57 protein-coding genes and 2 pseudogenes (1 of these 59 running past the window's edge) are annotated in these 57671 nt (G+C 44.7%); 33 read left to right on the top strand and 26 right to left on the bottom strand.

The genetic code is table 11. The features are described 5' to 3' along the window. Both VB083_RS04735 and VB083_RS04730 read right to left on the bottom strand, forming a co-directional pair. Window positions 1–5: the 5' portion of an AI-2E family transporter gene (locus tag VB083_RS04735; protein WP_307879503.1), read on the bottom strand. Its footprint begins 1141 nt before the window's first position; 5 of the gene's 1146 nt are visible here — the first part of the coding sequence; the start codon lies at window positions 3–5; its stop codon lies beyond the left edge, outside the window. A 37-nt stretch (window positions 6–42) separates the two neighbouring features. Beyond that, window positions 43–969 carry a carbon-nitrogen hydrolase family protein gene (locus tag VB083_RS04730; protein ID WP_213691184.1) on the bottom strand — a complete coding sequence of 309 codons (927 nt, stop codon included), beginning with the start codon at window positions 967–969 and terminating at the stop codon, window positions 43–45. 206 nt (window positions 970–1175) lie between these two features. Between VB083_RS04730 and VB083_RS04725 the strand changes: the two genes are divergently transcribed. The 5 genes from VB083_RS04725 to VB083_RS04705 all read left to right on the top strand — a co-directional run bounded on the left by VB083_RS04725 (window position 1176) and on the right by VB083_RS04705 (window position 5539). After that, window positions 1176–2519 carry an MATE family efflux transporter gene (locus VB083_RS04725; RefSeq protein ID WP_213699773.1) on the top strand — a complete coding sequence of 448 codons (1344 nt, stop codon included), beginning with the start codon at window positions 1176–1178 and terminating at the stop codon, window positions 2517–2519. Between the two features lie 20 nt (window positions 2520–2539). Continuing rightward, window positions 2540–3112, top strand: a complete 573-nt coding sequence (locus VB083_RS04720; protein WP_213689870.1) for a TetR/AcrR family transcriptional regulator — start codon at window positions 2540–2542, stop codon at window positions 3110–3112. Between the two features lie 381 nt (window positions 3113–3493). Beyond that, a complete protein-coding gene (locus tag VB083_RS04715; RefSeq protein WP_213690423.1) occupies window positions 3494–3838 on the top strand; it encodes a hypothetical protein in 345 nt (114 codons plus the stop codon). Beyond that, window positions 3823–4644, top strand: a complete 822-nt coding sequence (locus tag VB083_RS04710) for a ParA family protein (RefSeq protein ID WP_213690424.1) — start codon at window positions 3823–3825, stop codon at window positions 4642–4644. The genes VB083_RS04715 and VB083_RS04710 overlap by 16 nt, the downstream gene beginning before the upstream one ends. Further along, window positions 4601–5539 carry a ParB/RepB/Spo0J family partition protein gene (locus VB083_RS04705; protein ID WP_213690425.1) on the top strand — a complete coding sequence of 313 codons (939 nt, stop codon included), beginning with the start codon at window positions 4601–4603 and terminating at the stop codon, window positions 5537–5539. The genes VB083_RS04710 and VB083_RS04705 overlap by 44 nt, the downstream gene beginning before the upstream one ends. Before the next feature lie 355 nt (window positions 5540–5894). On the opposite strand, the gene VB083_RS11750 is transcribed toward VB083_RS04705, so the two are convergent. Further along, a complete protein-coding gene (locus VB083_RS11750; RefSeq protein ID WP_416242162.1) occupies window positions 5895–5993 on the bottom strand; it encodes a hypothetical protein in 99 nt (32 codons plus the stop codon). Here VB083_RS11750 and VB083_RS11745 point away from each other — a divergent pair. The 7 genes from VB083_RS11745 to VB083_RS04670 all read left to right on the top strand — a co-directional run bounded on the left by VB083_RS11745 (window position 5962) and on the right by VB083_RS04670 (window position 11004). Next, window positions 5962–6555 (top strand): DUF6017 domain-containing protein, encoded by a 594-nt coding sequence (locus VB083_RS11745; protein ID WP_416242161.1) that lies wholly within the window; start codon window positions 5962–5964, stop codon window positions 6553–6555. The two genes, VB083_RS11750 and VB083_RS11745, sit on opposite strands and share 32 nt — an antisense overlap. A gap of 123 nt (window positions 6556–6678) precedes the next feature. After that, a complete protein-coding gene (locus VB083_RS04695; protein ID WP_213690426.1) occupies window positions 6679–7029 on the top strand; it encodes a hypothetical protein in 351 nt (116 codons plus the stop codon). Window positions 7030–7110: 81 nt separating this feature from the next. Continuing rightward, window positions 7111–7515 (top strand): DUF3846 domain-containing protein, encoded by a 405-nt coding sequence (locus VB083_RS04690; protein WP_213690427.1) that lies wholly within the window; start codon window positions 7111–7113, stop codon window positions 7513–7515. Window positions 7516–7608: 93 nt separating this feature from the next. Next, window positions 7609–8088, top strand: coding sequence for a PcfB family protein (locus tag VB083_RS04685; protein WP_213690428.1), 480 nt, complete (start codon window positions 7609–7611; stop codon window positions 8086–8088). Beyond that, entirely contained in the window at window positions 8085–9860 is a 1776-nt protein-coding gene (locus VB083_RS04680; protein WP_213690429.1) for a VirD4-like conjugal transfer protein, CD1115 family, read from the top strand. Before VB083_RS04685 ends, VB083_RS04680 begins: the two co-directional genes overlap by 4 nt. Window positions 9861–9904: 44 nt before the next feature. Beyond that, on the top strand, window positions 9905–10120 hold the full coding sequence (locus VB083_RS04675) for a Maff2 family mobile element protein (RefSeq protein ID WP_084234496.1): 216 nt from the start codon (window positions 9905–9907) through the stop codon (window positions 10118–10120). Between the two features lie 14 nt (window positions 10121–10134). Continuing rightward, the gene (locus VB083_RS04670) at window positions 10135–11004 is read left to right on the top strand and encodes a VirB6/TrbL-like conjugal transfer protein, CD1112 family (protein WP_213690430.1); all 870 of its coding nucleotides are present in this window, start codon (window positions 10135–10137) and stop codon (window positions 11002–11004) included. A 121-nt stretch (window positions 11005–11125) separates the two neighbouring features. Here VB083_RS04670 and VB083_RS04665 read toward each other — a convergent pair whose 3' ends face one another. After that, window positions 11126–11437 carry a hypothetical protein gene (locus VB083_RS04665; RefSeq protein WP_213690431.1) on the bottom strand — a complete coding sequence of 104 codons (312 nt, stop codon included), beginning with the start codon at window positions 11435–11437 and terminating at the stop codon, window positions 11126–11128. Window positions 11438–11628: 191 nt separating this feature from the next. On the opposite strand from VB083_RS04665, the gene VB083_RS04660 reads away from it, so the two are divergent. The 14 genes and pseudogenes from VB083_RS04660 to VB083_RS04605 all read left to right on the top strand — a co-directional run bounded on the left by VB083_RS04660 (window position 11629) and on the right by VB083_RS04605 (window position 24703). Beyond that, window positions 11629–12039, top strand: a complete 411-nt coding sequence (locus VB083_RS04660) for a PrgI family protein (RefSeq protein ID WP_089608975.1) — start codon at window positions 11629–11631, stop codon at window positions 12037–12039. Further along, a complete protein-coding gene (locus tag VB083_RS04655; protein ID WP_416242160.1) occupies window positions 11999–14377 on the top strand; it encodes a VirB4-like conjugal transfer ATPase, CD1110 family in 2379 nt (792 codons plus the stop codon). Before VB083_RS04660 ends, VB083_RS04655 begins: the two co-directional genes overlap by 41 nt. 1 nt (window position 14378) lies before the next feature. Then, on the top strand, window positions 14379–16532 hold the full coding sequence (locus VB083_RS04650) for a CD1108 family mobile element protein (RefSeq protein ID WP_323401809.1): 2154 nt from the start codon (window positions 14379–14381) through the stop codon (window positions 16530–16532). Window positions 16533–16534: 2 nt separating this feature from the next. Continuing rightward, on the top strand, window positions 16535–16786 hold the full coding sequence (locus VB083_RS04645) for a DUF4315 family protein (protein ID WP_323401808.1): 252 nt from the start codon (window positions 16535–16537) through the stop codon (window positions 16784–16786). After that, window positions 16773–17501: a CD1107 family mobile element protein gene (locus VB083_RS04640; protein ID WP_323401807.1), complete on the top strand. Its 729-nt coding sequence runs from the start codon at window positions 16773–16775 to the stop codon at window positions 17499–17501. Before VB083_RS04645 ends, VB083_RS04640 begins: the two co-directional genes overlap by 14 nt. A gap of 187 nt (window positions 17502–17688) precedes the next feature. Further along, a complete protein-coding gene (locus tag VB083_RS04635; protein ID WP_323401806.1) occupies window positions 17689–19830 on the top strand; it encodes a DNA topoisomerase 3 in 2142 nt (713 codons plus the stop codon). Next, a complete protein-coding gene (locus VB083_RS04630) occupies window positions 19827–20012 on the top strand; it encodes a hypothetical protein (protein ID WP_323401805.1) in 186 nt (61 codons plus the stop codon). Before VB083_RS04635 ends, VB083_RS04630 begins: the two co-directional genes overlap by 4 nt. Further along, a pseudogene (gene radC / locus VB083_RS11740) lies at window positions 19999–20580 on the top strand (RadC family protein); the annotation flags it as partial. The gene VB083_RS04630 and the pseudogene radC, both read left to right, overlap by 14 nt. An 87-nt stretch (window positions 20581–20667) precedes the next feature. Next, window positions 20668–21585, top strand: a pseudogene (locus VB083_RS11735) (ArdC-like ssDNA-binding domain-containing protein); the annotation flags it as partial. A 72-nt stretch (window positions 21586–21657) separates the two neighbouring features. Then, the gene (locus VB083_RS11730) at window positions 21658–22236 is read left to right on the top strand and encodes a YodL domain-containing protein (protein WP_416242159.1); all 579 of its coding nucleotides are present in this window, start codon (window positions 21658–21660) and stop codon (window positions 22234–22236) included. A 2-nt stretch (window positions 22237–22238) separates the two neighbouring features. Continuing rightward, window positions 22239–22463 (top strand): transposon-transfer assisting family protein, encoded by a 225-nt coding sequence (locus tag VB083_RS04620; RefSeq protein WP_323401803.1) that lies wholly within the window; start codon window positions 22239–22241, stop codon window positions 22461–22463. 54 nt (window positions 22464–22517) lie between these two features. Next, a complete protein-coding gene (locus tag VB083_RS04615; RefSeq protein WP_323401802.1) occupies window positions 22518–22856 on the top strand; it encodes a plasmid mobilization protein in 339 nt (112 codons plus the stop codon). Between the two features lie 86 nt (window positions 22857–22942). Then, window positions 22943–23227, top strand: a complete 285-nt coding sequence (locus tag VB083_RS04610) for a CD1845 family protein (RefSeq protein WP_211802825.1) — start codon at window positions 22943–22945, stop codon at window positions 23225–23227. 78 nt (window positions 23228–23305) lie between these two features. Beyond that, window positions 23306–24703 carry a relaxase/mobilization nuclease domain-containing protein gene (locus VB083_RS04605; protein WP_323401801.1) on the top strand — a complete coding sequence of 466 codons (1398 nt, stop codon included), beginning with the start codon at window positions 23306–23308 and terminating at the stop codon, window positions 24701–24703. A gap of 36 nt (window positions 24704–24739) precedes the next feature. Here VB083_RS04605 and VB083_RS04600 read toward each other — a convergent pair whose 3' ends face one another. The 11 genes from VB083_RS04600 to VB083_RS04550 form a co-directional block, all read right to left on the bottom strand. Beyond that, window positions 24740–25816, bottom strand: coding sequence for a hypothetical protein (locus VB083_RS04600; RefSeq protein WP_323401800.1), 1077 nt, complete (start codon window positions 25814–25816; stop codon window positions 24740–24742). Between the two features lie 197 nt (window positions 25817–26013). Next, a complete protein-coding gene (locus tag VB083_RS04595; RefSeq protein WP_323401799.1) occupies window positions 26014–27624 on the bottom strand; it encodes an ATP-dependent helicase in 1611 nt (536 codons plus the stop codon). Next, the gene (locus VB083_RS04590; protein ID WP_323401798.1) at window positions 27609–29660 is read right to left on the bottom strand and encodes an ATP-dependent endonuclease; all 2052 of its coding nucleotides are present in this window, start codon (window positions 29658–29660) and stop codon (window positions 27609–27611) included. Before VB083_RS04590 ends, VB083_RS04595 begins: the two co-directional genes overlap by 16 nt. Before the next feature lie 108 nt (window positions 29661–29768). Beyond that, window positions 29769–32522: a phospholipase D-like domain-containing anti-phage protein gene (locus VB083_RS04585; RefSeq protein ID WP_323401797.1), complete on the bottom strand. Its 2754-nt coding sequence runs from the start codon at window positions 32520–32522 to the stop codon at window positions 29769–29771. Between the two features lie 14 nt (window positions 32523–32536). Continuing rightward, on the bottom strand, window positions 32537–35425 hold the full coding sequence (locus VB083_RS04580; RefSeq protein WP_323401796.1) for an anti-phage-associated DUF1156 domain-containing protein: 2889 nt from the start codon (window positions 35423–35425) through the stop codon (window positions 32537–32539). A 2-nt stretch (window positions 35426–35427) separates the two neighbouring features. Further along, window positions 35428–35970 carry a DUF3780 domain-containing protein gene (locus VB083_RS04575; protein WP_323401795.1) on the bottom strand — a complete coding sequence of 181 codons (543 nt, stop codon included), beginning with the start codon at window positions 35968–35970 and terminating at the stop codon, window positions 35428–35430. Beyond that, window positions 35967–39083, bottom strand: a complete 3117-nt coding sequence (locus VB083_RS04570) for a DUF499 domain-containing protein (protein ID WP_323401794.1) — start codon at window positions 39081–39083, stop codon at window positions 35967–35969. Before VB083_RS04570 ends, VB083_RS04575 begins: the two co-directional genes overlap by 4 nt. A 109-nt stretch (window positions 39084–39192) precedes the next feature. Beyond that, on the bottom strand, window positions 39193–39444 hold the full coding sequence (locus VB083_RS04565; protein WP_213690454.1) for a helix-turn-helix domain-containing protein: 252 nt from the start codon (window positions 39442–39444) through the stop codon (window positions 39193–39195). A gap of 184 nt (window positions 39445–39628) precedes the next feature. Continuing rightward, a complete protein-coding gene (locus VB083_RS04560; RefSeq protein ID WP_323401793.1) occupies window positions 39629–39898 on the bottom strand; it encodes a hypothetical protein in 270 nt (89 codons plus the stop codon). Continuing rightward, window positions 39895–40401 (bottom strand): ImmA/IrrE family metallo-endopeptidase, encoded by a 507-nt coding sequence (locus VB083_RS04555; protein WP_323401792.1) that lies wholly within the window; start codon window positions 40399–40401, stop codon window positions 39895–39897. Before VB083_RS04555 ends, VB083_RS04560 begins: the two co-directional genes overlap by 4 nt. Before the next feature lie 182 nt (window positions 40402–40583). After that, entirely contained in the window at window positions 40584–41021 is a 438-nt protein-coding gene (locus tag VB083_RS04550; RefSeq protein WP_323401791.1) for a helix-turn-helix transcriptional regulator, read from the bottom strand. A 170-nt stretch (window positions 41022–41191) separates the two neighbouring features. On the opposite strand from VB083_RS04550, the gene dinB reads away from it, so the two are divergent. The 6 genes from dinB to VB083_RS04520 all read left to right on the top strand — a co-directional run bounded on the left by dinB (window position 41192) and on the right by VB083_RS04520 (window position 45548). After that, window positions 41192–42436, top strand: coding sequence for a DNA polymerase IV (gene dinB / locus VB083_RS04545; RefSeq protein WP_323401790.1), 1245 nt, complete (start codon window positions 41192–41194; stop codon window positions 42434–42436). Between the two features lie 17 nt (window positions 42437–42453). Then, complete coding sequence (locus VB083_RS04540; RefSeq protein ID WP_323401789.1) at window positions 42454–42765, top strand: hypothetical protein; 312 nt, start codon at window positions 42454–42456, stop codon at window positions 42763–42765. A 346-nt stretch (window positions 42766–43111) separates the two neighbouring features. Further along, the gene (locus VB083_RS04535) at window positions 43112–43537 is read left to right on the top strand and encodes a sigma-70 family RNA polymerase sigma factor (protein WP_323401788.1); all 426 of its coding nucleotides are present in this window, start codon (window positions 43112–43114) and stop codon (window positions 43535–43537) included. A gap of 100 nt (window positions 43538–43637) precedes the next feature. After that, window positions 43638–43856 (top strand): hypothetical protein, encoded by a 219-nt coding sequence (locus VB083_RS04530; protein WP_089609008.1) that lies wholly within the window; start codon window positions 43638–43640, stop codon window positions 43854–43856. A 342-nt stretch (window positions 43857–44198) separates the two neighbouring features. Continuing rightward, on the top strand, window positions 44199–44396 hold the full coding sequence (locus tag VB083_RS04525; RefSeq protein ID WP_211800593.1) for a helix-turn-helix domain-containing protein: 198 nt from the start codon (window positions 44199–44201) through the stop codon (window positions 44394–44396). Window positions 44397–44468: 72 nt separating this feature from the next. Next, complete coding sequence (locus tag VB083_RS04520; RefSeq protein WP_213690462.1) at window positions 44469–45548, top strand: site-specific integrase; 1080 nt, start codon at window positions 44469–44471, stop codon at window positions 45546–45548. A 92-nt stretch (window positions 45549–45640) separates the two neighbouring features. Here the strand turns inward: VB083_RS04520 and guaA are convergent, their stop codons facing one another. From guaA to murJ, 6 genes are all read right to left on the bottom strand, one after another. Then, window positions 45641–47173 carry a glutamine-hydrolyzing GMP synthase gene (guaA, locus tag VB083_RS04515; protein ID WP_307879504.1) on the bottom strand — a complete coding sequence of 511 codons (1533 nt, stop codon included), beginning with the start codon at window positions 47171–47173 and terminating at the stop codon, window positions 45641–45643. Window positions 47174–47318: 145 nt separating this feature from the next. Further along, window positions 47319–48959 (bottom strand): chaperonin GroEL, encoded by a 1641-nt coding sequence (gene groL, locus VB083_RS04510; protein ID WP_213690281.1) that lies wholly within the window; start codon window positions 48957–48959, stop codon window positions 47319–47321. Between the two features lie 39 nt (window positions 48960–48998). Next, window positions 48999–49289 carry a co-chaperone GroES gene (gene groES / locus VB083_RS04505; RefSeq protein WP_213690282.1) on the bottom strand — a complete coding sequence of 97 codons (291 nt, stop codon included), beginning with the start codon at window positions 49287–49289 and terminating at the stop codon, window positions 48999–49001. A gap of 206 nt (window positions 49290–49495) precedes the next feature. Beyond that, entirely contained in the window at window positions 49496–50509 is a 1014-nt protein-coding gene (tsaD, locus tag VB083_RS04500; RefSeq protein ID WP_213690283.1) for a tRNA (adenosine(37)-N6)-threonylcarbamoyltransferase complex transferase subunit TsaD, read from the bottom strand. Between the two features lie 6 nt (window positions 50510–50515). Further along, window positions 50516–51073: a hypothetical protein gene (locus VB083_RS04495; RefSeq protein ID WP_213690284.1), complete on the bottom strand. Its 558-nt coding sequence runs from the start codon at window positions 51071–51073 to the stop codon at window positions 50516–50518. Further along, window positions 51063–52649: a murein biosynthesis integral membrane protein MurJ gene (gene murJ / locus VB083_RS04490; protein ID WP_213690285.1), complete on the bottom strand. Its 1587-nt coding sequence runs from the start codon at window positions 52647–52649 to the stop codon at window positions 51063–51065. The genes VB083_RS04495 and murJ overlap by 11 nt, the downstream gene beginning before the upstream one ends. 45 nt (window positions 52650–52694) lie before the next feature. Between murJ and VB083_RS04485 the strand changes: the two genes are divergently transcribed. After that, the gene (locus tag VB083_RS04485; protein ID WP_213690286.1) at window positions 52695–53171 is read left to right on the top strand and encodes a hydrogenase 3 maturation endopeptidase HyCI; all 477 of its coding nucleotides are present in this window, start codon (window positions 52695–52697) and stop codon (window positions 53169–53171) included. Here VB083_RS04485 and lptB read toward each other — a convergent pair. The 5 genes from lptB to thrC form a co-directional block, all read right to left on the bottom strand. Beyond that, window positions 53144–53872: an LPS export ABC transporter ATP-binding protein gene (gene lptB / locus VB083_RS04480; RefSeq protein ID WP_213690287.1), complete on the bottom strand. Its 729-nt coding sequence runs from the start codon at window positions 53870–53872 to the stop codon at window positions 53144–53146. The two genes, VB083_RS04485 and lptB, sit on opposite strands and share 28 nt — an antisense overlap. Beyond that, window positions 53853–54629 (bottom strand): LptA/OstA family protein, encoded by a 777-nt coding sequence (locus VB083_RS04475; protein WP_213690288.1) that lies wholly within the window; start codon window positions 54627–54629, stop codon window positions 53853–53855. The genes lptB and VB083_RS04475 overlap by 20 nt, the downstream gene beginning before the upstream one ends. Window positions 54630–54715: 86 nt before the next feature. Next, window positions 54716–55150 (bottom strand): ACT domain-containing protein, encoded by a 435-nt coding sequence (locus VB083_RS04470; protein ID WP_213690289.1) that lies wholly within the window; start codon window positions 55148–55150, stop codon window positions 54716–54718. 77 nt (window positions 55151–55227) lie between these two features. Continuing rightward, window positions 55228–56136 carry a homoserine kinase gene (thrB, locus tag VB083_RS04465; protein ID WP_213690290.1) on the bottom strand — a complete coding sequence of 303 codons (909 nt, stop codon included), beginning with the start codon at window positions 56134–56136 and terminating at the stop codon, window positions 55228–55230. Beyond that, complete coding sequence (gene thrC, locus VB083_RS04460; RefSeq protein WP_213701125.1) at window positions 56133–57182, bottom strand: threonine synthase; 1050 nt, start codon at window positions 57180–57182, stop codon at window positions 56133–56135. Before thrC ends, thrB begins: the two co-directional genes overlap by 4 nt. Window positions 57183–57671: the final 489 nt, after the last annotated feature.

Below are 57671 nucleotides of genomic sequence, written 5' to 3'. Positions count from 1 at the left end.
GTCAAAACAATCTCTCCCATCCCACACTTCAATTATAAACATTTATTTTTCATGAACTATTAATTCTGTAACATCTGGCCTCGAATAGTGGCCGCAGACATCAAATTCCATTCTAGCCCTTGCAGACTCATCGGGATTAATGTCGGCATAAATGATGCATTCTTTATCCCAAACAGGTTCAGTAACATAGTGACCGTAAGGATCGATAATGGCAGAGCCTCCATTACAGGGTGTATCAGGCAGCTTTTCAATTTCAGCAGCAGGGCCATGGTATCCAACAGGATACATTTCTTTTGTAAAATACTGATTAACATGAAAAACATAACATTTGCCCTCAATAGCAATGTGCTTAATAGTACTATGCCATTCAGGATTATTGTTAGTATTGGGGCATAGATATAATGAAACCCCCTTCTGATAAAGTGCTACACGAGCGAGAGGCATATAGTTTTCCCAGCAAATCAAAGCTCCCATTTTCCCCCATGGCGTATCAACTACAGGAAAATAATCCTTGTTGGCATCTGCCCAAATCACTCGTTCTGTACCTGTAGGCTTCAACTTCCGATGATTACACAGCAGGTCTCCTTCCGGGGAGAAAATCATATTGGAACAGTACAATGAACCATTATTATAGTCCCGCTCGGTATAGCCTATGCTAACATAGGCACGTGCCTCTTTTGCTGCAGCACCTATCTTATCAGTATCTCCACTAGGGCAGAGGAGTGCATTGTCATAATAGATTTTCCAGTCATCTCGACAAGCTTCCGTTCGTGAACCGACGGTAAATCCATATGTCAATCCATATGGATAACAAGGAATAATAGACTCAGGAAATATAATCAATTCTGCTCCATTCGCGCCAGCTTCTCTAATTTGTCCACAAACCTTTTCGATAGTGGAATTCTTATCAAACATAACTGGGGAAGCCTGGACCAAGGCAACTTTTAAATATTTTGATAAGTCTTTCATAGCAACCTCCAAGCAAAATACAACTTATATTGTCCAACAGTAAAAGTATACCAGTTCCATAGACAAAGAGTATATAGATTTATTGTTGATTATAAAATCACCTTGATTTATAATATCGAATTCGTATTCAATATATACCGCAAGTTGACGGTGTATTTTTTTACTCTCATTATTGAATATAAATTCATTTTTAAGGAGATACTCGAATGAACAAAGAAGAAAGAGTTCAACTTATGTTACATGGAGATTTAAAGAAAACCTTATTAAAAATGGGTATTCCAACCGTGTTTGGAATGCTTATCAATGCTCTGTATATCGTTGTTGATGGCTATTTTGTTACTGGACTTGGTACATCGGCTTTTGCCGCAGTCTCTGTAGTATTTCCATTGGTTCAGATTGTTATTGGGATCGGTCTCGTTTTCGGTACAGGAGGTTCTTCCTATATAGCTCGATTGCTGGGAGCTGGGGAAAAAGAGCGTGCTAATCGCACTGCATCTACGACCCTGTTCGGCGGGTTGATAGGAAGTATTTTTTTCATAGTCCTTTTTCTCCTGTTTATCAAACCTCTGCTCTTTACGTTGGGAGCTACTGAACAAAGCTATGGTTTTGCCCACAAATACGCCACTATTATCCTATCTGGATCAATATTCAATATTCTGTCTATCATAATGGGCAATTTAACGATAGCGGAAGGACGCGTAAAACTTACTATGATAGGAATGACAACAGGAGCTGTTCTCAATATTATTCTTGATCCAATTTTTATATATACTCTGTCCATGGGTGTTTCTGGTGCTGCCATTGCCACTGTCTTAGCAGAATTCATTGCTAATATATTTTATTTCCAGTTTATTTTACGGAAGAAGAGCTATCTTCATTATTCTCTCAAAAACTTTCGACCAGATAAAATTATGTTGCAAGAAATTTTCAAGATTGGTCTCCCTAGCTTTTTTGTTCAACTGCTTACTAGTCTTTCTATGGGGTATACCAATCAACAAGCCAGAATGCTTGGCGGAGATGACATGGTGGCAGCAATGGGCGTCATGTTACGCTTGATGGCATTGGGATCTTTTGTGGTTTTTGGTTATACTAAAGGTTATCAACCCGTTGTTGGAGCAAATTATGGAGCAAAACAGTATCATCGAGTACGCTTGGCTATCCGCACTACTCTTCTTTGGCTCACTAGTTTCTGCGCTATTTTTGGAATATCGATTGCTCTTTTCAGTCATCCCATCGCTATGGCATTTTCAAACGACTCTTTAGAAGTTTCAAAGCTCGCCTCAAAAGCACTTTTATTAAATGGGCTTATCTTCATTGGTTTCGGATTTCAATGTACCTATTCGCAGGCGTTTCTGGCGCTAGGGAGAGGTAAGGAAAGTTTTATACTGAATATATCTCGACAAGGAATATTTTTCTTCCCAGCAATGTATTTTTTATCTAAATACTTTGGGATCAAAGGTATTTTTTGGGCTCAACCTATAGCTGATATTTGCACGATTATCCAAACGTTATTTTTAGTTCTTCGAGCAAATAAAACACTGCACTTTTGACAATAAGGGGGAGGAAGTTTATGCCGCAAGTTTTAAAAGAAGAAATTCGTGAACGAATTTTTTACGCAGCAGAGGAAGTTTTTTATGAAAAAGACTTTCGAAGTGCAAAAATGCAAGACATTGCGAATCGTGCAGGGATTCCGGTAGGACTTATCTACTCCTATTATAAAAACAAAGAAGACCTGTTCAATGATGTAGTTGAACCTGTATATTTTGCTTTTCATCAAGCAATTAAAGAAGAAGAATCGTCTCTACATGGATTTACTTCGAAAAGTTCTCAAGATGCTGGAGTAATATATATGAACAACCTTTTTGCAAATCATAAAAAACTTGTAATTTTAGTGGACAAGGGCTCTGGGACAAAGCACGCACACGCAAAAGATGAGCTTGTTCATATTCTTGAACTTCATATTCGGAAAGCGCTAGATTCAAAAACAATCAGACACTATGACAACATGCTTATTCACATTCTAGCATCCAATTTTACGGAAAGTTTGCTGGAAATTGCACGCCATTACAAAAATGATCAATGGGCTCAAGAGATGTTTGCTTTAGTTAATCAGTGTTATTTCAAGGGAGTTGACTCTTTGTGAAAAAGCAGAGCGGCTTCAAAAGAAGCCGCTCTGAATATTTATAGAATTATTTGTAAGCGCTTACTCCCACTCTCTGTTTTGACTTTTTCACGCGCTCCAGCGGGCTATTTCACGTGGTTCTAAGTCATTATTTTCAGCTTTATCGACGCTTTTTCCCGTCTATTAAGGTCGATAGTACGCTTTTAGTACGTTTTTTCACGCATCTCAGGCGTTAATTTTGTCTTCACTATTCTAAGTTTTGAACTATTATATCCTGCAGAGACTTCTAAATCAATTTTATTATGTTAATATCTCACCTCTCTGCCACCGCCTCTTTTGGGGCGGTTTTTTATTGAAGGAAATTTTAAAATAAGCATTTAAAAAGAATCCAGGAGGGTCACAATGGAAAATCAATTTTACGATCAACAGTATCTGAAACTTTGCTCTATTGCAGATAAAGAAGGTAGAGCCTTCGCTCGTACTGCATTAGAGTACTTTGCCGATCGAGAAAGTCTACAAATGTTCTTAAACTCGCTGTTTTACAACCACTCCATTATGGAGAGTGATCAGTTCGCCGTTTATCTTGGCCTGATGTATGAATTCATCGGGCAGGAAATGCCGGATGATATGGACTGTTATATTGTCATGGATCAAGAGTCCAATATCTTTTTTAGCTACTTTCTTACGACATTGCTGAGGACCATTCTTAATCAGGCTGGAGGTGATCACCCTTGCCCTGCCATGTAGTTGCCATCGCCAATCAGAAAGGCGGTGTAGGAAAAACCACAACCTGTGCCAATCTGGGAATTGGTTTAGCCCAGGAAGGTCGAAAGGTTTTGCTGGTGGATTGCGATCCCCAAGGCAGCTTGACGATCAGCTTGGGTCATACTCAGCCGGATCAACTGCCAGTGACACTTTCCTCTGTCTTAGGAAAGACTATGAATGACACGGCACTTTCTCCCCAGGAAGGCATCCTTCATCACCCTGAAGGTGTGGATCTAGTCCCCGCCAACATTGAGTTGTCCGGACTTGAGGTCTCGCTGGTAAATGTGATGAGCCGGGAAAAAATCCTGAAGGAGTATCTTGATGGAATCAAATCTGGCTACGACTACATCCTGATTGACTGTATGCCTTCTCTCGGTATGCTGACGGTCAACACCCTGGCTGCTGCAGATAACGTTCTCATTCCTGTGCAGGCTCAGTACCTATCCGCCAAAGGTCTGGAGCAGCTGCTTCAAACCATCAACAAAGTCCGTAAGCAAATCAATCCCAATCTGAAGATAGACGGCATCCTGCTGACTATGGTAGATAACCGGACCAATGACGCCAAGGAAATCAGTACCCTTTTGCGGGAAACCTACGGAACCAAGCTGAAAGTGTTTGATTCGTCCATCCCCCACTCCGTCCGGGCAGCAGAAACTGCTTCCTATGGGAAAAGCATCTTTGCCCATGATCCAAAAGGAAAAGTGGCAGAAGCCTACAGAAATCTGACGAAGGAGGTAATGAAGCTTGAAACCCAGCGGCAGAAATCTAAATCTGACCTCCTACGATGAGATCTTTCAGACCGAAGAAACCAGGATCGAAGCCTCTCAGGAAAAGGTCATCGATATTCCTTTGACAGATTTGCATCCATTCAAGAATCATCCCTTCAAGGTGACAGATGATGAATCAATGCTGGAGACCGCCGAGAGTATCACCAAACACGGCGTCCTGGTACCGGTCATCGCCCGTCCTCGTGAAGAAGGCGGATATGAATTGATCTCCGGCCACCGTCGCAAGCGAGCTAGTGAGCTGGCTGGTAAGGAGACTCTCCCTTGCATCGTCCGCAATCTCGACGATGACGCTGCCACCATTATCATGGTTGACAGCAATATCCAACGTGAAAACATCCTGCCCAGTGAGCGCGCCTTCGCTTATAAACTCAAGCTGGAAGCTATGAAACGACAGGCTGGAAGGCCTTCTAAAGAAAATGGTTCCCAAGTTGGGAATAATTTAATGGGTGTGAAATCAAGCGATATTTTTGCGGAGCAAATGGGCGAAAGTAAGAGCACAATTTTCCGCTTTATCCGCCTGACAGAGCTCGTCCCCGAGCTGTTGGATATGGTCGATGCCAAAAAGATCGCCTTCAATCCGGCAGTGGAACTTTCCTATCTAAAGCCTCAAGAGCAGGTACAGCTGATGGAAGCTATGGACATGGAGCAGTCCACGCCGTCTCTGTCTCAAGCTCAGCGCCTGAAGAAATTCAGTCAGGATGGCAAGCTGACCTTTGATGTTATGACCGCCATCATGTCTGAGGACAAAAAAGGTGAACTGGACAAAGTGACGCTCACCGGCGAGAAGCTCAAAAAGTATTTTCCGAAATCCTATACACCCCAGCAGATGGAGGAAACCATCATCAAGCTGCTGGAAGGCTGGTCGCGGAAGCGCCAGCAATCACAGGAACGGTAATTCCCCTCCGAGGTGCTTCGATGAGAAGCACTTTTTTATTCAACCGGTCGAAGGGAGGGATGCAGATGGCTGTATTTCGAGTTGAGAAAACGAGGGATTACACCGTTATGGCGAATCATCATCTGAAGAATAAGGATCTGTCGCTGAAGTCCAAAGGGCTTCTATCTCAGATGCTCTCACTCCCGGAAGACTGGGACTACACCCTCAAGGGGCTTTCCATGATCAACCGGGAGAGTATCGATGCCATCCGGGAAGCAGTCCGTGAACTGGAACGGGCAGGATACATCGTCCGAACCAGAGAGAGAAATGAGTTTGGTCACCTTAAGGGTACAGACTACACGATTTATGAAAAGCCTCACCTGGCGACAAATTCTACAGAAAGCATAGAGCCTATATCGGAGAAGCCAGTATTGGAAAGACCAATGTTGGAAAATCCAATCTTGGAAAATCCAATCTTGGATAATCCAGTGTTGGAGAAACCTACGTTGGGAAATCCAACGCAATTAATTACTAAGAAAACAAATAAAGATTCATTAATGACTAAGGGATTAAGTAAACATCCATCAATCCCTGATCCATCAAGAGAAGCCGCGATCGAGAAGGATGAGATTGGATTGGATGCTCATTCCATCAAGGAGTCCATCCAGGAGAAAATCGAATACAAGTTTATTGTTCAGCGTTATGACAAAGATCGTCTTGATGAAATTGTGGAGTTGATGGTGGAGACGCTCTGTTCCAAACGAGAATACATCACCGTTGCCGGGGATGATTACCCGGCATCTCTGGTCAAGGAACGGCTGCAACGCATCGACAGCACTCACATCGAATATGTCTTTGAATGCCTGGATAAAAACACCACCCTCATCCGGAATATCAAGAAATATCTGCTGACAACGTTATTCAATGCCCCATCCACCATCGATAGCTATTACACAGCGCTGGTGAAGCATGATCTTTACGGACCAGGTTCCCACTTTTACGAGGATCTAGGGAGCCTTATTAAGCCCGGCAGATAAGATGGGGTTTATTTTCATGCAAGTTTTGCAAATCAAATTAGCACGATAATCAAATTTCAAAGTTTCACCCGGCCATAAGAAACTGATTCAAAAGTTCATCTTTTCTGAAAGGAGTTACTCAAAATGAAAAGACCTCTCGCCTATATCACCGCTTCCTGGGGCGTTGATCCAACTGAGAATACGGAGATCGCCGCCAAATACAGCAGGAAAGTATACGATGCTGGCTATAGTCCGATATGTCCAATTCTGATGCTTTCAACCTTCATTGATGACGGCATCCCCCAGGAGCATAAGGACAGACAGGACATTGAGCTCGATTACCTCAGACGCTCCAACGTCCTCGTAGTCTGTGGCTCTCGGATCGACGAAGTCGTGAAAAACGACATTGCCATCGCTGAACGCTATCGAATTCCGGCAACCACCTTAAGCGGTATCCTGACCGTTAAAAGCCACGGTCAGAAGACCCCCAAATAGCATAATTCCGGATTATGCACAAAACATGGCTTAAAAGGAATGTTCCCTGCAATTTCAGGAACAGAAAAGGAGAAGAAATCTATGGACGTATTGATTGTTGAACCGGAAAAAGCGCCGCGTATGGCCAGTATCACCGGTGACCTGAACTCTCTGCAGCAGGTTGTTGGCGGTTACATCGAAGCCATCTATCCCTATGATGACCCGATTGCCATTGTCTGTCATGAGGAAGGCAAGCTCATCGGCCTCCCTCTTAACCGAAAACTTGAGGACTACGACATCATCGCCGGGACCTTCATCGTCTGCGGGCTTGGTGAAGAGGATTTTGATTCCTTGACGCCTGAGCTGGCCGAGAAGTATCGGGAGAAATTTGCTGATCCTGAGATCTTCATGAAGATGGGCAGCCGCATCGTCGCCATCCCTATCAAGCCCAAGGACGAGTTGCATGTGGACAAACCAAAGCAGAAGTCCTCAGAACCTGAACTCTAAATCTTACAGAGCTTTTCGAGTTTACTTATTTCAAGTGCAAAATAAGTATTTTTGTAAATTGAATTCACCTAACCGCGAAAGGAGGCATTTTTCATGCAGGAAGAAGTGGAAAACAGGACCGTTGCCCTGGCTGTCAGTACCACCCGAATGACCGGTCGTGTTCTGAAGGCCGCACTCATCAAGCTCTTGGCTGAAATGAAGAAGAGCCGGGACAGTCCGCCGCAGATCCCCCACGGCAAGCAGTCTGTAAAAGAGCTCATCGGTCAGAATGCCGGAGTCTCAAATATTGAGATCACAGATAAAAACATCAAATCCTTTGAGCAAGTCGCCAGAAAGTATGGCGTAGACTATGCCCTCAAGAAGGATACTACGGGAGAGAAGCCTAAGTATCTGGTCTTCTTCAAGGCCAGAGATGCCGATGCCCTCACCGCAGCCTTCACAGAATATACGGCGAAGGTCCTCAAAAAGGACAAGCAGCCTTCCATCCTGGAGCAGCTTGCCAAATTCAAAGTGCTTGTTCAAACCAAGGTTATGGACAAGGTAAAAAACAAAGACAAGGAGCTGACGCGATGACAGGAAAAATCAAGCGGCTGCTCCTTTTAAACCTCCCCTATGTTCTTATTGCTCTATTTGCCACGAAGCTTGGCGAGGCCTGGCGATATTCTTCTGGGCTGGATGTCTCACAAAAAGTGCTGCATCTCATGGACGGCTTTGCTTTATCTTTCCAGTCCCCCTGGCCAAGTCTGCTCCTACAGGACCTGATCCTGGGCATTGTGATTGCTGGTGGAATTAAGCTGGCAGTCTATGTGAAAGGCAGGAACGCCAAAAAATACCGAAAAAACATAGAATACGGTTCAGCCCGCTGGGGTAGACCTGAGGACATTAAACCCTTTATCGATCCCACCTTTCGCAACAACGTCATCCTCACGGAGACGGAGCGCCTGACCATGAACAACCGGCCCAAGGACCCAAGGCTGGCACGCAACAAAAACGTCATGGTGGTGGGTGGTTCCGGATCTGGTAAAACACGGTTTTGGCTCAAGCCAAATCTCATGCAGTGCCATTCCAGCTATGTGGTCACCGATCCCAAGGGCGGCGTCGTAGTGGAATGCGGACAGCTTCTCCTGAGGGAAGGCTACAAGATCAAGATCCTCAATACAATCAACTTCAGCAAATCCATGCACTACAATCCCTTTGCCTACATCAAGAGTGAAAAAGACATCCTCAAGCTGGTGACGGCCCTCATTGCCAACACCAAGGGCGAAGGCAAAGCCGGAGATGATTTCTGGGTCAAGGCGGAGACCCTTCTCTATACCGCCCTCATGGGCTACATCCACTATGAAGCACCGGAAAGCGAACGGAATTTTACGACCCTCATCGAGCTCATCAATGCCTCAGAAGTCCGCGAGGACGACGAGGACTTCCAGAACCCGGTGGATCTGATGTTCGCCGCTCTGGAGGAACGAGACTCGGAGCATTTTGCAGTCCGGCAGTACAAGAAATACAAGCTGGCTGCCGGAAAGACCGCCAAATCCATCCTCATCAGCTGCGGGGCCCGTCTTGCGCCCTTTGATATCAAAGAGCTCAGAGACCTGACGGCCTACGACGAAATGGAACTGGATGCCTTAGGTGATCGGAAAACGGCGCTTTTTATCATCATCAGCGATACCGACGACACCTTCAACTTCCTGGTTTCCATGGCTTACACGCAGCTCTTCAATCTGCTGTGCGACAAGGCAGATGACGTCTATGGCGGACGTCTGCCTGTGCATGTGCGCTGCCTTATTGATGAGGCGGCGAATATCGGTCAAATTCCCAAGCTGGAAAAGCTGGTAGCCACCATCCGAAGCCGGGAGATCTCGGCCTGTCTGGTGCTGCAGGCCCAATCTCAGTTGAAGGCTCTATATAAGGATCACTGCGACACCATCATCGGCAATATGGACAGCACGATCTTTCTGGGCGGCAAGGAGCGCACCACATTAAAAGAGCTTTCAGAAACCCTTGGGAAGGAGACTATCGACACCTTCAACACCGGGGAAAGCCGAGGCCGTGAGGTTTCCCACAGTCTGAACTACCAGAAACTCGGAAAGGAGCTGATGAGCATCGATGAACTGTCCGTGCTGGACGGCGGTAAGTGTATTCTGCAGCTGCGCGGGGTACGGCCATTTCTTTCGAGAAAGTATGATATCACCAAACACCCCAACTACAAATACCTCTCGGATGCGGACCCACGCAACGCCTTCAACATCGAGAAGTACCTGTCAACCCGTCTCAAGCCCAAACCGGATGAAATCTATGAGGTCTACCACATGGATCTGTCCGCCGAACCCGAAGCCGCCGAATGAGCGGCTTTTTTCAACTCAAAATTTAAAATAATGGAGGTCAATCAATGGAATTCTTTAACAGTGCAGTAGATGTACTTCAAACCCTCGTCGTCGCTCTGGGTGCAGGCCTTGCCATCTGGGGCGTCATCAACCTTCTCGAAGGCTACGGTAACGATAACCCCGGTGCCAAATCCCAGGGCATGAAGCAGCTCATGGCGGGCGGCGGTGTCGCCCTGATCGGCATCGTCCTGGTGCCGCTGCTTTCCGGTCTGTTCGGTTAATCGGGTAGAAAGCGATGGAAAGCATACTCGACAAAATCACCGAATGGCTGAAGACGATGCTTGTAGAAGGCATCATCACAAATTTGTCGGGGATGTTTGATAACGTCAACCAGCAGGTTGGCGAAATCGCAGGTCAAGTGGGATTGACGCCGGCGGCATGGAATGCCGGCGTCTTTTCCATGATCCGCAGCCTCTCCGAAAGCGTCATCATCCCCATCGCGGGCGTGATCCTTGCCTTTGTGATGACCTACGAGCTCATCCAAATGGTCATCGACCGGAATAATCTTCATGACATCGATACCTGGATCTTTTTCAAATGGATCTTTAAAACCTTTGTGGCCGTTCTTCTGGTCACCCATACCTTTGATATCGTCATGGGCATCTTCGATATGGCACAGTCGGTGGTCAACAGCGCTTCCGGCGTCATCTCAGCAGACGCCTCGGTGGATCTGGCCACCACAGTGGCAGACCTTCAGACGCGGCTGACCGCCATGGAACTGGGTCCGCTCTTTGGACTCTGGTTTCAGAGCCTGTTCATTGGCTTTACCATGCAAGCCCTGAGTATCTGCATCTTTCTGGTCATCTATGGCCGCATGATCGAGATCTATCTGGTCACGTCAGTGGGGCCCATCCCCATGGCCACCATGGTCAACCGGGAATGGGGCGGTATGGGACAGAACTATCTTCGCTCCCTTTTGGCCCTGGCCTTTCAGGCTTTTCTCATCATGGTCTGTGTCGGCATCTATGCCGTCCTGGTGCAGAACATTGCCACGGAAACCGACATCATCAAGGCCGTATGGACCACCCTCGGCTATACCGTCCTGCTCTGCTTCACCCTGTTCAAGACCGGAAGTCTTGCCAAGTCCATCTTCAATGCCCATTAAGCGAAAGGAGGGAAGCTGATAATCTTATTTGAAAATGCGCACATGAAAATACGGTCAAGATACTTTGACCGCAATGCTTTTGTAATTTCATTTGGACGCCTGGCCAAGAATTTTGTGGGATTTACTCATTGAGAACGTAGAAAAATCCTTCACAGTCCCAAAAGGCATAGATGTACTTGTCCTCTGTATCACCCTTTACTGAATAGAGACGAACGGCTGATTCATTGTACTTTGCCTTGCCTAAATACTTACCCTTATCAGCAATTGTAAAGTCCAGGCCATTGATCTGCCGATATTCAGTTTCTTCGATTGTGAGGATGTTCCACTCTGCGCCAGTAATTTCACCGATGACTCGACTCTCCCGAGAAACGTACAAAGCTGTAACTAGAACTAGGATACCCAAAACAACTATAAGCACAGTCTTTTTTCTCAATGGCACACCTCCCAACCAACTTTATTAAATATCAGGATAAAAATCCTGGAAAAATTCATTGATATCAAATCAATTATATCATTTGCGCATTGCTCATCGTGAGCAGTTTTTCTCGAATCTAAATCACTCGTCAGAAGTGTATTCTCACCAAATCCATATTCAATGCCCACTTAGCGAAAGGAGGAAAGCCTGTGGCCTATGTTCCTGTACCGAAGGATCTGACCAAGATCAAAACCAAGGTGATGCTCAATCTCACCAAGCGTCAACTGATTTCATTTGGCAGCGGTGCCATACTGGGCGTCCCGCTGTTTTTTCTTGCTAAACCCCACATGAGTGTCAGCACGGCAGCTCTTTTGATGGTGCTGTCCATGCTGCCTTTTTTCCTGCTGGCCATGTATGAACGAAACGGTCAGCCCCTGGAAAAGATCCTCTATCAGCTCATTCAGAGCCGATTCATCCGACCGAAGAAGCGGCCCTACCGGACCGATAACTTCTATGCCGCCGTAGAGCGGCAAACCAATCTGGACAAGGAGGTAAAAGCGATTGTCCACCAAGAAAACCATCCAACGAAAACTCAGCCGCGAGGAAAGAAATCGCATTGAAAGCGCCATCGCCAGAGCCAAGCGTGATAGCAAAGTTCCGGCAACGGCCCAGCAGACGATCCCTTACCTGCGCATGCATCCCGACGGCATCTGCCAGGCAACGGATGCCTTATATACCAAGACCATTCAGTTTCAGGACATCAACTACCAGCTGGCTCAGAACGAGGACAAAACGGCCATCTTTGACGGGTGGTGCGATTTTCTCAACTACTTTGACAGCTCCATCCGCTTTCAGTTCTCCTTCCTGAATCTGAGCGCCAGCATCGAGGAATTCGAGCAGTCCATCCTAATCCCGGATCAAAATGATGATTTCGATGACATCCGCGCAGAATATGCCAATATGCTCCGAGGCCAGCTGGCCAAGGGCAACAACGGCCTGTCCAAGACCAAGTTCATCACCTTCGGCATCGAAGCGGAGAATCTTCGTACGGCCAAGCCCCGGCTGGAACGTATCGAGAATGATCTGCTAAATAGCTTCAAGCGCCTTGGCGTCGCAGCAGATCCTTTGAGCGGCAAAGACCGCCTGAAGCTCCTGCACAGTATCTACCATCTGGACGGTCAGGAGCGCTTTCTCTTTGACTGGGACTGGCTGCCATTATCGGGTCTTTCCACCAAGGACTACCTTGCACCCTCATCCTTTGATTTTTCCGAGAGCAGGAACTTTCGGATGGGCAATAAGCATTGCTCCGTTTCCTTCCTGCAGATCCTGGCTCCTGAGCTCAACGACCGCATGCTGGCGGATTTTCTGTCCATGGACAACAGCCTGGTGGTGACGCTCCATATCCAGTCCATCGACCAGACCTCGGCCATCAAGACCATCAAGCGTAAGATTACCGATCTGGATCGGATGAAGATCGAAGAACAGAAGAAGGCCGTCCGGTCCGGCTATGACATGGACATCATCCCGTCAGACCTGGCTACCTACGGTGGTGAAGCCAAAAAGCTGCTTCAGGATCTGCAGAGCCACAATGAGCGCATGTTCCTCGTGACCTTTCTGATCATGAGCACTGCAGACGGCAAACAGCAGCTGGACAACAACGTCTTTCAGGCTCAGGGCATTGCTCAGAAATACAACTGTCAGCTGGTCCGGCTGGACTTTCAGCAGGAATCCGGCCTCAATTCATCCCTGCCCCTCGGCCACAACCAGATCGAGATCCAGCGAGGCTTGACCACCTCCAGCACCGCCATCTTTGTGCCTTTCACCACCCAGGAACTGTTCCAGCGCGAAGGTGAGCCCCTGTATTACGGACTCAATGCGCTGTCCAACAACCTGATCATGGTGGATCGGAAAGCTCTGAAGAATCCCAACGGTCTGATCCTGGGCACTCCGGGCAGCGGAAAATCCTTCTCTGCCAAGCGCGAGATCGCCAATGCCTTTCTCATCACCCAGGATGACATCACCATCTGCGATCCCGAGGGCGAGTATTACCCCCTGGTGGAGCGCCTTCAGGGCCAGGTCATCAAGATCTCACCCACCAGCGGACATTACATCAACCCCATGGATATCAACCTCAACTACTCAGAGGATGAAAGTCCGCTGTCCCTGAAATCTGATTTTATCCTTTCCCTGTGTGAGCTCATCGTCGGCGGCAGAGAGGGCCTCCAGCCCATCGAAAAGACCGTCATCGACCGTTGTGTCCGCATGGTGTATCAGGCTTATCTCAATGAGCCAAGGCCTGAGAATGTCCCTATTCTGGGAGATCTGCACCGAATCCTTCTGGAGCAGCCGGAAAAGGAAGCCCGGCTCATTGCGACGGCGCTGGAAATCTACGTCAGCGGATCGCTCAATGTCTTCAACCACCGGACCAACGTGAATATCCAGAACCGCCTGGTCTGCTTTGATATCAAGGAACTGGGCAAGCAGCTGAAGAAGCTGGGCATGCTCATCGTCCAGGACCAGGTCTGGGGTCGCGTGACCGCCAACCGGGCGGAAGGCCGAAGCACCCGCTACTACATCGATGAATTCCATCTGCTGCTCAAGGAAGAGCAGACCGCCGCATACTCCGTAGAGATCTGGAAGCGATTCAGAAAGTGGGGTGGCATCCCGACGGGTATCACCCAGAACGTCAAGGACCTGCTGTCCTCCCGGGAAATCGAAAACATCTTTGAAAACAGTGACTTCGTCTACATGCTGAACCAGGCAGGCGGGGACCGCCAGATCCTGGCCAAGCAGCTCAACATCTCTCCCCATCAGCTGTCCTATGTCACCCATTCCGGTGAAGGTGAAGGCCTGTTGTTCTACGGGAATGTGATCCTGCCCTTTGCAGACCGTTTCCCTAAGGATACCGAGCTTTACCGCATCATGACGACGAAGCCAGCTGAGGTCAAGGGGGTGTGAGATGAGCGCCAAGAAAGCCAAACGCACCGTCACCCGGCTTCAGTTCACCGAGGAGGAACGCAGCAGCCCGGAGCTTCAAAAAGCCACTCAGAAGGCAGACAAGGCTACGAATAAACTGGAGAAAGCAGCAAAAAAGTCCAAGGCAGAATCGCTGGGAACCCACGAGACGAGCATTTCCTTTAGTCCCATGAAAAAGCCTGTGAAGCTGCAGTTTGAAGAGCTTCAGGTGAAGAAAACACGCACGGCTTTAAAGTCCGCAGCGGCGACCCTGCCTGCCGCAGAGGTCCACCGGCAGATTGCCAGATCCGAAGATGACAATGTCGGCGTGGAGGCTGCCCACCGCCTGGAAGGAACCGCTGAATGCACCGTCCGGACCGCACAAAATGCCCATCGTTCTCATGCCCTGAAAGTGGAGCAAAAATCCCTAAAGGCGGAGAAAAAGCTGGACCAGGCCAACGTCAGCCTGCTTCAAAAACGGGCAGCCAGTGAACAGCCGCTCTTATCGACCAATCCCTTATCCCGCTGGCAGCAAAAACAGGCCATCAAGAAGGAATACGCTGCTGCCAAAGCAGGAAAAGGTGCGGAAAACGTTCAGAAGGCGGCCCAAACCACCGTGAAAACAGCGAAAAAAGCGAAGGAGGTGCTGGAGAAGGCTACCGCTTTCATTGCCCGGCACAGCAAGGTTTTTCTGGGCATTATCGGCATCTTCTTTGTTGTCATGCTGATCCTGAATACCTTTGCCAGCTGCTCTCAGATGGCCTTGGGCGGGCTCAATGCCTTTCTCACCACTTCCTACACCGCATCCGACGAGGACATCACCGCCGCTGATCTGGAGTACACCAGGCTTGAGGCAGAGCTTCAGTATGACCTGCTCAACATCGAACGGGATTATCCCGGTTTTGATGAATACCGCTACACGGTAGATCCCATCGGCCATGATCCTAATGAGCTGATCGCCTACCTGACGGCAAGGTTCGAAGATTTTACCTACGCCGAAGTCGAGGCTGAGCTGAGATCCCTTTTTTCCTCCATGTACAGCTTACACATCACGGAGACCGTCGAAGTGCGATACCGCACCGAAACCCGGTACCGAACCTATACCGTGACCGATCCTGAAACCGGTGAGGTCCAGACCATCCGCGAAAGCTATGAGGTGGAGGTCCCCTACAATTTCTACATCCTGAACATCAATCTGAACAGCCAGTCCCTGTATTCGGTGGTCTATCCCCGCATGAGCGCCGATCAGCGGGAAATGTATCTCGTGTACATGGATACCAAGGGCAACAAACAGTATTTCGGCAATCCCTTTACCTTCAATTGGCCATGCCATGTCACCAGCCTTTACGGCTGGAGGGTCCATCCCATCACGGATCGGCTGCAGATTCATCGCGGGCTCGATCTGGGTGTAGCTTTGGGCACACCGATCCAGTCCATACATGACGGCGAAGTGGTCCGAGTCGGCTACGATGCCAGCGGCTATGGCAACTATGTGGTCATTGCGGACAAGGACGGCTACCGCAGCACCTATGCTCACTGCTCCAGCATTCTGGTAACAGAAGGACAGAGTGTCCTGCGGGGACAGGCTATCGCCAAGGCCGGAAGCACCGGTGCCAGTACGGGCAGCCATCTTCACCTGGAACTGACGTTAAATGGCCAGTATCTCAATCCCTACTTCTTCATCGAGGGGACTGATCCCTACACCCCGCCAGCCGTCGGCGGCACAAATGGCGCTTATACCGACTACGACATCCCGCCGGAAGCGCTGTCAGATCCCACCTTCGCTGCCCTGATCAAGGAAGCAGAAAAGTATCTGGGTTATCCCTATGTTTGGGGAGGCTCCACACCATCGACGTCCTTTGACTGCTCCGGCTTTGTCTGCTGGGTATTCAAAAATTCGGGCGTCTATCCATTATCAAGGACCACTGCCCAAGGGATCTTTGACCAGTGCGCCATCATCCAACCCTTGGAGGCCAAGCCAGGCGACATTGTGTTTTTCACCGGCACTTACGACAGTATCGGTCCGGTTTCCCATGTGGCCATCTACGTGGGCGACGGCATGATGATCCACGCCGGAAACCCCATCCAGTACGCCTCCATGAACACCTCATATTTCCAATCCCATTTTTACGCCTTCGGGCGTTTACCAAGGAGGTAATCATGAATCCAAAGATACAAAAACTGACGGAGGAGATCGACAAGATCACCCATCGAATCAAAAGCCTCGAGGCCAGACTCATCGAGCTTAAGGCACAGAAGGACGAGCTGGAGAAGACCGAGATCGTTGAAATGGTCCGCAGTGTCTCAGCAACTCCGGAAGAGCTGGCCGCATTCATCAGGGCGTTTCGCGAAACAGGCGGAGCGCCCGATTATTTTAAAACACAGGAGGATAACGTCAATGAAAATGAGTAAGAAATGGCCTCGTGCTTCAGGCCTACTGCTGGTCATGCTGCTTTGCCTTTCCATTCTCTCAGTCCCTGCCTATGCCAAGACCGATGTATCCAAGGCGATCACAGCAAGCTCTGATCCGATCGAGGAAGCTGTGGTGCCGACTGTCGAGCACGCAGCCTCGGAGCCCGTCAAAGAAACTGAACCGGAAGCTGCTGTGCCTCTCACTCCGGAAGGCAATCTGACCATTGTGGATGACCTGGAAGGTGAACAGACCGAGGACAAGCAGTTCATCACGGTCAAAACCAAAGCGGGCAACACCTTCTATCTGATCATCGACCGGGCCGGTAAGGAAAATAACGTCTACTTCCTGAACCTGGTGGATGAAGCAGACCTCAGAGCCCTGATGGAGGAAGACGGTAACCTGGAGCCCCTGCCGGGAGAAGGTGCGGTCCCAACCGTTCCTGAGCCGGAACCCGAACCTACACCGGAGCCAGAAACGGAAGTGGAGGAACCCGTACCTGCGGAAAGCATGAATCCTACACCGATCATCCTTGTAATCCTGATTCTTCTGGGCGGCGGCGGACTGTGGTACTTCAAGCTGAGAAAGCCCAAGCCCAGCGTCAAGGGAAACACCAATCTGGATGAGTACAGCTTTGATGACGATGACGACTATGAAGAAAAACTGCTGGTTGAAGAGGATCAGGAAAATTCCGAATCGGAGCGTGATGACGAATGACGCATTTTACGGACAGTCCCTTTGAACGGCTGATGAAGCAAAAGCCCAGGCAGCGGCAGGAGAAGCTCTCTCCTGTCCTGCCCAAGACCCATCCCTGCCATGGCTGCAGCTATCTTCAAGGCAACTGCTGCACCGGTGTCTGCTACCGTGAGCTGATACTCCCCCACAAGAAAAAGAAGGTGGACAAATGAGACTGGTGATCGCAGAAAAACCCAGTGTGGCGCAGTCCATTGCCGCTGTGCTGGGGGCAAACAACCGAAAGGACGGCTATCTGGAAGGAACGGATGTCCTGGTTTCCTGGTGTGTCGGACATCTTGTGGAGCTCTCTCCGGCAGATGTCTACGACGAGCGTTATGGCAAATGGCGCTTCGAGGATCTGCCGATCCTTCCGGAGCCATGGAAATACCAGGTGCCCAAGGACAAACAAAAGCAATTCAAGATCCTGAAAGGCCTGATGGGTGAAACTCGAGTGACGGAGATTGTCTGCGCCACGGATGCCGGACGCGAAGGGGAACTGATCTTCCGTTTGGTCTATCGTCAGGCGGGATGTCAGAAACCGGTAAAGCGCCTATGGATCAGTTCCATGGAGGACCAGGCCGTCAGCGAAGGCTTCAGGAAACTAAGGCCCAGCCAGGAATACGATCCGCTCTATCAATCTGCCCTCTGCCGGTCACAGGCGGATTGGCTGGTTGGTATCAACGCAACGAGACTCTTTTCCGTTTTGTATCGTCAGACCCTTAATGTTGGACGCGTAATGTCTCCTACGCTTTCCATGATCGTGGACCGCTGGTCTGCCATTCAGGATTTCAGGTCCGAGCCATTCTACACCGTTGTACTGAAGCTCCCAGGCTTTGAAGCAGCCGGTGAAAAGCTGAAGATCAAGGCAGAGGCTGAAAAGCTCCTAAAAGAGTGCCAGGGAAAGTCCGCCACAGTCACTGAGGTAAGGACCCAGGAGAAAATGGAAAAACCGCCCAAGCTATATGACCTGACCACCCTGCAGCGGGAAGCCAACCGGCTTCTTGGGTATACCGCCCAGCAAACGCTGGATTATGCCCAAAGCCTGTATGAAAAAAAGCTCATCACCTATCCCCGAACCGACAGCCGCTATCTGACGGCTGACATGGCGCAGTCCACTGAGGACGTCCTTCAGTCAGCGCTTTTCCTTTTGCCAGAGAAATTGACGAAGGGATATTCGACGGATTTAAAGCAATTGCTGGATGATTCCAAGATCAGTGATCACCACGCCATCATCCCGACCCATGCTCTGAAGGAAAATATCCTGGAGAGTCTGCCCAAGGGCGAACAGGAGCTCTTAAAGTTACTGGCTATCCGCCTCATCACAGCCGCCGGAGAAGCTCATCAGTATTCGGAAACGACGGTCATTCTGGACTGCAGTGATCAACGCTTTACTGCCAAGGGAAAGACGATCCTGCAGTCCGGTTGGAAGTCTGTGGAGGAGCATTATCACAGCACGCTTACCACTCGAAAATCGGAGAAGAAAACGGATGTCCCACTGCCCAGACTGGAAAAAGACCAGTGCTTTGATGCGGTCTCTGTCCGGCTGGATGAAGGGAAAACCACCCCGCCCAAGCCGTTTACAGAAGATACGCTACTCTCTGCCATGGAGAATGCTGGCCTGGAGGACCTACCAGAGGATGCTGAACGAAAAGGTCTTGGGACTCCGGCCACACGGGCAGGCATCCTGGAAAAGCTGATCAAGACTGAGCTCGTGGAGCGCCGAGGTGATAAAAAGCTCAAGACCCTGCAGCCTACTCATAAGGGAGTTGCTCTGGCCACGATCCTGCCGGAGCAGATCAAATCCCCTCAGATGACGGCGGAATGGGAGGAAAAGCTGAAGCGTATCGAAAAGGGTCAGCTCTCACCTGAGATCTTCATGGCGGAGATCTCTCAGCACCTGAAGGATCTGGTCAGAACCTATCAGGCGGTCTCTGAAACCCCCGGCGAGCTGGCCTTGAATCCGGAAAGCATCGGTTCCTGCCCGCGCTGCCAGGATCAGGTGCTGGAAGGGGAACGCCGCTTTTTCTGCCAGAACAAGACCTGTACATTTGCTCTGTGGAAGGACAACCGTTTCTTCAAGGACAAGAAAAAAACACTGACTCGCGAGGTGGCTGCTGCTCTTCTTCAGAACGGCAGCATCCTGATGAAAAACCTATATTCACCCAAGACACAAAAGACCTACGATGCCCGAATCATCATGGAGGATACCGGCGGCAAGTACGTCAATTTCAGGTTGGAATTCACGCCTGGTGAAACCAAGGATAAGCACAAAACATCGACAAAATCCAAGGAAAGGATGGAAAAATCATGAATGTCAAAGAACGGATCAGGGCTCTCCTCGGCATTGAGGTGAGCACGGATAATCTGCTGGAGCTCTGGGAGAATCCGGAGAAATATGTATCAACACCGGAAGATGCTGACAAACTGGGAGATCTGTTTCTCTTAGTTGAGATGATGGCCGAGCTGGAGGTGGATAGCGATGAACAACACTGATGAACTTCGCTATGTCCAAGCCTTTGCCCGCATCATCGGCGTCAAGGAGGATGACGCCCTGGAATACGCTCAGAGAAAGGGCATCAGCGCTTTGGTGGAGAACGCCACACAGCTTTTGAGCACACCTGCACAGCGGGAAAAGCATCAGGCCTTTCTGGATCTTTACCGCATGAGCAGCAGCATCAAGACGAAAAATCCAGTCATTAATTCACCGGATGCTGCAGCGGCCTTCTTTCGCTCGGTGATGGATCAGGTCCATGACAAGGAAGCCTTTGTTGTGGCATTTCTTAATACCAAGAACCGCGTCATCGATCACGAGGTCGTATCCCTGGGGACCATCAACAGCTCCATCGTCCACCCCAGGGAAGTCTTCCGAAATGCCATCGTCAATAAGGCTAATGCCGTGATCCTTTGTCATAATCACCCATCTGGTGATCTGACGCCAAGCTCCGAAGATCTCACCGTGACAAAAAGATTGAAGGAGACGGGCAATCTTCTGGGCATCCAGGTGCTGGATCACCTGATCATCAATGGGATCAACCAGCAGGATGTTTATTCGTTTCAGGCCCATGGCGTGCTGGAAGCACCCGCTGCTTATGACCAAAAGGAAACGGTCAGGGAATCCTCAGCTCAGGTGGCACCCGGTAAGAACATCAAGGATGGCCTCAAGGAAATCACGGATAAGCTGGAGCAAGGCATCCGTGATTTTTTCAGCGGCGACAAATACCAGGATTACCTGCGCACCATGTCGAGGTTCCATCATTATTCCCTGAACAATACGATCCTGATCGCCATGCAAAAGCCGGAAGCCACACTGGTGGCGGGATACAATCGCTGGCAGGATCAGTTCCAGCGCAATGTTCTGAAGGGTGAAAAAGGCATCCGCATCATTGCCCCAGCCCCTGTCAAAACAAAAAAGGAAGTTGAAATGCTTGATCCTGTGACGCAGAAGCCCCTGCGGGATGTCTCTGGCAAAACTCTGACGGAGGAAGTGGAGATCAAGATCCCCCGGTTTCGGGTCGTCTCAGTCTTTGATGTCTCTCAGACGGACGGGAAGCCCCTTCCCCAGCTGGCAAGTACCCTGACCGGTGACGTCAAGCAATATGATGTTTTCATGGAGGCTCTGAAGCGATCCTCCCCGGTTCCCATCTCCTTTGAAGCCATGCCCACCAGCACCGACGGATATTTCAGCCAGGGCAGACAAAAGATCGCCATTCGGGATGACATGAGCGAGATCCAGACGGTCTCTGCGGCCATCCATGAGATCGCCCACGCCAAGCTTCATAATCTGAAGCCTGACCAGGAAAAGGATCACGGAGAAGATGAGAAAGCACCGGTAAAACCCAAGGATCGGCGAACCGAAGAAGTGGAGGCAGAAAGTGTTTCTTTCGCAGTATGTGCGAATTATGGCATCGCCACCGATGAGAACAGCTTTGGCTATATTGCTGCCTGGAGCAAGGACAAGGATCTGCCCGAGCTGAAGGCTTCCCTGGAGACTATCAGCAAGACCTCAGCAGAGCTCATCGATGACATCGATCGCCATTTTGCAGAAATTACCAAGGAGCGCGGGATTTCTGCAGCAGACATAGAAAAGCAAAACGAAAAGACGGGGACTGATGATAATCCATCGCCTCGCCTGCAGGAGGTGGAATTCCTCACAGGTTCGGATGACACCTACGCCATCTACCAACTGAAAAACGATGAGAATCTGCGCAACCATCAGTTCGAGAGCCTGCATCACCTGCAAAAACTTGGTCTGAATGTGGATCACAAAAATTATGACCTGACCTATACCGGACATTTTGAGGCTGCTGCCGACACAAATGGGACGCTGAACGGCATCTATGAAAAATTTAATGAGGACCACCCTAAGGACTTCACCGGGCATAGTCTTTCTATGAGCGATGTCATTGTTTTAAAGCAAAACGGTGAGCACACGGCTCATTATGTGGATGCCATTGGCTTCAAGGAAGTTCCGGAGTTCATCAAACCCGTCAATCCCTTGCGGAGCATTGAGGATGCGGTGGAGCAAAATGACAATCACTTTGATGGCCTAATCAATAACGTTACAACCAAAGATGCGGATAAGACCAGAGAGGCAGCCGAAGGTCGTGATGAGAAAAAGCTGCAGAAGGAATCGGTTAAGCAGCGGCTGAAAAAGTCAGCTGAGAAACCAGAGATCAGCAAAACGCTGCCCCACAAAACTGCAGAAATGGAGAGATGAAGATGGATAGATTCAGTATTGAAGAGCTTAACCTCATGTGTATTTATGATACCGGCACCCGTTCCGGACTGATCGCAGGGCTTGAGAAAATCGCCCTGGAGCTTGCTCCTGAAGACGAAGAGCTTGCCGGGCTTGTCCAAAGTGCTTTGAAGAAGCTGACGGCCATGAGTGATCAGGAATATGGAGAGTTGATCCTGGTGCCCGACTACAAAGAAGAAGAGGACTAAAACAGAGCGTGTACAGCAGAAAGGTGGTGTGCTGGAACTTGAGGAGGTGATGATTTGGCAAACAGAAAGCGTTCGATCCCCATTATAATCATGGTCAACGAGCGTGAAAAAGCGCTGATCGAAGAAAAGATGCACCAGTTAGGGACAAAAAACATGGGGGCTTACATTAGGAAGATGGCCATTGACGGCTATGTAGTCCGCCTGGACCTCTCCGATATTTCTGAACTGGTATCGCTCCTTCGAAGAAGCAGCAACAATCTGAATCAATACGCTAAGCGGGCTCATGAAACCGGACGCATCTATGAAGCCGATATTGAGGATATCCAGAGCAGCCTAAAGAGTGTATGGGAAAAGGCGGATCAGATCATGACCCGCCTTTCCACCATAGACTAAAATTCTTATCGACAACATGGACGACATTTGGATTCCTTGCTACGATCAGGGTAGAAGAAATTTTCGGATGAATGGAGGTGTGCAGCATGAGATTTCTCATCAAGCTGTTCTTATTCCCAATCACACTGGCTTTAACGATCCTTGTTGCAGCCTGCCGTTTGCTGTGTCAGCTGTCCACCATGGTGCTGGGGATCGTGGCTTTTGTATGCTTTGCCATCGCACTGGGAACCATGGTCCTGCTTCAGGATGTTCCGGAAGGTCTGAGATTAATGGGCTTGGCCTGGTTGATCAGTCCCTTCGGACTGCCGCTGATCGCAGCCTTCTTGGTTGAGCTGCTTGGCGTATTCAACGATTCTTTGAAAGCGATTTGAGAAAGCGAAATATGATCCTGTGATGGGCGCGGTGGAGCAATCTGCTGCGCCATTTTCTTTTGGAAGGAGGTGTCCGCTGTGGCAACCACGAGATTAATACCCATGCACGTTATAAAAGGTCAGACCGTGGCCCACACGGTACATGAACGCCTTTCCTACGCCATCAATCCTGATAAAACCAACAACGGACAGCTCGTCAAGGCCTATGGCTGCGAACCGGAAACCGCTGCTGGAGAGATGCTGCTTTGCAAGAAAGAATACGAGACCTACATTGGACGAAGTGATGAGAAGAAGAGTGACATCGTGCTCTATCAGATCCGGCAGTCCTTTAAGCCAGGAGAAATCGCGCCCGAGAAGGCTCAGGAGATCGGCTATGAGCTCGCCATGAGTTTAACCAAGGGGAAGTATCAATTTGTTGTCGCCACACATACCGATCATGCCCATATTCATAACCACATTATTTTCAATTCCACATCCATAGACCATACTCAGAAATTTAGGAATTTCCTTGGCTCCAGTGAAGCGATCCGAAAAATCAGCGACAAGCTTTGCCTGGAGAACGGACTCTCAATCATTGAAGCTCCAAAGCAGGGACCGTCTCATTACGGCAAGTGGCTGGGCGACAAAAAACCGCTATCCTGGCAGGAGAAACTAAGACAAACCATCGATGCCGTCATGGCACAAAAACCAGCTGATTTTGATGCTTTCCTGAAGTTAATGGCGGAGAATCGTTATGAAGTGAAGCAGGGGCAGCATCTAGCCTTCAAAGCAAATGGTCAGCAAAAATTTACAAGATTGCGATCCCTGGGCGAAGGATATTCTGAAGATGAGCTAAGATCTGCGATACTCGGAAAAAATGTACACACACCAAAAGCCAAAGTTCCTTATCGAAAAAATCCAGACAAGATCCATCTCCTGGTGGACATTCAGGCCAGGCTTCAGGCAGGAAAAGGTCCTGGTTACGAGCGCTGGGCGAAGGTGTTTAATCTGAAACAGATGGCTCAGACCATCAGTTTTCTGACGGAGAATAACATCACCGACTATGAAACCCTGGTTGAAAAAACAAAAGCTGCGACGGATCGTTATCACGAGCTGTCACAACAGATCAAGCAAATTGAAAAACGGATGGCTGAAATCACAGAGCTGAAGAAACATATCATCAATTATGCGAAGACAAAGGATGTATTTACGGCATATCGACAATCCGGATATTCAACAAAATATTATGAGTCGAACACCGAAAACATTCTGCTTCACCAATCAGCCAAGCAAGGTTTTGACTCGATTTCATCAAGCAAGATCCCTTCAATAAGAGACCTCCAAGATGAATTCAACAAATGCCTGGATTCTAAAAAAGTCATTTTAAAAGACTATGTAAAACAAAAGAATCTGATGAAAGAATCACTGACTATACAATCAAACGTTGATCATTTATTTTCTCAAGGGTCGGCTAATATTAATGAACAGCATCGCTAAATGGATCTGATCGTGGACAGACCCCGTCCACAAAGATCACTGCGTCTTATTTGACGCCTTAAAGATTCTTTCAAAATACTCATCGAATAATTCCTGATCTGATAATAGTGTTTTCGCTCTGAAAACACCTCTACTATATCCATATTTCTTTTTCATCTTATAGGAGTCGCTAGGAGTAACGAAGATTTCATTTGGGAAAATTTCGAGGATTTCTCTAATAAGCGCAGCAAGATAAGAACTCTCTATATCCGAATCGAGGTGGCCTTTAAATATGCCCCGGAATTTCTGATCTACCCATTCGCCCTCGACTAAACGGGAAATTTTCTGACCCATCTCATAAGTACAATTTTCTATGACCAGAGTATTTTGGTCCATTCCAGTGAATGGATCTACAAATAATCTAACAGTTTGTGCTTGGGAAAACGGATGCCAGGACAACTCGAGATCCCCATCAAGGAACTCACCAATAATCGCTCCAACAGGCCAGGCTTTACCATTCCCATCCCATAATGAATACAGATGACCCGGCCTTCCTATGTAAATATTTCGTTCAACTCTCTCTATGCGATGATAATGAATATGGCCTACGGCATAGTAATTAAATCCAAGTTGTTTCATCTTACTGATTGGCAGATCACAAGGGTGGGTTAATAAAATCGCTGGTTTGGTGTGAAGCTGTGGTGTGAGATATCCGAATTTTTTAAGAAAACCATTTTGCTTGGAATCGCAACTCATACCAAAAACATTGAATTCAAGATCATCGTCTTCTACGAAAGCCATCTCATCCATGATATATAAACCACTTAGACCCATGGTCTTTAAAATCAGCTCTGCTCTTGACTCCCGGGTATCGTGTTCGCCGAATACAATAAAGACTTTGCAATTGAGTGATAGCCATTCAAATAAAAATTGTATCAGGTTGCCAGCTGAATCCAGCTCTAGATCCCCTGAAATAATGACTGCACCGATATGATAATCCTTAATTATCGAGCTGATATCCCCAAGTATTTGACGCTTAATTTCATAATGACTTAGGCCGTCTTTTTTACTTTTTAAATGGTCAGAATCGAAGAAATGCAAATCTGAAATATGCAAAAATCTGTTTTCTTTCACAATTCCACTCCTCCAATCATTTTAATTTTCAATCCCATTCCTATGTTATCGCTAAATTGATTGACTCATCATTAGCAAAGGAAGATGGGTTTGGGATATCCCCAAAAGGTGAAATCACATAGATTTCCGCAAGTGTATAAACACTTGCATTGCTTGCCAATAATGTACTGTTGTTGACCCAATATCTGTTACCGCAATTAATCTAGTGAGCAAACATTTTCAGCTCCAAATAAGGCTTTCGCCCTTTCAATAATCTTAGGAGTAGGATTGGGATAATAGACAACAAGATTATTCATTGCTCTGGAACAACATACATAGAAAATTCTTTCTGTTCTTTGTATTACAGACTCTTTATTAGGCGTTTGTTCAAAATAATAATTGAAGTTATAATTGTTCCATCTGCCATTGTCCATTATGACAAGTACATTATCAAACTCGGCACCCTTAATCCCATGTTGAGTCGAATATGGTGAAAATTCATTATAATATTTGAAATATGCGAGGACTTGCGAAGCAGGTAGTAACTTGATTTTTTCGTATGTTTCCGAATGGTTTTTAAGAAACTCAATAAAGCCATCGTCCTTACGAACAAAACGCTCTATGTCAAATGTCTCAACTAGTTGTTCTATGTTTATATCAAGATTTGCATGTAGGCGAGATAACGCTTCGCTTATACGTCTTTTATCAGCGGTATTTTTTATTTTACATTGCATTTCACTGATAACATATGCAAAATCTTTTTTGCCATAGTAGAATAAAATTCCACCAATTCTTAGAAGATGCCGAGCTAATCGATCAGGTTCATTTCCGATAAGATGGTCGTTGTTTGAATAAGCGGCTAACAGTTCCGCAAACCCTAATCGAGTCGCGCTTAATCTATGGGTTAAAAATAACACCCGTGTTTCTTCAAAATTCTCAAAATCCCATCCAGAAGCGAAATTGCTTGTTTTGAAAGACTGCAAGTCAAATTCATTGTTTGAATAGACAAATGTAGTACTCCCCAATTTATTAGCAATAACACCTTCCGTTGTCCTTTTTGCAGGTTCTTGTTGAATATCAAAACGTATGCGGTTGAGCATGTTTATCACATTTACAGCGCAGCGATAGTTGTCCTCTTTTACTACTTCGTATACATCACCAGTATCTATATATGACTGAATATTTCCGACACCTGAATCATAAATGGACTGCATTTTGTCGCCAAAAAAGCCAACACATAATCGGTTATTTGCAGCTACTTTAATATGCGTTAGGAATATCTCAATCACAGCACGTTGAGTGTCCTGATATTCATCTATGAAAATATAATCATACTTATCACATAGAATTTTTGCTAATAGAGGGTATGTGGCAAACATATAGTTTGCGATTTTCAACAAATCATCATGAGAAATAATCCCATGCTCGAGGTCGCGAAAGTTTTGATATTCAATATTATTAAACGTCTGCTCATTGATTATAATCTCACCTGAGTAGACTAATCCGCTACCTTTATTCTCTTTTTCTGCAGATATAAGATTTAGCACGCTGCTTTTTAAGTTTTTTTGATACTCTTTAATTTCATCCCACAAAAAATCGTGAATAGTAGAAACACGAAGTTTTGAATATGGAGAGCGCTCCTTTATTTCATCTGCTGCCACATTGGTATATGTTATACAAGCTACATGTGCTTTGGGGTTACTTTGCATGACATGATGAAGTGTTTGTATCAATGTGTAAGTTTTGCCACTCCCTGCACCACCGCTTAACAAGAAATTCTTTTTATCATCAAGGCAGGAATTGATTTTTTCCATTACTGTGCCAACCATTCCAAACCCTCCCTTATGTACAACGGAGTTGTCCATTTTTCATTTTCTTTTCCGCCATATAGAAGAACATCTAAAGCGAATGAAGTTTTACTATCAATGCACATTTCAGCAATTTCATAGAAATCTGGAGGTGAATCGTCTAATCCGCCGAGGTTCTTTAAACTTGTAAAAATATTTTTATGATCTATGATAAATTGCAAGTTGTTACAGATAAACGCATCCTCAAAACTGCGTGCTTGATACCCATTCTCTTCTTTTTGAAAAAGGAGGCGTAAATTTCCATTTTCTTTAAGATTCCAAGAACCGGTATTATTGTCATAAGTCAATGTCATGGGTGAATTACATAACGGTACAATATCTTGCAAATTAGAAAGATGAGTAAAATGCTTAATTGAAGCATTTGTTGTGGTCGTTCCTTCTAAAAATCTACATTTTACAGGTCTCCCGTTTTCACCCGGTTTTGCACAATCAAGATCCGTTATGATTAGTGTTTTAATACCTAAAAAGCCAAGGAATGTTGCAAAAATATGAGAGTAAGCGCCTACTTCGATCACCGATATATTTTGTGATAGAAGAGGATCGTGATTCTCAGCCTCTGGGTTCTGTGCGGCAAATTCATCGGCTTTTTTCATCATTGCATATATCAACATTCTTTCGGTATCGCCTTCAATTAGAATGGCTTTATCTGCAAAGAACAGCTCTGCACGATTTAATGTTACATATTGCTTGACAAATCTATATGCACGTTCTTGCTCTTCTTTAGTAGGAACATCCTCAGAGGTAACCATTTTTGAAAAAAGAGTCTTTAAACTACGTGATTTAACGCTTGTACTGGATTGCCTTAAAAAATATTTTATATCTTCAAAGTCACATTGAGATACGATGTGCGATGAATGGGTGCTGATTATTGTTTGCAACGAAAAATCTTTACCCGCTGCTAAACAATGCTGCGTGAGAATCTTCTTAATATTCTTGATGAATATGTATTGCATCTGTGGGTGAGTATGCGCCTCTGGTTCTTCGATGAATAAGAAATTTAGAGGGGCCGGGTTTTCATCAGGTTTTCCTTTCTTTGATAACTGGTCGAGTTTGATTCGTATGTTGAAAATGATAGCAAAAAGATTCAAGTACCCCAAGCCGTTATAGTCTTCTGGCAAAAGGGTATCTTCATGCTTGTACTTCACAGTTGTATTATCCTGAAATATCTTCTTTTCACTTAAAGTTGAAATGATTGATAATTCTGCTTCCTGGGGATTGTAAGACATTGCAGCAATTTCTTTCACAACAGGAAGAAAAAGTTCTTGATAAATTCCGGTTAAACTTTCATCTGTTTCGCAAAGCTTTTTCTGTAACTCTGGAAATTCCGCTTCAGAGGCGACACTGGAATTGTAGTATCTTCCAGCGAGAAATGAAAGTGATCGGCTATGTCCCTGTTCATTATCAACATCTCTTTTTGCACCAATTATCTGCATCGAAATAATAGAATTTACAATATCGCTGTTAATAATCTTGAAATTTGTTTCATTGCCGAATTCAAGCGCTTTAATTCGTACAGTAAAATACCTATTCATGTTGTTTCTTAGATAATATTCAAAATCACGGTCTATACCTTTAGCCTTGTATTCGATATAGTCGCCAGCAAGTTTTAGATATTTTTCATAAACTAAAACATATTCGAATTTCACAACAAGATAATGCATATCATTATCTAAATCTAAAAGTAGCGCAGAAGCGCTGCCAAGGTTATCGGTATCGTTATACGAGATATAAAGTTTCAACGATAACTGCGGTTCAACGTATTCTTCAGGAGAGTTATTGCTGCTTTCACAGGCAAGAATATCCTTCTGTGTCTTAATATTGAAGTCATCAAATGTAAATTCAGGTTTATTTTCAGAGAGAAACTTTTGAAGAATTGACAGGAATGATGTTTTCCCCGAATTGTTTTTTCCAATAACTAGTGTAAGAAGATCCTCGAAATCGATATCCAATTCCTTTAGCATTCTAAAATTTCTGATTTGCGCTGATTCTAGTTTCATACACACCATCCTCTCATATTTTAATGCATCACATTTTCACCTTGAAGCGATACTAGAAAATGAGTCCGCCGATATTTCAGGTTACCTGTAGTATCACGTGAGTCTTTGTTACCATCCGATCAACAACTGCTTCAATTTTTCATCGTGATCCAGGACAAATGTACTTGCTTCCCAATCTTCTGTTGCAGGTATTTTTGTCTCGTACTTGATTGTAAATGGATTTTGGTCTGGAACTTTGTCGATACGCTCTTTTGCCTCTTCGATGTTATTTAAGGCAACGTCAATCCAAACATCCTCTAAGGTGTCCGGGATTTGTCCGAACATATCCTTAATGTTTTTTAGTCGGGCAGATAATACCGTGTGGACCTTATCTTCAACAGAGTCTTTGTATCGCATGTTGAAAATTTTCACTTTGGGAGCCACCTGGCCAATACGCTGGATTCGGCCTTTTCTCTGCTCAAGCCTTGTTGGATTCCATGGTAAGTCAAGATTAATCAATGTACTAAGCGTCTGAAGGTTAAGTCCTTCGCTCGCTGCATCAGTCCCAACTAGGATCTTTATTTCATGGTTTTTTACTTTGGCCTTGATGCTATCTTTGGAGTCTTTATGAAAAGATCCGTTGAGAAAATAGCCGGATTTATCTCCGCCAGCATAAAGACCTATCACGTCATCAGACAAATCTTTTGAAAGTTTTTCAGCCACGAAGTATGCGCTGTCGTAGTATTGCGAGAATATGATGCAACCGCTATCTTTCCAGGGCTTGTCACTTTCATCAATACCATTGCTTAGAATATCGAGGACCTTGATATACTTAGGATCGTTATCATGATTAAGAGACAGCATTTTTACGAGTTCGCGAAGACATTGAGTTTCCGCATCCGTAAGATTCTTTACCTCGCTGACACTTTCTTCAAAATCATCGTCTTCCTCAAAAATTACATCAAATTCATCCTGTAATATTTCTTTTCCAGCCTCTGTCCAGGCAAGCATTTTCTTCGCTGTATTATCACCGGCGATAATCGTGCTTCCAATACGCTTCAATATCAGTGTTGACATGAAGCCGCCTGCTTTGACACGGGATGAAAGCAAAGTACAAAATTCCTGTGCTTTTGAGTAGGCTTGCCTCAAATAACCTTCGAGAGGGATTGCGCCATCGTCGCCCTCGCCGTATAGTTCGACCAGAATTCTTTTAAGGTAGGTCTCACCGCTCGCTGGATTGATTGTATTCTCAAGAAAATCCCTTGTTCGCCTCACTATATGGCGAATAAACGGATTGTAGTTTGCTATAAATTCGTCCGTGGTATATAAAGTCCGTATGCTATCCTTCTTCGAGCCCGAAAGGGATGCGTAATAATCAGCAGGCAAGACATAGGTTTTATCGGAAATATCAAGCCTGTCCCGAATGCGGTTTACTCTATCTTGTGCTGACGGAGTTTTGGTTGGTAGGGGATTTCGAATGATGTCCCACATTGTGATTTCGCTCTCTGGATAAGGCTCTTTCCCACAAACCATATCAAGCATCAATTGGGGCTTTTTATGCCATTCACTATACATGTCACCCATAACCTTGAAGGTCGGGAGACTTAAAGCATTTATCAGATCAAATGCTTCAATAGGATGAATCTGCACCGGAGTAGCTGTTGCCAAGAGAAGACTCTTGGTCTTAAAAGTAATCGCATTAAGAAATTGTAATAGATAATTTGGATCTGCCTTGTGCTTGTTAGGATCTTTAGTTGGATTTCGACGTCGTGCGCGGTGCGCTTCATCGAGAATGACACATTCAAATTCTTTCTGAGCAAGCAATTCAGCGGCTTCTGTTCTTCTTGACACAAGGCCTTGTGAGATGATGCCTACTCGTCTCGGGCATTTAAGTATGGATCTAACACTATCGGCTTGATAGAAATAACCATTTTCATCTTGCCAACCTGAACCGGTCCAAACAGCACTTGGCATATCTAGCAGTGTCTTCATTTCGTCCTGCCACTGCCATACAAGAGTTTTGGGCACAATAATCAAAACTGGCTTATCACCATAGAGAGCCATTAATTTTGCAGACATTGCAAGCTGCAGAGTCTTTCCCAGCCCAACCTGGTCAGCGAGAAGATACCGAGCACCACCATCCTTTTTGTGCTCTCTGAAAGCAAGCTCGACAAAATATTTTTGGTGTTCCCAAAGACCAAATTCTTTTCGATAAACCGGTTCCTCGACTGCAGCTGAAGGGACCACTTCATCGGAATTTTCTCTCCAGTCTTTCAGACCGATGACCATACGCTTTGAAATTCTGTTGAGGTCGTTGACAATAAAATCAGCCAGGTTCACAGCATATTGACTATTCCAGAAATAATCAAATTCATCTTGAACCCATTTTACAGATTCCTCTGAATCATCTTCCCACAGCATTTCATAATTTAGTGTATAGGCGCTCTTAGTTTCATTGATACTCCCGAGAAAAGAGGTTTTAGAGCCATCTTTATAAGTGATTACTCCAGCCTTTCCGTGCATAAGACCAAAAACTTGGTCAGGAATCACTCGGATTTCAAGCTTTCCATTGCTTAATAGGCGATATAGAGTAGAAAGACGGCTGCTGCTTTCTGGTGAAGTATATTTTTCTTCAGGAGAAAACTCACACCATTCCTGCTTCATCTTCTGCGCATAGTTAGCCACTGCAATATCTTCCGGCAGAAGTCCGGAATTACAAATAACCCGGACTTTGCCTTCCACGTTTTCAATACTTTCTCCAGCTACTTCAAGAATGGAGGAGCAAAAATATCCGGCAATTCTGTCGTAAGATACTGCATTCTTCAGTTTTTCTTTCAAAAATTGCTGATCTAACTTATGTCTCCTTGAAGAATAGCGATTCATAGACTATTCCCCCTTTAAATGCTGTCGTTGGTAACAAGTGAATGTAACAAATCAGCCATTGTTGCGCTTTGCTCCCAGTGCGGAGTCATATTATCAATGTCTTTGGTATCTTTGATGAAGCTGAGAAGTTGCTTGATCATGTCGCGTTTGTCCCAATAATTCGGCAACTCATTTTTTATATAGCCGAGAGCTCTCGATGGATTTTCATCTTCCTTGATTCCTGTGTAAATTCCCATAAACACTGTACGAAGTATGGATTTCTCAAAATCAGGAACATCACTAATAGTTCTACCCGCTATTTCAACGGGCGTCTTTAGTCTAGCAGTATTTGCTTTTTCACTAGCCATCATTTGACTGTAACCACCTATACTAAAACCCCGAGCAAATTCCTGATAAGTGCTGATTTGATAGTTGCCATGTTTCTCACTTTCTAAGCCCTTAATATAGAATTTTTCGGCATTTGATAAGTCTTTCCACAGATAACTTTCAAACTCCAACGGAATAACGCAGTCATAAGCAATTTTCTTAGCTGCTTCGATAATTTTAACAACGCTGCTTTGAGCGGGATTATTTATGGCCAAATTCAATTCGTAATCAAGATCAAGATCTTCAATAGTTTTAAAGGACGTCAAAACTTTTAGAGACGCTGCATAGGCTGCTAGTACAAAATCTGGATCAGAAAAATTTGGTTCTTCTTTGTTTTCAAGTTCCAACATACTTGTGATTTGGTTTCTCACTTCAGCTCGGATATCAGAGTTGATTTCATCTAGGAAGGCCATATCATCTCCAGTTTGTTTGCGTAAAACTAAAAGAACGGTTCCTTTAACATAATTGCCATCTTTGATACCTGAGGCATCAGTTTCAGTTGCAATATTCCAAGCAGCAGTAACACGAAGACCCGATTTCCACATGATTAAGGCAAGCTGAGCCCAAACAGCCGGATCGCTATGTGTAAACATAACCACCTGCATGCCATCATCTGGCATATGCCTTGTGAGGTTGGAATAAATATCAATCATCGTCTGGGAAAAATGAGTATCTCCCCGTACAGCAAGCACTCTTTTTGAGTCAGCATACCATTCGGGAAAAGCTTCTAATAGTAATCTCTTGTCCCATGCTAAAAAGAACTCTGAAAGCTCATGATAGTTTACAGCATCAGCATACGGAGGATCAGTGATCCAGTAATCCGCTTTATAATTTATATCTCGTGCATCTGAAATTGATGCAACAAATTTGTTTAAGTCAAACTCCAGCTCTCCATCAATAGACGTTTCACTAGCATTCCTTACTAAGGAAAAACCCCTAACACCATATTGCCACATGGTATTAAATGCTTGATTGTAAAAAGTCTGCGCCATAGACTCCCTAGCTTGCCCTGTCCCCCATCTACATAATCGGCTGTTCCAATCAGCATTTTTGTTAAGTATAAGAAGAGATAGAGCAAGTTCCTCCTGCGAAGAAGCAAGAGAAAGCATCTTTTGAATAAAAATAGAATTAGTTAATAATTGTCTCGCATTAAATAGATGATTCCAGTGTGTCCAACCACGCTCTTTAAAAAGTCGTTCAGTTTCCATACCACTTTCTATCGCCATGCTTGGTACTAAACCTTGTTCTTGCCAGTCAACAATATTTTGCGAGACTATTTGCTTAACCTTCTCTTCATTACTCATATCTCTTTCATTTGGAGCTCGATAATAGCGTTTTCTTTCTGGTGTCTCGTATCTAACTGCATAAAGTCGTTCAGAAAAAATATCATCTTCTCTGAAATCAAAATCATTTTTCCCCCATTGCCTTAAACCAGATATTGAATTGACACCATCGTTTCTATCTTTTCTCAATATAGATATAGGAGTTGTTTTGCCACAATGTGGGCAAGTCAACCCTTTGCTTGAAACCGTCCCATCAGTGGCCTTCTTCATCTCTTCGGAGGTAGCGTTCATTTTTATATCAATATCAAATTTCCCATCAATCTCTTTTAATTTGGCAACTGTTTTAGAACCAACACCAATCAACCAAGACGATGCCAGAGGGACTCTAATGCCACACTCTGGGCAACTTGCCTCTGTGCAATATAAATAATTAACACCGTTATCATTATTTTCGTTTCTTTCAATGCCAATTTTGTATATTTCTTTATAAACCTCATCAAAAAGTCGTTTTTGAAATTCATCTAATTGAGTTTTCACGTTTTTTTTATTGCCTAAAAGATTTATATTTGACCAGGTTAATAACGAAGCGATCGGATTTAAGTCGCTACCATAAGCTTCTGATCCCATCCTAGCTGCTTCGAAAGGAATACTACCTCCTCCAGAAAAACAATCACCGACTTTAATTAAATGGCCATAACGCTTTAATGATAGTTGTTCTATCAAATCATTTATTGATTTTGCACTTGTTCCGAGGTGATGATTTATAGCATTCCAGCTATCCTTACGAAGGTTCGTAAGTTGTTCCGGCCGAACACAGTAACTCAATTTATCATCATAACCAAGTGTCTTGAATAACCGCGTTTCTATATCACTTTTGTCTTGTCCACTGCGAATCTTTATCTTTGTTCCATCAATTTCAAACCATTCATCAATGAACTGCCTGAAATGTTTGCTCTTTTGCGCAATGTCGAAAAGTTCTTTTGCAGAAATTGCCTTCTGCTTACGATCGAGCAAACCATCATTGTCCATTGACAAGATCTTCAGAAAGATATCCATATCGGCCTTTGGATTATCACTGCAAGGCATTAAACAGCCTAAAATCGCAGCACGAACGAGAATAAGGGGTTTTCGCCCCCACCATTTCCCAAGTCCGGTTAATGTTTGGCTCTGAACTGCTTTTCTCTCTTTGTAGCTTTCTTTGCTTACTTTACTGACAGGAAACTGCTTTTCTATAAATGACATCTGATTGTCCAATGTTATTCTCCTCCCATCAAATCAGTAAATAATGAGATCTGATTTGATTCATCTACCGGATTTTCACAAAGCGCATAACGCAAAGCCATGCGCCATCCGCGTTTATCATTGATCTTTCCAGTGCTTGCATTTGTCATGGTGTAAAGCCACCACCGTTCTTCAGGCTGGAGACCCTTCCAATTGCGAATAGCAGTTGGAATTCCAGCCGGATCGTTATTTTCAACTCCCCAAAGCAAGACCATTAACTCTTTACCAAACAGCTTTTCTACAGGTGTTTCTCCAACTATAAATCTGCCAGTTGGCTTTTTGTCAGCCTTCAGCCTTGCGTTGAACTCAGCTGCAACATCGTTTGACAGCTTAGACCATTTATATCGTGACATCCGGAGTTTTAGCATGTCCTTCCTGGTTATTTTTTGTTCGTCTATATCCCAATGAAAGCGCTCGTAAACCTCAACCTCTGCAGTTGCCTCTTTTGGAACAACCACATAGAAGTGATTCTCGCTTTCCTTTGGATCATAGCCAAATCCATAATAAGTGTTGCTCATTGTATGATTTCCCCACTCTTTATAAGATTGTTCATATCAAATTTGTTCATATCAAGCCATTGCGTGAATAACTCGCCCGTCAAGAACATCAGCTCTTTATAACCAAAGTCAACAATAACTTCAGTTTCCTTAAAGCTGGTATCTCGAACAAGATCTATCAGTGATTGAAGATCTCCTGCCCAATATGGAACACTTGCATTGAACTCAATATAGTGATCCGTATTTGTTTTATTATAAATTTCTGCTGTAGCCCCCTTAATGAGGACCCCATCAAGTTTCGAGAGAAGAGCCAGCTCTTTATAACTCGCTTCAGTATCTCCCATTTGTTTTTTATTGTGATAGCGGTAGGCGAGCGCCTTGCTCTTATCAATCGTTTTAGCCGGTTTGGTACCGCCGCCTTTTGTGACGTAGATACTCTTTTCCTCAAGCAATCTATCCTTGTAATAAACAGCGACTCTTACGTATTTGCTGTCTTGAGGAAGCACAAATTCATCGTTATAGATGCCACCATTTTCTTTAGGTTCGCTACCGTCAGTTGTATATTTCACAACATACTTTGGATTAGTGATCAGCGTCATTACATCGCCATTCGGTGTATTCCTTTGCCCATATTTAATTGGAACACTACCTGTGAACTCAACGACATCACCGGTTTTTCTTTCCCCTGTTGGATCAATACAGACGAAGCGAATAGCTGGTTCTGCGGTCACTAAAACCTGATCCATTACTTCTTTAGATGCGGAAGTAGGATCACTGCCGATGTCGTAATAGACCTTGCCGCCGATGCCTCGGATTTTCAAGGTAAATTCCTGGGTCTTTTCATCATATGATGTCTGCTCTACAACAACAGAGGTCGGGTCCTTCTCAAAAGGCCCCTTTACCAGATAACCATTAATTTCTCTCCATTTGTCTTTTTTAATGCAATCCAGTCTCAGGCTTTCAAGCTGGTCCGGATGATACCATTGCCAAGCCACTGTCGTTGCAGCTCTCTCTTTTATTTGGGAGAAGGGTAGTTCTTTGATGGTAAACAGTCTAGCTTCGCACTTCTTGCGAAGGTTCTCCAAGAACTGGTCATCCTTTGAGAAGGCCTCGTATTTAGAACTATCAGTCAAGCAGCTTATGATCTGTTCTTCACCATTAAACTTATTTTCTTTGAATTCAAGTTTAAATTCTGCAAGCTCTATTCCATTCTTGGTTGGATAATAGAGCGCAACAAACGTCTCCCTGATCGTTGAGAATAATGCTTGAATGGCTTTATCCAGTTGAGCTTCAGCTTCTTTATATTGCTGATCAGAAGCGGGAACGCCTTCGTTTGCCATGTTGTCAACGATTTGCTGGATAGCTTTGAGTTTCTTTGAATTGCCATAAAGCTTTTCCATCATGTTGCGCTGTCCGGAAAGGAACATGACTCTATTCTTCAGTGAAATATTGTCATGGAACTTCTTCAGCTCAGGATGCAGATCACTGCCGGGATATGGCTCATAAATGACCAGAGAAATCTTATTCTGATCCAGATCAATTTCATCGATTGCAGGGAGTACATACAGCATTTCATAGCAAACTTTCATCTTAGGACTGAAGTTCTGTTCCAGGATTCGCTTAAGTTCCTTTTTAGCGTTCTCATTAGTGTAACTGTCAACAAGGGTGTTCATCTCGGCAACCATATTCTTTGTGTTTTGGAAATACAGCCTGCCACGATTGTCTTGTTTCATATACCAGCAAAGAGTCTTCAATTCTTCCAGGCTGGATTTGATCTCGTTAATATCTGTATTAGGCGCACTCAAATAACCGAATATTTCCGATTCGGTGAGTCCGAGTAGTCCATGATTTGCTGTGGATAAGGAAGACACGAGGAGAAGCTTTGCAATATCCTGTGTAACTCCTTTGTTCTCAGGCTTTTCTATATCGATAACTTCAGCAATAGACTTGCCATCCTGTGCGATATCATGGTTGATTGCTTCTTCCAGGGAGGGCTTGATCTGGCGAATATGACTCAGCATTTTTTGTTCATTCAAATCAAAGTCAAAAACGTTGATCAAAAAGCTCTCTTTAGCCATACCACTTTCATAGAATTGGCGGACAATCTGGCGCATCAGTTTTATCAGGCCACGTGTTTGTTGGAAATTTTGATTTTCCTTGAAACGGGCATAAAGATCTTTGATTGATGGATGGAATGGATAGGAGTCCTTGATGCCTTTAAAAACGGTTTCTGGAGTGTAGTTTGTGAACCCGAGTTTCTTGCTTTTTTCGACGCTTGTTTTGTAAGCGATGGCAACATCATTGATATTTAATGAGTAATCAAAGCCACTGACATCTTCAAACAGACGTTTCTGCAAAATGTGGTATATCTCATCACTGTTAAGAGCCACAGGCGTTACTTCAATTGCTATTCGGTTCGCTTCGGCTTCAAGTTCACGGAAGCTTGACTGCAATAATTCGCTGCCTGACTCATATGCCGCTTTAAGGTCAGAAAAAACCAGGCATACATTCGCCAACTGTTCCTTACCTAAAGCTGTGAAAAGGTTTGAGAGCGCAGTCATGGTGACTTTGCTAAGGTCAGAGTTGCCCACCATTATTGACTTAGCATTTTCCAAATATGGAGGAAGCTCATCCAGCAAGATGAGAGTCTTTTGGCCATTGAGCAGTTCAACCCATGACTTTTCACCAGGTGCCTTAAGAGGGGAATAATAGTCCTTGAAGAACTCCTTCTTTCCGAGTTGTTCTGCAATGCAACCCCAAATCCCAAAATCAGCATTTTCTCTGCCAGAGAACGAAACGACTCGGATATCACCGATTCCTGCATATGTAGGTCCGAGGAGATTTTCCCTTATCTCAGGATTCTGAGCCAACAGGGCAAGCGCTAACATGCTATGAGTTTTACCACCACCCATAGCCTGTGTCAGCTTAATAACACCGGTGTCAGATTCGCCTTTAAAGCGAGCAAATGCAGTATCAAATAAAACTGTCATACCTTGAGTTTGGAAGTTTTCTCCGAAGAATTTATGTGCATCAATTCTATTTTCTGCAAGATCAGTGAGGTTCAGTACATCCTCCCTGGCAGTATCAGAAAATACATTTTCTCTTGGTTTTAGCATTTCATTAATTGTACGCATCGTTTTCATCCTCTCAAAATTAATCGAACTTAGTTGAAGCAATTTACCAAATATATTCAAGAGTAATTATCAAGCATTGTGGCTATTTCTTGATTACCAATGTATCTGTTTAAGATGAAGACTTGTATTCATCTTCATTGATTTCTACATCTGAGGATTTACTGTCAATAATCTCCATCATGTCGCAAATATCGCATTTCAAAGCCTGGCAAATTTTGATAATAACCTCCGTATTAATATTCTCGTTTCGCCCAATTTTCGCAATTGTTGAAGGGCTAATGCCTGCCATCTCTCTTAGGTCTTTTTTTTTCAAGTCTCGGTCGATTAGGAGCTTCCAAAGTTTTTTATAGCTTATAATCATTGCCCTTCACCTCTATTAGGATTGATATCACAAATTCATACATATGTTAATTATAACCAACCCTCTTTGACATAGCAATAATAAGTTTGCGAAATCGTAATAATAGTATGGTAAAAAGTATTTTTATAATAAAAAAGCCGATCAGATGTTGGTCTGTCGGCGCTATCAATTATGACGAAATTGATTATTTTCGTTCCACAAACCATTTTCCAAGGTTTGTTCCGCTGATATTTGGACTACGCTCAAAGGAAAGATAACTCTGATGACCATTGATTTGGACTGTATAACGGTCACCTTGACCACCAGCTTTCAGCGCTGCTGCAGGACGAACATCCAGGATTTTTTCGATGGAATATTCACGGCCATCTTCCCAGCGGAGGCGTCTTGGGAAAAGATTCCCGTCTTCAGAGAATGAAGCAATAACAGCAACATAGACCTTAGCCTGTGAAGTCACGTGTCCTCACCCCGATCCGAAAGGTGTTTTAGGAAATTGCTGTTGGACTGGATCGGAGATTCGATCAGCCAGCCTTTTCGCTTGAGAATCCGAAATTTGAAGTCAAGCAGTTCAGGAGGTACTTCCAGTTCCTTGGCAACAGAGAAGAAGAAGGTGTCCTCACTGAGTAGTTCTGTGACTTCATCATCTTCCAGTAGGTATTCAGCAGCGAACAGATTGGCTTCATACTCCATCTGAGAGGATGTATCATACAATGCAAAATCATGGAAAGCCCTCATCTTTGCTGCTTCATGATGAAGGACAGCATGACCGATTTCATGGGCTAGGATAATCCGTTGGATTGGCTCCGCCAGGTCGCTGTTGATGGTGATGTGCTTTTTCCTTGATTGTCGCAGAAAAAAACCTTTGCACGATTTCTCCGTACGGCCAAGCGGCATTACTTGAACGATGATCCCCATGGCTTCAGCCAGCTTCCAAGGATCTGGCTCATCATATTTTCGCATTATGCGGGATACTTCCCGGCAAATTATCTCTATCGACATGTAATCACCTTCAAATGATATAAAATCAAATACTCATCCCACTAACGAGCCCTCACGATCATTAAATCAAAGTGTTGGTACAAAAATACGGACAGTGAATGATGAAATGATCTGATAGTTGGATATGAAGAACGAATAAATTTTTAATCCGTTTCCTTTTTTCGGCCATAAGTTTTCCGGGCTTCTTCCTTACACTTCAAATAAGCCTTCATGACGGCTTCAAAAAAAGCATCCTTAGCTTCCTGATCCAGAGCTCCGCCAGCAAATAAGGCCACATTCTGCTCTAGAAGAACATCCATCTCTTTGGCTGCCTTTGGTCCCAGCCGTTCCCGAGCTTCCTCAATGTAGGGAGCTTTTTCTATGCCGTATTTTGGGTCCGTGATCTCATCATTGAGCAGATAGTCTACGGATACCTGAAGTGCTGCAGCCAACTTTCTGGCGATATTTCCACGAGGCTTGGTGTCCGTTGTTTCGTATGCAGCAATGGAACGTTTTGAAACGCCGACAAGCTCACCCAGTTGCTGCTGATTGAGCTTCAATTCCTCCCGAGCTTCTTTGATCTTCTCTGAGAAAGTTTTCATTTCCTTGCCTCCCGTAATGAATATAACTTCATCAACTTCATTTTTGTATTGACTATTCTTCATTAGCCTGTTAATATTGAGCTACAAGATGAAGTTATCTTCATTATAACTTCGCAAACTTCATCTGTCAATGAAGAAGTTTTAGAAACCCTTGAAAGGAGTGGCTTTTTATGAGTAAGGACCGTGCAATTCTGCATAGTGACTTGAATAGCTTTTATGCATCCGTAGAAATCATGCTGAATCCAACACTGCGAGATAAAGCCATCGCAGTCTGCGGATCAACAGAGGACCGCCATGGCATAGTCCTGGCCAAATCCGAAAAAGCCAAGAAAGCAGGCATTAGGACAGGCATGGTCAACTGGGAAGCCAGACAGAAATGTCCAGGTCTCATCATGGTTCCGCCGCAATATGAGCAGTATCTGAAATACTCAAAGCTTACCCGGGAGATCTATCAACGCTATACGGATCAGGTTGAGCCCTATGGCATGGATGAATGCTGGCTGGACGTGACCGGCAGTCTAGGCGTCTGTGGAAGTGCTCTCTCCATTGCGGAGGAGATCCGGCGCACAACCCAAGAGGAGTTAGGTCTTTCCGTCAGTATCGGCGTGTCCTATAACAAGATCTTCGCTAAGCTTGGCAGTGACATGAAGAAGCCGGACGCCATCGCGGTCATCAATCGCTGTGACTATCAAGACAAGGTCTGGCCGCTGCCGGTATCTGATCTCTTCTATGTAGGACGAGCAACGGACAAGAAACTTGCCCGCTACGGCATCCGGACCATTGGAGAGCTGGCCAGAGCACCCAGGGATTTTCTAAAGAGTACCCTCGGAAAGAACGGTGAAATGCTTTGGTTCTTTGCCAATGGCGAGGATTTATCCCGAGTCATGCCAAACGACTTTCAATCACCGGTGAAATCCATCGGACATGGCACGACCTGCATCTCAGACCTGGAAACCAATGATGAGGTTTGGAAAGTCATGCTCCACCTGATCCAGGATATCAGCCATCGGCTGCGTGTACATGACATGAAAGCCAATGGCGTCCAAATCACAGTGAAAGACAATACCCTATCCTATCGTCAATATCAGATGCAGTTGCCCATGGCGACCCAAAGCCCCATGGAGATCGCCTCAGCGGCACGGCTTCTGTTTGAGAATAATTACGACTGGCATACATTTGTGCGGGCAGTAACTGTTCGCGCCATCAACCTCGAACCCAAATTCATGCCACAGCAGCTGATGCTCTTTGATGATGCCGCCAGACGGGCCAGGCTGGAAAAACTGGATGATACCATCGAGATCATACGAGGTCGCTTTGGAAAATGGTCCATCTATTCAGCCTCCCTGTTAGGCACTATGAAAACATCTGGAGACAGCAGTCATGAGGTCATCATGCCCGGCATCATGTACGCCTAGTACAGGAGGGATACCCAATGAGAACCGTCCAGATCAAATGCAATCGAGAAAGAAGACTCTTTGACACCATAGAAGGCTCAAAACTGAAGATTCTGATCAAATGCAGCAATACCAAGGTCTGCCCCTACAAAGCAGACTGTCTGAGAACCACCGAGATCGTCCTTGGGGCAGAGAAAGAAGCCTTTGACGAATTCTACAAAGCCATCAACTGCCCCCACTGCGGGAAACGGCTTTTCGATGTCTCCACTGACAGCGTAGGCATTGTCACCATCAAATGTGAGATGTGCGGAAAAGTCGCAACCATTCCGGTCATCGCAGACCAGGGATAAACTCATTATCTGATTATGGAGCACCGGCGCACTTTTCGAAGTAGCGACCACCGCACAAGCAGGGAATGAACAACTGAATATCAATCGATACCGAGCACCGGAGCCGATTCACTGAGCTACCACCGCCGGATGATTACTCAATTGAGAGGATCATCCGGCCTTTTTTTTCAGTAATCAGCTTTTTGGCAGTGCACCACCAATGACAGGCTCCCCGCCAAAAGGAGCCTGTCATGTTTATTTCCAGCCAAATGAATAGAGCTGGCTTTCTCTTCTCACCGAGATGCCGCAGCCCGCCGCCTCCTTCTTGTTCGCCGCTAACAAGCCAACAACGAGAAGGAGAATGAAAATGAAAAAGATTAATCTGCGGGACGTATACCCGTTTTATGAGAATGACTGTTATGTCATGGTCGATGATGAGATCGCCGAGATCTTCGAAGAATCCAAACGCAAAGAGCAGAATTACCAGAGAAAAGTCTATTGGAACAAGGCACATTATTCACTGGATCGGGATGACGGGATTGAGCATGAAGCAATTTTTGTCTCCATGTCACCCTATGAGATCTATGAGCGGAAGATGACGAAGCAGGAGCTGTATGCAGCCATCGCCAAGCTGCCGGATATCCAGGCCAAACGAATCTACGCCTACTATTTTCTAGAGATGACCAAGACAGAGATCGCCCGAGCAGAAGGCGTCAGTGTTATGGCTGTCTGCAAGTCCATTACCCAAGGACTGAAGACTTTAGAAAAAGAATTGAAAAATTTTGAGGAATAGGGTTTATAAATGACCTTCAAATCTCATGGCTTATGAGAGGGACTTTTATCTTCTCATAAAATCGATCTTTGACAAGTTCATATAGGAGAACCGGATACTTTTGGTGCACGAGCCGGAAGGACAAGCCAGGCAGCAGGTACGCCATGACCTTCGTTTAAGAAGAGAGCGAGACATACCCATGCTGCAGGTCGATCTTGGCAGATCGGCTGGCCATGACCTTGTGCATCAGATAATGATACTTCCGTATAGTCACAGTCCGAGCGTGATCAAACCGTCGCAGGCAATGAGTACGGCCCGCCATCAGAATGGAGGGAGGTGAAAGTCCTATGAGAGCGTAAGCCCACGCTTGTCCGGTCCATCCAAAGAACCAGAATCAAATACAGCAGCCGCACTGCATTCAGGCATTCTTAATGATGCTTCATCCTACGCGGTGCGGCTGCTTTGATTTTCATGTCAATTTTATTGATGGTTATATTCCACTGCATCGACAACATTGTCGCATGAAACCGAAACGTGATACCCTCACCTTAAGTTCATCATCCCTGCAGAATTAAATAAAACCCCTGCATTCATCCTGGACATACCAAACCGCCGGGGCGCTTTTACCGACGGCTTGGTATATTCAGGAGATCCATCCTGAGAAAGAAAGGAGAAAACGAAAATGACAACCGAAAGAAAATTCACCATCGAACCATCAAGATTTATTCATGCTGAAGAAGTCGCAGAGATTTTAGGTGTGTCGGTATCCTCTGCGTACCGGATCATCAAGCGTCTTAACAATTCTCTTAAGGACCAGGATAAAATCACCGTGGCCGGTAAGATCAGCAGACGCTATTTTGAAGAGAAAGTGATGCTGTAAATTCTAAACACGTAAAGCCACATGACACGAGATTTCATGGTTCAGTGCTTTGCGGCCAGAGAGGGTGATGCTATGCCAACCTATAAAAATGAAGCCACCGGCAGCTGGTATTGTGCCTTTTACTATACCGACTGGTTAGGCAACCGAAAAAAGAAAAAGAAGGAAGGCTTTAAAACCCAAAGAGAAGCCAAGACTTTCGAACGACAATTCATTGAGAAGGCGGAAGCCAGTCCCGACATGTCCTTTGGCACCCTGGTGTCCATCTACATGGAGGATTGTAAGACACGGCTCAAGCCAACCACCTACAGTGGCAAGGAATGCCTCATCAACACAAAGCTGCTGCCTTTTTTCGAAGAGATGCCCATCAACAAAATTGAACCCGCAACGATTCGCAAATGGCAAAATACCTTGATGGAGGATGAGAGCGACTATTCACAAACTTATTTGAAAACCATCCACAACCAGATCTCCGCCATTTTTAACTTTGCCTCCAAGTATTATAAGCTTCAAACCAACCCTGCCAGAGTGTGCGGCAGCATGGGTAAGAAAAATGCAGAGTCCATGTTGTTCTGGACTGTAGAGGAATTCAGAAAATTTCTCCCCTTTGTCTCTGATAAGCCAGTTTCAAAGCTGGCCTTTGAAATCCTGTTTTGGACGGGTATCCGATCGGGTGAATTGTTGGCATTGACCTTGAACGATTTTGACTTTGATGCCAAAACATTGTCTATCACAAAAAACTACGCTCGCCATGAGGGCGAAGATCTGATCATGGAACCCAAGACACCCAAGAGTCGCCGCCTGATCGCAGTGCCAACCTTTCTCTGTGCTCTGGTCCAGAAATACGCCGAGCAGCTTTATGATTACGAACCAAACGAAAGGCTTTTCCCGGTGACCAAATCCTATTTGCACAGTGAGATGACACGAGGGACGAAGAAATCTGGCATCAAACGCATTCGCGTACATGATCTGAGACATTCCCATGCCTCCATGCTGATTGAGGAAGGTTTTTCAGCCCTCCTGATCTCAGAAAGACTGGGACACGAAAGCATAGAAACAACGCTTCAGACCTATTCCCACCTTTATCCCAATAAGCAGATCGAGGTCGCCAATCGCTTGGATCAAATGAATAAACCAGATAGTCCAATTGAATAATTACAAAAGGACCTGTAGTACGCTTTTAGTACGGTCACCAAAAAGCAAACCCTGAAACCAAGTTATATCAATGGTCTCAGGGTTTTTAACTGCTATTCCCACTCTATAGTGGAGGGTGGCTTACTGGTAACATCAAGGACAACCCTGTTAATTCCCTTAACAGCATTACAAATTCTCCGAGACGTTCTATCTAATACATCGTAAGGAACACGCACCCAATCAGCAGTCATTCCATCTGCAGATTCAACTGCACGAAGAGCAACCACTTCAGCGTAGGTTCTTGAATCTCCCATAACTCCTACGGTCTTAACTGGCAAAAGAATACAGAAAGACTGCCACACTGTAGGATAGAGGTCACTCTTTGAAAACTCTTCTCTAAAGATTTCATCTGCAGCTCTTAATGTCTCAAGACGTTCTTTTGTAAGTTCTCCCAAGCATCTCACTGCCAGGCCAGGACCAGGGAAAGGCTGTCTATTAACGATATCGTCTGGAATTCCCAATAATGTACCTATTGTCCGCACTTCGTCTTTAAAAAGATCGCGCAGAGGTTCAAGAACCTTTAGTTTCATATCATCAGGCAATCCACCAACATTATGATGGCTCTTAATGACAGAAGCACCTTTTCCTTTTTGACCGCTCTCAATAACGTCTGGGTAGAGAGTTCCCTGAAGAAGCCATTCTGCATCCTCAACTTTAGCTGCTTCCGCTTCAAAAACGCGTATAAAGGTCTCCCCTATTATCTTTCGTTTTCGTTCAGGATCGGTAACACCCTTTAGGGCTTCCAAGAAACGATCACTAGCGTCCACATAATGCACATTAAGATCTAATTGCTTATATTGCTCCAAAACTCGCTCAGCTTCCTGATACCTTAATAAACCATTATTAACAAATATACATTCGAGACGATCACCAATAGCCTTTGCAGTCAACACAGCAGCGACAGTTGAATCGACTCCGCCAGAAAGACCACAAATGACTCTAGTATTCTGGGTCGTCTTTTTTATATCCTCAACCATGGTATCAATCCAGTTTCCAAGATCCCAATCTCCAGTACATGAACAAATATTGAAAAGGAAGTTGGAAAGAATTGCCGTTCCGTTCTGCGTATGAGCAACTTCAGGATGAAACTGCAATCCCCAAATATGTTTTTCTTCCATTGCGAAGGCTGCAGGAACCCCACCATCTGTTTCTGCCAAAAGCTTTGCCCCATCTGGAAGTTTGGAAATATGATCACCATGACTCATCCATACTTCAAATGTCTCAGGCACACTCTTCAAAAGCAAAGAATTCAACTCTTTCAGAGAAATGGCTGTTCGCCCATACTCCCGGCTTACTCCGGAATCGACATGCCCACCTAAAAGTTTTGTCAAAAGCTGCATTCCGTAACATACTCCCAAAATAGGAACACCAATATTAAAAAGATCTGCAGAAACAGTTGGGCTGCCTTCTTCCATAACGCTCTGAGGTCCACCAGATATAATAACGCCACGAGGCTGACGTTGACGAATATCGTCAACAGAGGTATCCCAAGGCAATATTTCGCTATGCACCTTCAGTTCCCTTATTCTTCTAGCTATCAGCTGTGTGAACTGAGAGCCACAATCAAGAATCACTATATTATCCATTTACATTCCTCCGAAAAAGAGCAAAATTCTCAAGGTAAATTCGTACTTCAATTATATTACCAGAAAGAGAAAAGAGGGAAAAGAAAAGCCTCCACTTTCGTGGAGGCTTTTCTTCATATTTATATTTTGTCGATTGCTGATATTCCTAATACATGCCTTCCATTCCGCCCATGCCACCCGGGCCACCCGGCATTGGAGTAGCACTCTTAGGTTCTGGTTTGTCAGCAACAATAGCTTCAGTGGTCAGAACCATAGCTGCAATGGAACCAGCATTCTGCAATGCGCTGCGTGTAACCTTTACAGGATCAATAATTCCGGCCTCAATCATGTCAACATATTCGCCGGTAGCAGCATTTAGACCATTACCAGTCTTCAAGCCGCGAACTTTCTCAACAATGACATCGCCCTGATATCCAGCATTCTGAGCAATAAGATGCAACGGAGCTGTAAGGGAACTCAACACAATTGTACCGCCAGTTTTCACATCGCCGGCAAAATCCTCAAGATATGTCTCAAGGGAAGCAAGGCAGTTGATTATAGCAACACCGCCACCTGCAACGATTCCTTCCTCAACAGCAGCTCTTGTAGCGTTAAGAGCATCTTCAATACGATGTTTGAGCTCTTTCTGCTCTGTCTCAGTAGCAGAACCAACCTGAATGACAGCTACGCCGCCAACAAGCTTAGCAAGGCGCTCCTGAAGTTTCTCTTTGTCATAATCGGAAGTAGAATCTTCAAGCTCTCGTTTGATCTGAGCAGCTCTCTTACGAATTTCGTCTGGGTTGCCTGCACCCTCAACGATAGTTGTCTCTTCTTTTGTAATGCGAACTTTTTTGGCTTTTCCGAGCATGGAGATATCTGCACTATCAAGTTTGATGCCGATATCTTCACTAACAACCTGACCGCCGGTTACAATGGCGATATCGTTAAGCATTGCCTTACGACGCTCACCAAATCCTGGGGCTTTAACGGCTGCAACCTGCATTACGCCTCTCAGTTTGTTAACTACGAGAGTTGCCAAAGCTTCTCCCTCGATGTCCTCAGCAATGATCAAGAGAGGTTTACCTGTCTGAACAACTTTTTCGAGAATAGGAAGAAGGTCTTTGATATTGCTGATCTTGCCATCGTGAATAAGAATATAGGCATCATCAAATGCTGTTTCCATTCTCTCAGGATCAGTTACCATATAAGGGCTGATATATCCTTTATCAAACTGAAGTCCTTCGACCATTTCGAGAGTGGTTCCTACGGTCTGGCTATCTTCTACTGTGATAACTCCATCCTGCCCCACTTTATCCATAGCTTCAGCGATAAGCTGACCAATAGCAGAATCATTGGCGGAAATAGAAGCTACCTGAGCAATTTTGTCTTTATTTTTAACGGGAATAGCCATCTTTTTCAGCTCATCCACGACGAAATCGATAGCTTTGTCAATTCCCTGGCGCATAAGCATACCGTTAGCACCAGCCGCAACGTTTTTCATACCTTCACGGATAATTGCGCGAGCCAAAACTGTAGCTGTTGTGGTACCATCTCCAGCTACATCATTTGTCTTGGAAGCAACTTCTTTTACAAGCTGAGCTCCTGTATTTTCAAAAGGATCTTCCAATTCGATTTCTTTCGCAATGGTAACACCGTCGTTGGTAATTGTGGGAGATCCAAATTTTTTCTCAAGAACAACATTACGTCCTTTAGGACCAAGTGTTACACCAACAGTATCAGCTACTTTATCAATACCACGCAGCATTGCATGGCGTGCTTCTTCACTAAAAGTAAGGATCTTCGGCATTTTTATTTTCCCCCTTAATAGAGATCTCGTTCTCGACTCTTACTTCTCAACGATAGCGAGTACATCGCGCTCGCTGAAAATGACAAATTCGTCTCCGTCAAGCTTTACTTCAGTTCCAGCATATTTACTAAAAATAATGCGATCGCCGACTTTAACTTCAAGAGGAAGCTTCTGTCCGTTTTCAAGAACCTTACCGGTTCCCACTGCAATAACTTCTCCCTCCTGGGGTTTTTCTTTTGCAGTGTCTGGAAGAACAATGCCTCCCTTTGTTTTCTCTTCCTGATTGATGACCTTAACGACAAGACGATCACCAAGTGGCTTTAAATTCATTCGAGAATCCCTCCCTAAAAGATAAATATCTCTTTTAACATATTAGCACTCAATGTCATCGAGTGCTAACCGAACGGCTTAGATATTAATTGTCCTGCTTTTGAATCTCAAGGATGGTTAAATGTAATTAGCTGAATTTATTCTTGATAATCCATCATTTCCTCGTTATTTCTCCTATATTCTTACTTTTAAATTCTTTTAAAATACTAAACCAGTGTCCATGAGGGGTTAGGCGCTAACAAAAGATCTGATATATCCCCTTTTTGATATCTATTGAAGGCAGCTGCTGCAATCATTACAGCATTGTCAGTGCAACGAATTGCTGGAGGAATAAAAACCATCCAATCCTTTTTTTTCATCAGAGCCTCTCTCAATCCTCTATTAGCTGCAACGCCACCAGAGATAGCAACTTTCCGAATACCTGTAACTTCGACCGCCCTTTCTAGCTTGGTCATAAGGGCTTCCACTGCAGCTTTTTGAAATGAAGCGCATAAATTTGCCACTGGGAGTTCGACTTTCTTCTCTTTCAAATCATTCACAGCCCACAACACCGCTGTTTTCAAACCACTAAAACTAAAAGCAATTTCATTACTGGATTTTAACGGGACAGGAAAAGAAAAGGCTTTAGGATCGCCTTCGTGAGCGAGTGAATCGATCACTGGCCCCCCAGGATATCCCAAATCCAATAGTTTGGCCACCTTGTCGTAAGCTTCCCCCGCAGCATCATCACGAGTAGCACCTAAAAGACTGTATCTGCCAAAATCTTCTACCAAAACTATCTCTGTATGTCCTCCTGAAACAATAAGACAGATAAAAGGTGGAACTAGGTCAGGAGATGCTACAACGTTTGCAAAAAGATGTCCCTCAAGATGGTTAACGCCAAGAAGGGGCAACTTCCATGTCTGAGCCATAGCCTTTGCAGTCATAACCCCTACCATCAAAGACCCCATCAAGCCGGGACCTGCTGTGACTGCAACAAGAGAAAGCTCTTGAGCCGGTTTAGTTATGCCGGCATCGCCTAATGCTTTATGAACAAGAGGCAAAATAGCCTCCAGGTGCTTTCTCGACGCAAATTCAGGCACAACCCCCCCAAAAGGGGCATGATCTTTAATCTGGCTCGATATTAAATCAGCCTTTACGTTCCGCTGTCCTTCCAATATAGCAACAGCAGTATCATCACAACTACTTTCTATTCCTAATGTTAAAAAGCTTTTTTTCACCTATTGTCACCTCTTTGGTACATTGAAAACCCCGGTGTATTGCTCATATGAGAGTTCTACATTTCGTCCTTTAATCACATATTTAGATGGAACCGAAAAAGCTAACGTTCCAATTGTGTCGGGAGGCAAATCACCCATAGCCATAAAATCTTTATTCGTCAAAATATCCTTTGGATCGACGTTATGAGTGCCAACTTTTATATTTTCTGGAGAAAAATCCCATCTTTTTATGGTCTTATAGCGCATAACAAAGAGTGCTCTGTTTCGCAATTCTTTATTTGAAAAATGGCTGGCGTGCCATTTTAACCAATCAGGAGCATGCGGATCAGAAACAATCCCTTTAGAAAGAGATTCATCAACATAAATAAACGCAACTTGAGCTCGCGCCCCAATGACCATGTCTCCCAACGCTTCTCCCTCTATCCAAATTACAGTTGTTCGTTCATCAATTTTTTGTTGCAGAGTATCGGCTGCGCTTGCAGGCATGCTTGAACAAAAAATAGAGATAGCTAAACACAATAGAAAAGCAATTTTTTTCCCGCAGCGCGTTGTTCTATTGATCATTATGAGAATCTCCCTTCTGGTCTGTCTCTTTCTTTTTTGTAAATGCTCCTCGCAACCACTGCCATTCATGAAATTTAAAAAGCAATGTTCCCACACCATAAATCGCCGCACCCAGAATCATTACAGCAAATAGCCAGCTGCATCTTACAATAAGGCTCTCCTCAATGGGAAAAGGATAGAGAGCTTTAAATTTCAATAACGCAGCTGTCATAATTCCTAATATGGTCCCCATCCGAAATGTCCACTTCATACCCAAAATTTCTAATGGATGATTAATTCTCCGAGCTAAAAGATATCCACCAACAAAAGAAGAGAAGGTGAATCCTAAAGACGCAGCAAGAGCCAAACCGGCAAATCCCATAGGCTTAACAAGAATAAGACAGAATATAACATTGGAAACCACGCTCGACAATGTTACAAGTAAAGCTGAACGGGGGGTGCTCTGTGCATAAAGTCCCCTGAGAAGAACAGTTGTACAAGCCATTCCAGGTAGTCCCCAAGCATACATAGCCAAAGCAACTCCTGTTGCATGCCACGCCCAAGCGTTAAAGGCTCCCCTAAAAAATAATATATTAACCACTTCATCAGCAACGAGAACAAGACCCACTGTAACAGGAAGAACCACAAAAAGAGCAAACCGTACCGCATCTCGCATTGTCTCTCGAAACTCCTTTGTATCGCCAACCGCACAACGAGAAAGTTCCGGCAAGACTGCCTGAGATATGGCAATTACAAAAAGTCCTAAAGGCAATTGGATAACTCTATTGGCATAATTCAAAACAGAAATAGCCCCATCCTGAAGAAAGGATCCTAACATACGACTTATAACGGGATTGACCTGATTCAACGATAATCCAGCGGCATAAGGAAAGAAAAGTTTCATTACTTTTCGAAGTTCAGGATCTTTGAATCGAGGCTTTTCCGGCAAAAGCATTATCCCTTTGAATCCACTCCAAACCCATTGGAGAGCCATTTGACAAAAACCTCCAGCCAAAACGGCAATAATAAGTGTCCATATTCCAAAACGAGAGGCCATTACGAGAAGAATGATGAGATAGACAATATTGCTCAGCGCAGGTGCTATAGCTGGAACAAAATAAGAATCAAGACTATTAAGAACCCCCATAGCTAAAGCAGCAAGCGAAACAAAAATTAAAAAAGGGAACATCCATCGTGTCATAGAAATTGCCAAAGAGGCTTTGACAGGGTCGAAACCTGGGGCCATAATTTTGACAAGATAGGGAGACAAAAGGACTCCCCCTAACACAACAGCTGAACCTGCCAGAAGGAGAATGCATAAAGATTGCCGCGCTAAGTTCCTAGCCTTGTCTTTTCCTTTTTGAAGAAGAGTCTGGGAAAAAACAGGCACAAACGCAGCCGAAAGAGCTCCCTCTGCCAGCATTTGTCGAGATAGATTAGCTAACGTATATGCAATATAGAAGGCATCAAGTTGACTTGATGCCCCAAAAATAGCAGCTGTTACAATTTCTCGCGCTAAGCCTAAAATTCGGCTAGCAAAAGTTCCAACCATCATTACTAGAGCGTGTTTAACCATTCGGGAAACACGAGAGGACATGAAATACGCCTCCTGAAAAAATTAGCAAGAAATGAGGTGCTTTCTTTGAGTTCTATTATACTTTGGGGTATTGGCAACCCCCTTTTTGGCGACGACGGTGTCGGTCCATTTGTTGCTGACGCGCTACGAAAAGAAGGACTACAACGCTCGATAACCGCTATTAATTGCGAAACTATGCCTGAAAATTATGTTGCTGATTTAAGACGGAAAAGTCCAAACACACTTCTCATCATTGATGCTGCCGATATGAATCTTGCTCCTGGTTCTCTTCGGCGCATTCCTTTTGACATGGTAGAAAATATCAGCTTCAGCACTCACGGCTTACCGTTAGGAATGCTTCTAGGAGATTTAGTGCAAAAGATCTCTGTCATCTACATAGGAATACAACCATCAAACCAAGATCTAGGGGCTCCTATATCAAACGAAGTAAAAAAGGCCGCTCAAGAGCTTCTCGTAATACTTGGAAAAGAAGATTTTGAAAGTATACCCCTACTTCACCATGAAAACCTGTCACCCAAATAAAATTTTCTTGCAACATCACTCTGGGCAACTTCATCGGGGGAGCCTTCTATTACTATTTCTCCCTGATGTATAAGATAGGTTCGATCTGTAATAGCCAAGGTGTCACGAACATTATGATCCGTAAGCAAAATACCGTATCCTTTAGCTCGAAGACTCAATATAATCTGCTGAATATCGTAAACAGCAATAGGATCTATGCCGCTAAAGGGCTCATCAAGCAATATAAAATCCGGCATTATGGAAAGGCACCTGGCTATTTCGACTCGACGCCGTTCTCCACCACTGAGAGCATACCCAGGAATATTAGCTAAATTAGTCAGGCCAAATTCTTCCAATATGTGGGAAACCATCATATCCATTTCTTTCTTACTCTTTCCCTGTTCTTGGAAAATAACTTCTATATTTTCTTTTACTGTAAGATTTCTGAAAACAGAGGCCTCTTGAGGAAGATATCCCACACCTATACGTGCTCGTCTGAACATGGGGAAGGGTGTAATGTCTCTTGAATCAATCATCACTCGACCTGAGTCAGGTTTAATAAGACCTACAATCATATAAAAAGTGGTCGTCTTTCCTGCACCATTAGGACCAAGGAGCCCCACAATTTCACCCATATGAACATCAATATTCACAGATGAAACTACAGTGCGCCCTTTATAGGCCTTACAAACATTACGGGCCTTAAGAATCTTTGCGCTCATCTTCTGAGTTTCCTTTCTTATCCTGCATCTGAATTGTAACTTGGGGTTTTCCTGATGCAGACATCTTTCCTGACTTCGGAGAGTAAAGTATTTCTTCTGCTCTTAGCGTACGTTCCGGCTGTACCGCGAGAGCATTGCCTCGCACTTTTACCAGATCCTGAGCTTGGGAATAAACAGCGTTAGAACCTGTAATACGAGTTTTTTGTCCATCAGTTCCAGTTATGATAATTACAACATTTCCAGAAGCTTGAATATCCGATGTTTCCCCATTCTTGATTTTTCCTTTTATTGAAGAAGCTGAAAGAAACATTTTCTGCTGACTGTCCTCAAATTTTTTTACTTTTTCTGCTTCAAAAGCAGTTTTACTCACTTTCAGCTCCTGAGCCTCTACAGAACGCGGCCCAATATACCCAGATACGCCTCCTAACAAGGAATACCAACCATTTTCAGAAAGGTCGCCTTCCAAAGTCGTACTCTTAAGATCTACAGGTTCTTGTTCCCATTTTCCAGTAATATGAACTCCACCTAATAGAGTCACGTGGCGATTATCAAGATTTCCCTTTCCAGTAGGAGCCATAATAAGCAAATCAACTCTCTGTATGCGAACGTTGCCATCAGCAGTAAAATCACCTGTTCTAGAGTGATACACCATGCTATCTGCCGTTACATGGGCCTCTACCGCCCATAAAGTACCTGCACAGATACAAAGCAAGGCCAAAATAGTTAAAATTTTTACATGCCTGAGGCTTTTTTTCATATACCTTACACCGTCCCCGTAAAAGATACGACGTAAAAACGCCGCAGTTATTCTACATTATATCTGCTATTGGAAGAAGCTCTCTATTAGGACTTCTTCTTTTCTTGAAATTTCCACTCTAAAGCCTCTATGGCATCGTCAACAGTAGAAGATGAAACAACGCATGTCACAGCACTTTCCGTTGCTAAAATCATATCAATATTTATGCCTTTATGAGCGAGAGCAGAAAAAACCTTTGAAGGAAGTTTTATATCAGTTCCATCAATCAAAACAGATACCTTCGCGATCTCAGAATCAAAGGTTACCCCCTGCGCTCCAATTTCCATAGACACAGCTCGGCAAACACGTATTGCTCCCTCTATTCCACTCTTTTGAACTAGAAAAGCAATATCATTAACTTGTCCTCTCATAACGCTCTGAACAATCATTTCCACTCTGATTTCAGCATCGGCAAGGGCAGAAAACAAAGAAGCAGCTATACCTGGAATATCTGGAACCCCCAACAGGGCAACTTTGGCCACATCTAAGCTTTTCTGAATCTGACTGTTAGTTTTCTTTTTGGCAGTTATTTTAAAAACCTCCCCTCAAAAGTGTAGATTTAAAGCACGCTTAAGCCTTCACGCTCTTCACTAAGAACAAAAAAACGGGAGCGAATACCGTATCGTGAAAAGATGGAGCACATATGTCTGGCAACGTCTCCTGCAACTTCTTCTGTAAAGGCTATCATACTTGGGCCAGATCCGCTAATGGCAACTCCGAGACAACCGGGAGCATTAGAAAGTTCGTTAAGTATATCTTCTCCACCAGGAAAAAGGCGAGCTCGAAAAGGCTGATGTAACCGATCCCCCATAGCCCAAGGTAAATTGTTCCAATTGCCGGTACTCCACGAAGCAGCAAGAAGGGCTGCTCGGCTTATATTATAAACAGCATCTTTCAAAAATACTTTTTCGGGAAGGGCATCTCTGGCACTTTGTGTACTTACGCGCACATCAGGAACAGCGACAACAGCAAATATGTTTTCAGGTAAGGGGGGCAATTTAACAAACCTGACATTTTCTTCATCAATGCCGCTCACAACCATACCTCCCATACAACAAGGAACGACATTATCCGGATGTCCTTCAAGCTGAACCATTAACGGCAATAATTCTTCTTTAGGAAGAGGAGCTTCTCTCAACACATTAGCAATAGCTATACCAGCGACAATCGCTGTGGAAGAACTTCCCAATCCTCTAGCCATAGGAATAGCATTTAAAGAACACAGGTCAAGGCCAGGTGGATCTATTCCCCATTTTTTACAGGCATACTCATAACTCTGGACAAGGGCATTGTTATCTTGGCATAACTCTCCGCTACCTTCCCCTATTACTTCAATGTTATATGAGCCTGATTTTAAAAAACCTTTAACATCGAAAAAGTTGTATAGCGTTAATGCCAACCCTAACGTATCAAATCCAGATCCTAAATTAGCACTTGAAGCCGGAACTTTTACTCTAAAAAGCCTCATAGTCCTAAAACTCCCCCCAACGCTTCAATTGTGCCATCGACAGCAATAGGATCAGGCAATCCCTTGAGAGGAGCATCGGGGTCCTTTAAACCATTTCCAGTGAGGATAAGAACAATGCGCAATCCCTGCGGTAGTTTTCCACTCCTCTTCAATTTGAGAAGAAACGCAAGAGGAGCACACGAAGCGGGTTCTGCAAAGACACCATCATGAGAAGCAAGTTCACGTTGAGCCTCAAGAATTTCTTCGTCAGAAACAGAAGCAAATTGGCCACAACTCATTTGAATGGCCTTAATAGCTTTTTCAGCATTTACGGGGTTACCGATTCGAATAGCAGTAGCAACTGTCTCTGGATTCTCCACAGTATATCCACGAACAAGAGGTGCAGCTCCCTCTGCCTGCACCCCCATCAAACGAGGCATAGTATTTATTTTTCCTATCTCTTTGTAGTATTCCAACCCTGCAGCGTAAGCACTAATATTTCCAGCATTTCCAACAGGTAAAACGATCCAATCGGGAGCCACCGACAATTCGTCGCAGATTTCCCAAGCGGCAGAACGTTGCCCCCAAAGGCGATAAGGGTTAAGAGAATTGACAAGGGTAACTTTTTTAGATGAGGCAAGTTCTCTCGCCAAACGTAGAGCTTCATCGAAATTTCCTCGTACAGCAACAACCTTTGCACCGTAAATCAGAGCCTGCGTTAGCTTCCCTAAAGCTACTTTTCCCTCTGGCAATAAGACAAAACATGAGAGTCCCGCAGATGCTGCGTAAGCAGCTGCAGAAGCAGAAGTATTTCCAGTAGAGGCACATATAACGGCATTCGACTTTTCTTCAAGAGCTTTAGCCACAGCCATAACCATACCTCTATCTTTAAAGGAACCACTTGGATTAAGGCCATCAAACTTAGCCCAAAGAGTGACGTCCAACTCACGACTCAAGTTTTTTAAAGGAATAAGAGGAGTATCCCCTTCAAGCAACGTTATACGTGGTGTTACCTGAGTTAGAGGTAGATCCTTCTCGTATCTATATAGTATTCCCTGCCTAGCCATTTTTCGCCCTCCTTAAAAAATAAAAAGCCCACATCTCTCCAAATAGGAGACGATGTGGGCTACACTCGCGGTTCCACTCCATTTCCGGCATAAGCCGGCTCTCTTTCCGCAACAGATAATAGGGTGCGGTTTCCGTGTCTTATCCCTATACTACAGGCTTCGACACAAGCTCCAAGGTGGTCTTCGTTCAGACAATCCGCAAAAAGCTCTCAGCCGCTGGCTTTTCTCTCTGTTCCGGATAAATACAAAACTACTTTCCTCTTCATCGCTCGTACCACAAACAAATTTTACATTTGAGGTAATCTTATATACTTAGTTTATATATCTGTCAAGAAGAGATTTTTTCTAATCTGTAGATGGGCCAGAGTTTCGTTCCGTTTACTTAGGTAAAGTGAAAGAGATAATGAAAAAGGCGGGCACCTCTCCTTTATACTGGTGTTGCTCAAACAACCAAAATAAAGGATATAGGAGGTAAACCCGCCATGACAT

It is taken from the genome of Aminobacterium sp. (genome assembly GCF_034926885.1).
Classification (GTDB): Bacteria; Synergistota; Synergistia; order Synergistales; family Aminobacteriaceae; genus Aminobacterium.
Note: the sequence above shows the minus strand (reverse complement) of the source record. Positions and strands in the feature narration are given on the sequence as shown.

Bases quoted from the DNA above. Each gene is read 5' to 3' on its own strand.
- VB083_RS04715 (WP_213690423.1), top strand. From the start codon at position 3,494: ATGGAAAATCAATTTTACGATCAACAGTATCTGAAACTTTGCTCTATT.
- VB083_RS04550 (WP_323401791.1), bottom strand. From the start codon at position 41,021: ATGAAAACTTTCTCAGAGAAGATCAAAGAAGCTCGGGAGGAATTGAAG.
- VB083_RS11745 (WP_416242161.1), top strand. From the start codon at position 5,962: ATGTTGGAAAATCCAATCTTGGAAAATCCAATCTTGGATAATCCAGTG.
- thrC (WP_213701125.1), bottom strand. From the start codon at position 57,182: ATGGCTAGGCAGGGAATACTATATAGATACGAGAAGGATCTACCTCTA.
- VB083_RS04620 (WP_323401803.1), top strand. From the start codon at position 22,239: ATGGATAGATTCAGTATTGAAGAGCTTAACCTCATGTGTATTTATGAT.
- VB083_RS04475 (WP_213690288.1), bottom strand. From the start codon at position 54,629: ATGAAAAAAAGCCTCAGGCATGTAAAAATTTTAACTATTTTGGCCTTG.
- murJ (WP_213690285.1), bottom strand. From the start codon at position 52,649: ATGTCCTCTCGTGTTTCCCGAATGGTTAAACACGCTCTAGTAATGATG.
- dinB (WP_323401790.1), top strand. From the start codon at position 41,192: ATGAGTAAGGACCGTGCAATTCTGCATAGTGACTTGAATAGCTTTTAT.
- VB083_RS04565 (WP_213690454.1), bottom strand. From the start codon at position 39,444: ATGATTATAAGCTATAAAAAACTTTGGAAGCTCCTAATCGACCGAGAC.
- VB083_RS04590 (WP_323401798.1), bottom strand. From the start codon at position 29,660: ATGAAACTAGAATCAGCGCAAATCAGAAATTTTAGAATGCTAAAGGAA.
- thrB (WP_213690290.1), bottom strand. From the start codon at position 56,136: ATGAGGCTTTTTAGAGTAAAAGTTCCGGCTTCAAGTGCTAATTTAGGA.
- VB083_RS04630 (WP_323401805.1), top strand. From the start codon at position 19,827: ATGAATGTCAAAGAACGGATCAGGGCTCTCCTCGGCATTGAGGTGAGC.
- VB083_RS04690 (WP_213690427.1), top strand. From the start codon at position 7,111: ATGGACGTATTGATTGTTGAACCGGAAAAAGCGCCGCGTATGGCCAGT.
- VB083_RS04610 (WP_211802825.1), top strand. From the start codon at position 22,943: ATGAGATTTCTCATCAAGCTGTTCTTATTCCCAATCACACTGGCTTTA.
- VB083_RS04540 (WP_323401789.1), top strand. From the start codon at position 42,454: ATGAGAACCGTCCAGATCAAATGCAATCGAGAAAGAAGACTCTTTGAC.
- VB083_RS04720 (WP_213689870.1), top strand. From the start codon at position 2,540: ATGCCGCAAGTTTTAAAAGAAGAAATTCGTGAACGAATTTTTTACGCA.
- VB083_RS04520 (WP_213690462.1), top strand. From the start codon at position 44,469: ATGCCAACCTATAAAAATGAAGCCACCGGCAGCTGGTATTGTGCCTTT.
- VB083_RS04575 (WP_323401795.1), bottom strand. From the start codon at position 35,970: ATGAGCAACACTTATTATGGATTTGGCTATGATCCAAAGGAAAGCGAG.
- VB083_RS04695 (WP_213690426.1), top strand. From the start codon at position 6,679: ATGAAAAGACCTCTCGCCTATATCACCGCTTCCTGGGGCGTTGATCCA.
- VB083_RS04645 (WP_323401808.1), top strand. From the start codon at position 16,535: ATGAATCCAAAGATACAAAAACTGACGGAGGAGATCGACAAGATCACC.
- VB083_RS04525 (WP_211800593.1), top strand. From the start codon at position 44,199: ATGACAACCGAAAGAAAATTCACCATCGAACCATCAAGATTTATTCAT.
- VB083_RS04635 (WP_323401806.1), top strand. From the start codon at position 17,689: ATGAGACTGGTGATCGCAGAAAAACCCAGTGTGGCGCAGTCCATTGCC.
- lptB (WP_213690287.1), bottom strand. From the start codon at position 53,872: ATGAGCGCAAAGATTCTTAAGGCCCGTAATGTTTGTAAGGCCTATAAA.
- VB083_RS04495 (WP_213690284.1), bottom strand. From the start codon at position 51,073: ATGATCAATAGAACAACGCGCTGCGGGAAAAAAATTGCTTTTCTATTG.
- guaA (WP_307879504.1), bottom strand. From the start codon at position 47,173: ATGGATAATATAGTGATTCTTGATTGTGGCTCTCAGTTCACACAGCTG.
- VB083_RS04585 (WP_323401797.1), bottom strand. From the start codon at position 32,522: ATGAATCGCTATTCTTCAAGGAGACATAAGTTAGATCAGCAATTTTTG.
- VB083_RS04670 (WP_213690430.1), top strand. From the start codon at position 10,135: ATGGAAAGCATACTCGACAAAATCACCGAATGGCTGAAGACGATGCTT.
- VB083_RS04640 (WP_323401807.1), top strand. From the start codon at position 16,773: ATGAAAATGAGTAAGAAATGGCCTCGTGCTTCAGGCCTACTGCTGGTC.
- groES (WP_213690282.1), bottom strand. From the start codon at position 49,289: ATGAATTTAAAGCCACTTGGTGATCGTCTTGTCGTTAAGGTCATCAAT.
- VB083_RS04555 (WP_323401792.1), bottom strand. From the start codon at position 40,401: ATGCGAAAATATGATGAGCCAGATCCTTGGAAGCTGGCTGAAGCCATG.
- VB083_RS04675 (WP_084234496.1), top strand. From the start codon at position 9,905: ATGGAATTCTTTAACAGTGCAGTAGATGTACTTCAAACCCTCGTCGTC.
- VB083_RS04595 (WP_323401799.1), bottom strand. From the start codon at position 27,624: ATGGTTGGCACAGTAATGGAAAAAATCAATTCCTGCCTTGATGATAAA.
- VB083_RS04730 (WP_213691184.1), bottom strand. From the start codon at position 969: ATGAAAGACTTATCAAAATATTTAAAAGTTGCCTTGGTCCAGGCTTCC.
- groL (WP_213690281.1), bottom strand. From the start codon at position 48,959: ATGCCGAAGATCCTTACTTTTAGTGAAGAAGCACGCCATGCAATGCTG.
- VB083_RS04650 (WP_323401809.1), top strand. From the start codon at position 14,379: ATGAGCGCCAAGAAAGCCAAACGCACCGTCACCCGGCTTCAGTTCACC.
- VB083_RS04570 (WP_323401794.1), bottom strand. From the start codon at position 39,083: ATGCGTACAATTAATGAAATGCTAAAACCAAGAGAAAATGTATTTTCT.
- VB083_RS04535 (WP_323401788.1), top strand. From the start codon at position 43,112: ATGAAAAAGATTAATCTGCGGGACGTATACCCGTTTTATGAGAATGAC.
- VB083_RS04685 (WP_213690428.1), top strand. From the start codon at position 7,609: ATGCAGGAAGAAGTGGAAAACAGGACCGTTGCCCTGGCTGTCAGTACC.
- VB083_RS04680 (WP_213690429.1), top strand. From the start codon at position 8,085: ATGACAGGAAAAATCAAGCGGCTGCTCCTTTTAAACCTCCCCTATGTT.
- VB083_RS04725 (WP_213699773.1), top strand. From the start codon at position 1,176: ATGAACAAAGAAGAAAGAGTTCAACTTATGTTACATGGAGATTTAAAG.